At 58.9% G+C, this 55,908-nt stretch carries 55 protein-coding genes and 5 pseudogenes (1 of these 60 only partly in view); 31 read left to right on the top strand and 29 right to left on the bottom strand.

Going from position 1 to position 55,908, the window contains the following annotated elements:
• Together AWB78_RS19525 and AWB78_RS19520 are read right to left on the bottom strand one after the other, a co-directional pair.
• Positions 1–659, bottom strand: the 5' portion of a protein-coding gene (locus tag AWB78_RS19525) for a tyrosine-type recombinase/integrase (protein ID WP_232477753.1). The gene continues 154 nt to the left of window position 1, outside the view; the window shows 659 of its 813 coding nt (coding positions 1–659); it begins with the start codon at positions 657–659; the stop codon falls past the left edge of the window.
• A 365-nt stretch (positions 660–1,024) separates the two neighbouring features.
• On the bottom strand, positions 1,025–1,360 hold the full coding sequence (locus AWB78_RS19520) for a hypothetical protein (RefSeq protein ID WP_062607206.1): 336 nt from the start codon (positions 1,358–1,360) through the stop codon (positions 1,025–1,027).
• An 83-nt stretch (positions 1,361–1,443) separates the two neighbouring features.
• Between AWB78_RS19520 and AWB78_RS43580 the strand changes: the two are divergent.
• The 6 genes and pseudogenes from AWB78_RS43580 to AWB78_RS19495 all read left to right on the top strand — a co-directional run.
• Positions 1,444–1,722 (top strand): annotated as a pseudogene (locus AWB78_RS43580) (TraM recognition domain-containing protein); the annotation flags it as partial.
• A gap of 11 nt (positions 1,723–1,733) precedes the next feature.
• Positions 1,734–2,252 carry a hypothetical protein gene (locus AWB78_RS19515; protein WP_062607204.1) on the top strand — a complete coding sequence of 173 codons (519 nt, stop codon included), beginning with the start codon at positions 1,734–1,736 and terminating at the stop codon, positions 2,250–2,252.
• Complete coding sequence (locus AWB78_RS19510) at positions 2,209–2,463, top strand: hypothetical protein (protein WP_232477750.1); 255 nt, start codon at positions 2,209–2,211, stop codon at positions 2,461–2,463. The genes AWB78_RS19515 and AWB78_RS19510 overlap by 44 nt, the downstream gene beginning before the upstream one ends.
• The gene (locus AWB78_RS19505; protein WP_062607202.1) at positions 2,456–3,070 is read left to right on the top strand and encodes an IncC plasmid conjugative DNA transfer DtrJ family protein; all 615 of its coding nucleotides are present in this window, start codon (positions 2,456–2,458) and stop codon (positions 3,068–3,070) included. Before AWB78_RS19510 ends, AWB78_RS19505 begins: the two co-directional genes overlap by 8 nt.
• 286 nt (positions 3,071–3,356) lie before the next feature.
• Positions 3,357–4,193, top strand: a complete 837-nt coding sequence (locus AWB78_RS19500) for a hypothetical protein (protein WP_062607200.1) — start codon at positions 3,357–3,359, stop codon at positions 4,191–4,193.
• Between the two features lie 9 nt (positions 4,194–4,202).
• Positions 4,203–5,927, top strand: a pseudogene (locus AWB78_RS19495) (ATP-dependent helicase).
• Between the two features lie 495 nt (positions 5,928–6,422).
• Here AWB78_RS19495 and AWB78_RS49725 read toward each other — a convergent pair.
• The 5 genes from AWB78_RS49725 to AWB78_RS19480 form a co-directional block, all read right to left on the bottom strand.
• Complete coding sequence (locus AWB78_RS49725) at positions 6,423–6,509, bottom strand: RNA chaperone Hfq (protein WP_074173478.1); 87 nt, start codon at positions 6,507–6,509, stop codon at positions 6,423–6,425.
• Positions 6,510–6,741: 232 nt separating this feature from the next.
• Positions 6,742–6,951: a hypothetical protein gene (locus tag AWB78_RS46610; protein ID WP_157697564.1), complete on the bottom strand. Its 210-nt coding sequence runs from the start codon at positions 6,949–6,951 to the stop codon at positions 6,742–6,744.
• Positions 6,952–7,009: 58 nt separating this feature from the next.
• Positions 7,010–7,462 (bottom strand): bactofilin family protein, encoded by a 453-nt coding sequence (locus tag AWB78_RS19490; protein WP_062607198.1) that lies wholly within the window; start codon positions 7,460–7,462, stop codon positions 7,010–7,012.
• Positions 7,463–7,474: 12 nt separating this feature from the next.
• On the bottom strand, positions 7,475–8,296 hold the full coding sequence (locus tag AWB78_RS19485; protein ID WP_062607196.1) for a hypothetical protein: 822 nt from the start codon (positions 8,294–8,296) through the stop codon (positions 7,475–7,477).
• Between the two features lie 81 nt (positions 8,297–8,377).
• Positions 8,378–8,977, bottom strand: a complete 600-nt coding sequence (locus AWB78_RS19480) for a hypothetical protein (protein WP_062607194.1) — start codon at positions 8,975–8,977, stop codon at positions 8,378–8,380.
• Positions 8,978–9,654: 677 nt separating this feature from the next.
• Between AWB78_RS19480 and AWB78_RS19475 the strand changes: the two genes are divergently transcribed.
• The 12 genes from AWB78_RS19475 to AWB78_RS19425 all read left to right on the top strand — a co-directional run bounded on the left by AWB78_RS19475 (position 9,655) and on the right by AWB78_RS19425 (position 20,389).
• Positions 9,655–9,924: a DUF7696 family protein gene (locus tag AWB78_RS19475; protein ID WP_198399299.1), complete on the top strand. Its 270-nt coding sequence runs from the start codon at positions 9,655–9,657 to the stop codon at positions 9,922–9,924.
• Positions 9,921–11,249, top strand: a complete 1,329-nt coding sequence (locus AWB78_RS19470; protein ID WP_062607192.1) for a recombination directionality factor — start codon at positions 9,921–9,923, stop codon at positions 11,247–11,249. The genes AWB78_RS19475 and AWB78_RS19470 overlap by 4 nt, the downstream gene beginning before the upstream one ends.
• 30 nt (positions 11,250–11,279) lie before the next feature.
• Positions 11,280–11,450 carry an NADAR domain-containing protein gene (locus tag AWB78_RS19465; protein ID WP_374729478.1) on the top strand — a complete coding sequence of 57 codons (171 nt, stop codon included), beginning with the start codon at positions 11,280–11,282 and terminating at the stop codon, positions 11,448–11,450.
• A gap of 90 nt (positions 11,451–11,540) precedes the next feature.
• Positions 11,541–12,968, top strand: coding sequence for a metallophosphoesterase family protein (locus AWB78_RS19460; RefSeq protein ID WP_074173477.1), 1,428 nt, complete (start codon positions 11,541–11,543; stop codon positions 12,966–12,968).
• 227 nt (positions 12,969–13,195) lie between these two features.
• Complete coding sequence (locus AWB78_RS19455) at positions 13,196–13,735, top strand: hypothetical protein (protein WP_062607188.1); 540 nt, start codon at positions 13,196–13,198, stop codon at positions 13,733–13,735.
• Complete coding sequence (locus AWB78_RS19450) at positions 13,723–16,044, top strand: nuclease SbcCD subunit C (protein ID WP_062607186.1); 2,322 nt, start codon at positions 13,723–13,725, stop codon at positions 16,042–16,044. Before AWB78_RS19455 ends, AWB78_RS19450 begins: the two co-directional genes overlap by 13 nt.
• Positions 16,045–16,133: 89 nt before the next feature.
• Positions 16,134–16,313, top strand: a complete 180-nt coding sequence (locus AWB78_RS46605) for a hypothetical protein (RefSeq protein WP_157697563.1) — start codon at positions 16,134–16,136, stop codon at positions 16,311–16,313.
• A gap of 40 nt (positions 16,314–16,353) precedes the next feature.
• Positions 16,354–16,740, top strand: coding sequence for a hypothetical protein (locus AWB78_RS19445; protein WP_157697562.1), 387 nt, complete (start codon positions 16,354–16,356; stop codon positions 16,738–16,740).
• A gap of 93 nt (positions 16,741–16,833) precedes the next feature.
• Positions 16,834–17,019 carry a hypothetical protein gene (locus AWB78_RS19440; protein WP_062607182.1) on the top strand — a complete coding sequence of 62 codons (186 nt, stop codon included), beginning with the start codon at positions 16,834–16,836 and terminating at the stop codon, positions 17,017–17,019.
• Positions 17,016–17,828, top strand: coding sequence for a hypothetical protein (locus AWB78_RS19435; protein ID WP_062607180.1), 813 nt, complete (start codon positions 17,016–17,018; stop codon positions 17,826–17,828). Before AWB78_RS19440 ends, AWB78_RS19435 begins: the two co-directional genes overlap by 4 nt.
• A 98-nt stretch (positions 17,829–17,926) precedes the next feature.
• Positions 17,927–19,732, top strand: coding sequence for a phosphoadenosine phosphosulfate reductase domain-containing protein (locus tag AWB78_RS19430; RefSeq protein WP_062607178.1), 1,806 nt, complete (start codon positions 17,927–17,929; stop codon positions 19,730–19,732).
• Between the two features lie 357 nt (positions 19,733–20,089).
• A complete protein-coding gene (locus AWB78_RS19425; RefSeq protein WP_062607176.1) occupies positions 20,090–20,389 on the top strand; it encodes a YuaX family protein in 300 nt (99 codons plus the stop codon).
• Positions 20,390–20,463: 74 nt separating this feature from the next.
• On the opposite strand, the gene AWB78_RS19420 is transcribed toward AWB78_RS19425, so the two are convergent.
• A complete protein-coding gene (locus AWB78_RS19420; RefSeq protein ID WP_157697561.1) occupies positions 20,464–20,742 on the bottom strand; it encodes a hypothetical protein in 279 nt (92 codons plus the stop codon).
• A 110-nt stretch (positions 20,743–20,852) separates the two neighbouring features.
• Here AWB78_RS19420 and AWB78_RS47650 point away from each other — a divergent pair.
• Positions 20,853–21,199 (top strand): annotated as a pseudogene (locus tag AWB78_RS47650) (H-NS histone family protein).
• Between the two features lie 449 nt (positions 21,200–21,648).
• On the opposite strand, the gene AWB78_RS19410 reads toward AWB78_RS47650, so the two are convergent.
• The 4 genes from AWB78_RS19410 to AWB78_RS19390 form a co-directional block, all read right to left on the bottom strand.
• On the bottom strand, positions 21,649–21,948 hold the full coding sequence (locus tag AWB78_RS19410) for a Rieske (2Fe-2S) protein (RefSeq protein ID WP_062607172.1): 300 nt from the start codon (positions 21,946–21,948) through the stop codon (positions 21,649–21,651).
• A 626-nt stretch (positions 21,949–22,574) separates the two neighbouring features.
• Positions 22,575–25,085 (bottom strand): DNA ligase D, encoded by a 2,511-nt coding sequence (gene ligD, locus AWB78_RS19400; protein WP_062607167.1) that lies wholly within the window; start codon positions 25,083–25,085, stop codon positions 22,575–22,577.
• Between the two features lie 119 nt (positions 25,086–25,204).
• On the bottom strand, positions 25,205–25,516 hold the full coding sequence (locus AWB78_RS19395) for a DUF4148 domain-containing protein (RefSeq protein WP_062607166.1): 312 nt from the start codon (positions 25,514–25,516) through the stop codon (positions 25,205–25,207).
• A gap of 148 nt (positions 25,517–25,664) precedes the next feature.
• Entirely contained in the window at positions 25,665–26,327 is a 663-nt protein-coding gene (locus AWB78_RS19390) for an HAD family hydrolase (protein ID WP_062607164.1), read from the bottom strand.
• A gap of 207 nt (positions 26,328–26,534) precedes the next feature.
• Between AWB78_RS19390 and ku the strand changes: the two genes are divergently transcribed.
• The 3 genes from ku to AWB78_RS19375 all read left to right on the top strand — a co-directional run bounded on the left by ku (position 26,535) and on the right by AWB78_RS19375 (position 28,885).
• Positions 26,535–27,470 carry a non-homologous end joining protein Ku gene (gene ku / locus AWB78_RS19385; protein WP_062607163.1) on the top strand — a complete coding sequence of 312 codons (936 nt, stop codon included), beginning with the start codon at positions 26,535–26,537 and terminating at the stop codon, positions 27,468–27,470.
• 26 nt (positions 27,471–27,496) lie between these two features.
• The gene (locus AWB78_RS19380; protein ID WP_062607291.1) at positions 27,497–28,306 is read left to right on the top strand and encodes a tetratricopeptide repeat protein; all 810 of its coding nucleotides are present in this window, start codon (positions 27,497–27,499) and stop codon (positions 28,304–28,306) included.
• An 84-nt stretch (positions 28,307–28,390) separates the two neighbouring features.
• Positions 28,391–28,885, top strand: coding sequence for a DUF2934 domain-containing protein (locus AWB78_RS19375; RefSeq protein ID WP_062607161.1), 495 nt, complete (start codon positions 28,391–28,393; stop codon positions 28,883–28,885).
• A 23-nt stretch (positions 28,886–28,908) separates the two neighbouring features.
• Here the strand turns inward: AWB78_RS19375 and AWB78_RS19370 are convergent, their stop codons facing one another.
• Genes AWB78_RS19370 through imuA form a run of 3 tightly spaced genes read right to left on the bottom strand, consistent with a single transcriptional unit; the run spans position 28,909 to position 34,173 of the window.
• The gene (locus AWB78_RS19370; protein ID WP_062607159.1) at positions 28,909–32,058 is read right to left on the bottom strand and encodes an error-prone DNA polymerase; all 3,150 of its coding nucleotides are present in this window, start codon (positions 32,056–32,058) and stop codon (positions 28,909–28,911) included.
• Between the two features lie 14 nt (positions 32,059–32,072).
• Positions 32,073–33,536, bottom strand: coding sequence for a Y-family DNA polymerase (locus AWB78_RS19365; protein ID WP_074173476.1), 1,464 nt, complete (start codon positions 33,534–33,536; stop codon positions 32,073–32,075).
• Positions 33,460–34,173: a translesion DNA synthesis-associated protein ImuA gene (gene imuA, locus AWB78_RS19360; protein WP_062607155.1), complete on the bottom strand. Its 714-nt coding sequence runs from the start codon at positions 34,171–34,173 to the stop codon at positions 33,460–33,462. The genes AWB78_RS19365 and imuA overlap by 77 nt, the downstream gene beginning before the upstream one ends.
• A gap of 131 nt (positions 34,174–34,304) precedes the next feature.
• On the opposite strand from imuA, the gene AWB78_RS19355 reads away from it, so the two are divergent.
• The 3 genes and pseudogenes from AWB78_RS19355 (at position 34,305) to AWB78_RS19345 (ending at position 35,977) form a co-directional block, all read left to right on the top strand.
• Complete coding sequence (locus AWB78_RS19355; protein ID WP_198399298.1) at positions 34,305–34,571, top strand: hypothetical protein; 267 nt, start codon at positions 34,305–34,307, stop codon at positions 34,569–34,571.
• Positions 34,572–34,643: 72 nt separating this feature from the next.
• Positions 34,644–35,000, top strand: coding sequence for a hypothetical protein (locus AWB78_RS19350; RefSeq protein ID WP_062607151.1), 357 nt, complete (start codon positions 34,644–34,646; stop codon positions 34,998–35,000).
• A 25-nt stretch (positions 35,001–35,025) separates the two neighbouring features.
• Positions 35,026–35,977 (top strand): annotated as a pseudogene (locus AWB78_RS19345) (SOS response-associated peptidase family protein).
• Between the two features lie 189 nt (positions 35,978–36,166).
• Here the strand turns inward: AWB78_RS19345 and AWB78_RS19340 are convergent.
• Positions 36,167–36,397: a hypothetical protein gene (locus AWB78_RS19340; protein ID WP_062607150.1), complete on the bottom strand. Its 231-nt coding sequence runs from the start codon at positions 36,395–36,397 to the stop codon at positions 36,167–36,169.
• A 234-nt stretch (positions 36,398–36,631) separates the two neighbouring features.
• On the opposite strand from AWB78_RS19340, the gene AWB78_RS19335 reads away from it, so the two are divergent.
• Positions 36,632–37,330 (top strand): hypothetical protein, encoded by a 699-nt coding sequence (locus tag AWB78_RS19335; RefSeq protein ID WP_062607148.1) that lies wholly within the window; start codon positions 36,632–36,634, stop codon positions 37,328–37,330.
• Positions 37,331–37,473: 143 nt separating this feature from the next.
• Here the strand turns inward: AWB78_RS19335 and AWB78_RS45265 are convergent, their stop codons facing one another.
• The 3 genes from AWB78_RS45265 to AWB78_RS19320 all read right to left on the bottom strand — a co-directional run bounded on the left by AWB78_RS45265 (position 37,474) and on the right by AWB78_RS19320 (position 38,536).
• Positions 37,474–37,860 (bottom strand): hypothetical protein, encoded by a 387-nt coding sequence (locus AWB78_RS45265; RefSeq protein ID WP_157697560.1) that lies wholly within the window; start codon positions 37,858–37,860, stop codon positions 37,474–37,476.
• Entirely contained in the window at positions 37,830–38,072 is a 243-nt protein-coding gene (locus AWB78_RS46600; RefSeq protein WP_157697559.1) for a hypothetical protein, read from the bottom strand. The genes AWB78_RS45265 and AWB78_RS46600 overlap by 31 nt, the downstream gene beginning before the upstream one ends.
• A 134-nt stretch (positions 38,073–38,206) precedes the next feature.
• Positions 38,207–38,536 carry a hypothetical protein gene (locus AWB78_RS19320; RefSeq protein WP_062607142.1) on the bottom strand — a complete coding sequence of 110 codons (330 nt, stop codon included), beginning with the start codon at positions 38,534–38,536 and terminating at the stop codon, positions 38,207–38,209.
• A gap of 260 nt (positions 38,537–38,796) precedes the next feature.
• Here AWB78_RS19320 and AWB78_RS19315 point away from each other — a divergent pair, with 260 nt between their 5' ends.
• Positions 38,797–39,117, top strand: a complete 321-nt coding sequence (locus AWB78_RS19315) for a hypothetical protein (protein WP_062607141.1) — start codon at positions 38,797–38,799, stop codon at positions 39,115–39,117.
• Between the two features lie 122 nt (positions 39,118–39,239).
• Here the strand turns inward: AWB78_RS19315 and AWB78_RS19310 are convergent, their stop codons facing one another.
• Positions 39,240–40,166, bottom strand: a complete 927-nt coding sequence (locus AWB78_RS19310; RefSeq protein WP_062607139.1) for a tyrosine-type recombinase/integrase — start codon at positions 40,164–40,166, stop codon at positions 39,240–39,242.
• A 248-nt stretch (positions 40,167–40,414) separates the two neighbouring features.
• On the opposite strand from AWB78_RS19310, the gene AWB78_RS19305 reads away from it, so the two are divergent.
• Positions 40,415–41,329 (top strand): H-NS histone family protein, encoded by a 915-nt coding sequence (locus tag AWB78_RS19305; RefSeq protein ID WP_063958984.1) that lies wholly within the window; start codon positions 40,415–40,417, stop codon positions 41,327–41,329.
• A gap of 185 nt (positions 41,330–41,514) precedes the next feature.
• On the opposite strand, the gene AWB78_RS46595 is transcribed toward AWB78_RS19305, so the two are convergent.
• Positions 41,515–41,793, bottom strand: coding sequence for a hypothetical protein (locus tag AWB78_RS46595; protein ID WP_157697558.1), 279 nt, complete (start codon positions 41,791–41,793; stop codon positions 41,515–41,517).
• Positions 41,794–42,588: 795 nt separating this feature from the next.
• Here AWB78_RS46595 and AWB78_RS19300 point away from each other — a divergent pair.
• Entirely contained in the window at positions 42,589–42,891 is a 303-nt protein-coding gene (locus AWB78_RS19300; RefSeq protein ID WP_062607137.1) for a DUF4148 domain-containing protein, read from the top strand.
• A 1,446-nt stretch (positions 42,892–44,337) separates the two neighbouring features.
• Positions 44,338–45,480, top strand: coding sequence for a branched-chain amino acid ABC transporter substrate-binding protein (locus AWB78_RS19295; RefSeq protein WP_062607290.1), 1,143 nt, complete (start codon positions 44,338–44,340; stop codon positions 45,478–45,480).
• A gap of 2,303 nt (positions 45,481–47,783) precedes the next feature.
• Here the strand turns inward: AWB78_RS19295 and AWB78_RS19285 are convergent.
• Positions 47,784–48,041 (bottom strand): hypothetical protein, encoded by a 258-nt coding sequence (locus AWB78_RS19285; protein ID WP_062607134.1) that lies wholly within the window; start codon positions 48,039–48,041, stop codon positions 47,784–47,786.
• Positions 48,042–48,251: 210 nt separating this feature from the next.
• Positions 48,252–48,764, bottom strand: coding sequence for a hypothetical protein (locus AWB78_RS46590; protein ID WP_157697557.1), 513 nt, complete (start codon positions 48,762–48,764; stop codon positions 48,252–48,254).
• A gap of 725 nt (positions 48,765–49,489) precedes the next feature.
• Between AWB78_RS46590 and AWB78_RS19275 the strand changes: the two genes are divergently transcribed.
• A complete protein-coding gene (locus AWB78_RS19275; protein WP_062607131.1) occupies positions 49,490–50,368 on the top strand; it encodes an IS110 family RNA-guided transposase in 879 nt (292 codons plus the stop codon).
• 391 nt (positions 50,369–50,759) lie between these two features.
• Here the strand turns inward: AWB78_RS19275 and AWB78_RS19270 are convergent, their stop codons facing one another.
• From AWB78_RS19270 to AWB78_RS45790, 6 genes and pseudogenes are all read right to left on the bottom strand, one after another.
• A complete protein-coding gene (locus tag AWB78_RS19270; protein WP_157697556.1) occupies positions 50,760–52,079 on the bottom strand; it encodes a hypothetical protein in 1,320 nt (439 codons plus the stop codon).
• Positions 52,080–52,304: a hypothetical protein gene (locus tag AWB78_RS19265; protein WP_062607128.1), complete on the bottom strand. Its 225-nt coding sequence runs from the start codon at positions 52,302–52,304 to the stop codon at positions 52,080–52,082.
• A gap of 66 nt (positions 52,305–52,370) precedes the next feature.
• Entirely contained in the window at positions 52,371–53,675 is a 1,305-nt protein-coding gene (locus AWB78_RS19260) for a hypothetical protein (protein ID WP_157697555.1), read from the bottom strand.
• Between the two features lie 38 nt (positions 53,676–53,713).
• Complete coding sequence (locus tag AWB78_RS19255; RefSeq protein ID WP_062607124.1) at positions 53,714–54,943, bottom strand: putative peptide maturation dehydrogenase; 1,230 nt, start codon at positions 54,941–54,943, stop codon at positions 53,714–53,716.
• A gap of 21 nt (positions 54,944–54,964) precedes the next feature.
• Positions 54,965–55,246, bottom strand: coding sequence for an NHLP-related RiPP peptide (locus tag AWB78_RS46585; protein WP_074173475.1), 282 nt, complete (start codon positions 55,244–55,246; stop codon positions 54,965–54,967).
• 267 nt (positions 55,247–55,513) lie between these two features.
• Positions 55,514–55,660, bottom strand: a pseudogene (locus AWB78_RS45790) (IS110 family transposase); the annotation flags it as partial.
• Positions 55,661–55,908: the final 248 nt, after the last annotated feature.

Here is a 55,908-nt window from a genome sequence, read left to right as displayed (position 1 = left end):
CCAAGGTTGTGCGTTTGGCTTTCTGCGTACAGTTCCAACGTGGCGAACGTGTGGCGCAACATGTGCGGCGTGACCTTGAAGTCAAGTGCCGGCTGGATGGCGGAGGCAGGGCACCATAGTTTTCGATAGGCATTGCACAATCCCTTGTCGCTCCACGGCTCGCCACGCCGGTTGAGGAACACGTAGGGCGACGCGGCTCCCTCAGTTCTTCGATAGAGCTTGGCTCGCATCGCGCCCTCGCCGAAATTCGCGAAGTCGAACAGGTCCTTCATGAGTTGGCCCGAGGCGTAGATTCGACGGGGCCTGCTTCCTTTTAGTCTCATGTCGGACGGGGATAGGTCGATCGCGATCCGACGTGACCGTCTAGCCGGAGATGGGTCGAACAGATACTTCATGGGAAACGTCCGGCACTCTTCGTTGCGCAAACCCGTTTGCAGCATTAGCTTCGTCATCAACTGAACCGTCGGTCCGGGACAGCGCTTGAGTAGCGTGCGACATTGATCAACGGTCAGAAAGCGAATAGGTTGGCGTGGTACCTTGGGCAGGGCAGACTCGCGGATGACACCGTGGGGTCGCCCGTCACGAACATCCGACCGTGATACATCCCACGGGACTGCCCCGATTCGGCCACACGCTCGAGCCCACTCATAAAAGCGCATGACTTGAGACAGTCGCTTGCGTACCGTACTGGGTTGCATAGCGTGCCCTCCAGATCGCCGATCAAGCGCGTCAAGGGACCAGTTGCGATACAGCGCGATGTTTGAGATCCCGCCGCCTTCGCCGTGGCGCGGAGGCACTGCATCCCAACTCAAAGCGTTCGCCTCGAGCCACGCGAAGTAGTCGTGGATCGCCTCGGCGTAGCTCATCCACGTTGCGGGACTTCTGGTCCGAGGGTTCTCCAAGACGACCCATAGGAGATAGTCGTTCGGCGCGCTTAGGAACTCCATGTCCTCTGCACACAGAAACGGGATGCCTGGACAAGATCGCGCCTTGTAGACGAAGTCCGCTGTCGTGTAAAAGAGTCTCACGAGACTTCCGAGACGGAGCCGTTGAGCGCATCGATGCAGATCTTCACTGAACGAACGAAATCCAGGCCGGTGAGGTGTGCGGCGAGATCAATGGAACCTGCGCCGCCTCGTCCGTGCTGCAGGGGCGACAAGAGCTCGTTGACCCACTTCTCTCCTGTAAAGACGAAGCGAAAGTCACGGCCAGCGTAGTTCACATGAACACGGATGCTCTCGGCCAAACCGGCAGAACGATATTCCCTATCCACCTTGCAATACGCCCCAAGGAAACGAAGCAGGACGTAGAAGGGCACGCCCCTCGCTGACTCTATCTCGGCAGTAGTCCAAGGCATCATGAAAGTACTCCTGAACGACACTACTGCCACGAAATATAGGCGAAGAAAGCCCCATTGCGTGTAACTGTTACTAGATTACAGTTCAGGTGGCGCTTAGGCTAGAGGACTCAGATACAGCAAAGTGGTTCTCGGACAAAGTCGGAGAGACTGCGATCAGCGTAGTCAATGTGTCGAACAGCACCAATACCACGACTGAGGCGCATGCGCTTGAATTCAGCGCATCGCAGTCCCGGTCAATCCAGTTGGAGAAAGTGCCGCTCATTCCCGTGAAGCTGCTTCACAGTTTGCCGAATCTGCAGTATTTCATGCGCATCTCTGGCGGTGCCGTGTATCAGGGTCGAATTCCTATCATCGAAGGCTAAAACACAAGATTATGTCCGCTGCATATAAAAACATCATTCGCGATCACAAGCTCTCGCACAGGCTGGTTGCGGTCTTCAATGTCGCACCGGAGCTGGAGCTCGCGTGCTCGCGCGTGGCCGACTTCGTCGGCGAGCGGTTTTTGGGAAACAAAGGGCCGCTGGCCGCGGAGATGATCGAGTCGGCGCTAGATGGTTTCCGGCGCGCGAAGCGCACGGGAAACCAGCACATCGCGTTCATGCAGGGATTATTCGAGCCGTCGAAAGCGCTGTACGCCCGCCGTCTTGTCGCACGGTTTGGCGACAACGTGTCGGTGTGGTGCCCGATGGTCGAGGCGATTCCCGCGTTCGAAGCGCGCCACTTCGAGTACCAGTTCGAGATGGTCGATGAGCGTTGTCCGGACGAGATCACTGAGCGCACCGCCGCGTTTCAGCTCGCCGCACGCGTGCTTCAAGGGGAAGCTTTCCGCCGTTACTTCGAGGAATACGATGTCGCTCACCGTTATGATCATAGCGAAGCTGTCGGGAGTTGAGCCACGCACGGCCCAGCGGGCGCGCGACACTGCTGCTGCATTCGACGGCGACGTGAACGCGGCCGTGCCGGACGAATTCACTTACGGCGCGGGCGCCCGGTGTTACGCGTTGGCGACGATTGCCGAATTCCGACCGGCGCTGTTTTGGGGCGGACTTATGGCGTTCGTGGCGGTGCCCGCCCTCCTGCTGGTCAAGGTGCTACATGGCTAGTCGGTTCGGTTCGCACATCAAGGTGTGGTTTCTGCTCGTGCCGGTGCTAGCCATCGCGGTCATGCCGGCGATCCCGGAGCGAAGTCTGTTCGAAGTGCCCGAAGCAGAGACACGTTCCCTCGTTGCGTCGGTAGGGCAGGAGCGGGTCGACGGAGCCATGCACAGCGCCAACGACGAATTCCGGCGTGCATTTGTCGATAGTGGGCTGCTGCACCGCACGCTGAATGCGTCCGGAGACGTGGGCGGTTTGAACGATGGCGGGTTCTCGTCGTTCGCGCATACGTGGACCGAGAACTTCTGGTTGCTGGTGTACCGCATGCTTTTCCGCGCGATGGTGATGAAGATGTGGATCGTCGGAACACTGCTTTTTGCCTTCGGCATGTTCATCGACGGTGCGGCGCGCAGGAAGATCAAAGCGTCGGCTGCGGGCTTCGTGAGTCCCCTGTCTTTTCATCTGGCGGGGCACGGGCTGCTGCTAGTGACCGGCACGCTGTTCGCGGTGCTCGTGGTTCCGTTGCCTGTCTTGGTCGGCTACTGGGTCGCCGTTGCCGCGCTCCTCGGAGGTCTGCTATGGAAGGCGGCCGAGTCCTTCCAGTCGTCGAGATAGGAAAAACGTCGCGCGACGCATTAGCAGCTCATCAAAAAAATTGCTTCATTCCCCCTGAGGCAACGCTGTCCGGATAGCGTTGCCTTTGCTTTTTACGCCTTCGTCTAGCCACCGCCTGCCTCGAAGCGCGCCGATAATTCGGTGAAAGGCGCTTCAAATAACCACCGTTTCGAGCTTCAACACGCTGCCCCCGCCGCAACAATATGGATTATGGGCAACGCGCTTCGCTTGCCTGATCCCCCACGATGAAACGGGACCGATGCGGTCCAGACAGGAGAAATGGCGAATGAGCACGGTTGTCGAACCCGGCAGTGAAGAGAAGGTCGCGCTGAGCGCACTTGAACAAGGTACGGTCGAGGCGCCGCTGACGACCGACGGCGCGGACGACGGCGAGCTTGAGCGCGAGTTGACGCAGATGGAGGCGGACGCAGACCGCCTCCAGAAGGAAGGCGTGATCTCCACCGACGACGCCGACATGAAGCGGGCGGAAGTCGCCAAGACGCGCAAGCTCTTCCGCGACCTGCCTGCCGCTGAGCGTATCGCCATCATCAAGCGGCGCCGTGAGATCGGCCGTCAGTTGCTGGACCGCCAGCTTTCCGGCGCCGCAGTTGTGACCGCACGCGTGCGTCTGAATCACACACGCCTGAAGCCGCTGTTTGAGCAATGGTGGCCGTACATCAACCGCATGAGCATCAACATGCAGCGCTTCGGCCGCTCGACCTTCGGCGAAAACGACAAGGAAGTGGTCAACAGCGCGCTCGAAAAGCTGCTTGCGGGCATTGAGAGCTACGTTGACGAGCAACTGCGCGTGGCCGAAGGCTTCCGCCAGCAAAAGGAAGCGGAGCTTCGGGCGAACAAGGAATTTGTGTTCGAGCCGACGATCCCGATGCCCGCGATGGACATCGAAGTCGAGGCGTATTCGCGCTTTTCGATGCGCGTGCTGGGTGTCATCATGAAGTTCGACCGGGCGATGGATCACTTCGACTTCATGGTCTGGAACGGCATCCGCGATCAGTCCGACGTGGACGATGAAGCGGTCAACTTCCTCAAGCGCTTCAACCCGCTTGGCATTCGCGGGTACATGACGCACCTGAAGCTGATGACGACGGTCCGCGGCAACTAAGGAGGCGCGATGCTGGACGAACTTAATCCCCAGCAACGGGAAGTCGCCCAGTTGCGCCAGCATTGCGTGGCGATCGCTTGTCCGGGTGCGGGCAAGACGAAAACGATCGCCACAAAGGCAGCTCTACTGCTACAAGACAGCGCCGCTACGGTGGGCGCGGTCACGTTCTCGAAGGACGCCGCGCTCGAATTGCGCGAGCGCATCCTGGCCGCTGCCGGCGAATCCGTGAAGAAGCGCCTCATCGCAGGTACCTTCCATTCCCTCGCCTTCAAACAACTGAAACGCCCCGGCGCGCGGGCGCTCGATATCGCCTCCGATGGCGACAGGCTTGGCCTGCTCATCCGCGTCATGCAGGAACTCGGCCGCGACGGGAAGGCAGAAGACGTTATCCCAACCATCGAGAAGATCAAAACCAATTTCGGGCGGTGCGACCCGAACACTACCGACGGCGAGCTTTACCACGCCTATCAGGACGCGCTTGCGCGTAACGGCAAGATCGATTTCCAGGACATGCTGCGCTTGGCCGTTGAGGGGATGGAGCAAGGCACCATCGCCCCATACGCGTTCACCTATCTGCTCGTTGACGAGTTTCAGGACACGGACCCGCTGCAGTACCGCTGGATTGAACTGCACGCGCAGGCAGGCTCCATCGTGACGGTCGTCGGCGACGACGACCAGAGCATCTACGCATTCCGCGAGGCGCTGGGCTATCGGGGCATGGAGTCGTTTATCCAATCGTTCGCCGCAAAGCCGGTTGTCCTCGGCAGCAACTACCGGTGCCGCGCGGAGATTCTGGGCGCAGCCGACCGCGTGATTCGCAACAACGCCGACCGCATTGCCAAGGTGCTGCGGGCAGAGAAGGGCTCGGGGGGCAACGTGCAAACGTCCCGCCATCCAGATGAATATGAGGAGGCAACCGCGGCGGTCGAGGTGCTTGCGCCGTTGCTCGCGAAAGGGCAGTCGTGCGCGATCCTGGCGCGTACTAACCGCATACTAGACCCTCTTGAGGCAGTCTGCCGCTCGCATGGCATCAAGTACTACCGGGCATCGGGCGCGTCCGTCCTCAGCCGCCCGGAGGGCGCGCTGATGTGCAATCTGCTCGAAATCGCGGATCGAATCAAAGACACCGGCCTCGATGCGGTCTTGGCGCACCTAGGGCTTACCGCCCAGCAGCTACGCGCACTCCACGCGGATATGGGTGCGGAACTGACGCAGAAGGGGCGGGCGGAGTTGGTTGATCTCGGGCTGCCCGAGGAAGTGGCGACGAACTATCGCGAGTTCATGAAGCGGCTCGCCGAATGGCAAAGCCTGTGCGATCGTAAATTCTATTCGCTGACGCTCTCGGGCGTCGCCGAGTGGATGTTGAAGTAAGCGAAAAAGGATTCCGCAATCCGCGCGATTCAAGCGACGAACGACGTTTTGTCGCGCCTGTCAGGCAGTTTCGCTGAACGGCTGCTTTTCCTACGCCAAGATAATAACGAGCCGACGCCGGGCGCTCTCATTCTCACGACAATGCACAGCTCCAAAGGGCTCGAATGGGATCACGTCTGGATTGCCCGCAGCGAGGAGACGATCGTCCCAGACCCCAAATCGACCGAGCCAGAAGAGCGGCGGCTGTTCTATGTCGCCATGACGCGTGCTCGCGAATCGTTAATGGTCTCGGGGACGTCGAAAAACTTCGAGTCCCGATTTGTCGTTGAGGCGCAGCTCAACCAGGGAGCTATCGCGGGCTAAGTCGACATCTGCAGAACCACGCTTGCTGAGCGAATTTTCGGCCAATCGGACGGCGGGTAGTTTGGAGCTTGACGCGCGCAAAGCGAGCCTCGATGGGCTTTCACAATACGAAAAGCGTGCCGAATAAGAGGGGTGTGAATATTCGGCACGTTTTGTAACAAGCCTTTTCTGCTTTGGATTCAAGGCACTAACCGAATGCGCACACGCAGTGGGACGCTCTCCGGATAGCGTCCCTCCACCAATGTTGCGGCGACGTCGTCCACGCCGTCAAACGGAACTTTCGCAGATTGTGTTGCAGCGTGCCGGGGCCGGCGCGGATAGGTCTGACACGTCTGGTTGCCAGCGTCCGGACGGGCGAATGTCTGCATTGGCGCGGCTCCCGTGCCTACTCACGCAAACGTCGGTCAGAACGCGCGCATCGCTCGGGGCGGGCCTGACGCTCGGAGCTGGGAGGGCCCTGGTCTTTGCTGACCGTCGAAATGGCGTGTTTGAAGATTACTTGTGAGCGGCCCCTGCGTTGAGGTAGACCGTGTACGAGTCGAAGGACTGAATGACGCCCGTCAGCTTTATGCCGTTGACCAAAAAAAATGGAGACGCGCTTGCTCTCCTTGCAACGTATTCAGGAACTCGTTTTCGGGCTTCGGGACGGCGTCGGGCATGGTGGCCTCAGTCAGTAAAGTTTAAGGCATAGCGACGTTACTCATCGTCACGTGAACCCGTGACGTTCATACTCACGTAGTAAAAAAAGCCCGCTCAGAAGCGGGCAGCAATCCATATCGGTCAAGCGTGCGGGAGACGAGGATTCAGTCAAACCCTACGGTTTCTGACGCATAGCCAGTTTGTACGTCACGACCGACTTGTACGCCGGGCGGTTCCAGTGCGGCGTGCCCGGCGTCAGTGCCTGACCGTTCACGAGCCGCCCGGTGTCGAGCATGCAAAAGCAATGGCCCTCGAACGCGGCTTCTTGCGCTGCCGCGTCCCAGGTCATAGTGACGAAATCGAAGATTGGGTCAATCGGTTTCATGGTCGTGGTTCTTGGAGACGTTGACCCGTTATCGGCAAATCATCAGGCCTTAAAAGGCTCAAGCCATTGCGCGGGAGAGCTCTGTCACATTTGATTCCGTGCGTTCCGGGCCTTTCATGTCGTCCATGCGCGGAGCGGCGATAGGCCCTTCGTCAGGCGTCGAATCGGCCTCGATTGTCAGCATTCTGGCAACGCGCTTCAGCGTGCCGTTCAAAGAAGCGCGCGGACCAAGGCGGATCGTGCCGCAGTAGAAGATGTCGCCCGAGACTTGACCGTTGATTTCCAGGGCGCCACGCGCGTGTACGTCCCCGTGGACGCGCCCGTCAATGCGAACGTGCTCGCCCTGCGCCGTGCCTTTGACAAGGCCGCCGTCGCCAATGTGCAACAGACCCGCCGTTGAGATGATGCCGCCGTCGAGCAGGCCGAAGCACGAGACGCCGTGATCCACGACCATGTCGCCGGTGATCGCGCAGCCGCGCGCAATAAGCGTGATATTGAGTTCGGTTTTCACGGTGTCGATTCCTTAAAACATTTGCACTTCGTTCGCCCCGCCGCGGTTTGCAGGCGCTGACTTCTTGCTTGCAGCCGACCCGGTGTCGCCATCGCTTACCTGCTCATCCCGCGAATGCGAGCGATGACGGTAGCGGTGCGTACGGGCCGGTGCCGCGTGTTGTTGCGACGCTTGCTCCTCGGCGGCAGGCTGCGCCGCAGCTTGCGCGGGCGTCACTGAAGTCGCGGGTTTAGTGGAAGCCTGACTAGTCACCTCTGGCTCGCGACGGGCTTGATGAATAGGCGACGCGGCCGCGCGTTGCTCATCGTTCGAGACTGGAGGAATGGCCTTGGTGGAGGCCGCGCTCGCTGCTGGGCCGCCTGTCGTACTCAACGAATTCTTGAACTGGTCAGCCGTCAGACCGACTGGGGAGGCAGCAGTGACGTCTTTTCCTGTCAGCATCGGAGCGAGCGCTACCGGATGAGGTGGCTCTGCGTCGATCGGGCGCGTCGCCGTGGCGACTGCCGGTCCTTCCGTTGCTGGCCGTTCGCTTCCGTTGGATTGCGGCTGCGCGGCGGTCTTCTTTACATCGTGCGCTGAGGGCGCGCCCACCGACTTGTACAACGACGCGGCTCCCATACCCGCCATAGCCACGACAGCAGCGATAGCGACTGCGACGAGGCTTCGGCGAGCGACAGGCACTGCCTTCGGAAGCCGCACCTTGAGCGTGGTTGTCTTGGCGTTTGCCGTCAGATCTGCGGGTGCCGGCAGCGCAGCGATTTGCCGCGGCAGATCGATAGTCATCGAGTCAGGTGCGAACTGCGCATGCAGTCGTTGGATTTCGCGTAAGTCCATGCGGGGTCCTCCCGTCGTTGTTAGATCGAGCAAGTCCAGCGCCACCGCATGGCAAACGCGAAGCGCTGGGCCGTTCCGATGTCAGTGTGTACGATCCGAGTCCGGAAGCAGCACACCTTCTGGCGCAAAGCGGTCGTTGTCCGGCATGCACAAGAAAGGGATTTGATTGATGCGTGCCTCGGCAGCCTCGAGTGCGGATTGGCGCACATGAGCCGTCATGGTTCTCAGCATCAGCGCTTCCATCGTCTTCAGGAAAAGCTGGTCATACATCGAGAGGAGCCGCACAAGACGACCGGACGTGGCGTGCTTGATTTCAAGCGTGACCATTTCCGGCGGAGTCGGAGCGCGTCGACCTGGAAACTTATTCGCCCATGCGAGCGCCTTTTTCATGAACGCCTCGGCCGTGCGAAACTCCGCCTCGATGGCGATCAGCTTGCCGCCGCGCGCAACGGTCATCTTTGCGGCCGCGAAGTTGAAGTCGGCTCGGAGGAATTCACGCGCGAACAACGAGTAATACGGCAGTTCCGTTTTTGCCAGCGTGTCGCCGTTGATGCGTGCGAGACGACTGTCGTTCGTCAGTCGGTTCAACGGACGAAGACCGCTTTGCGCAGCGCTCTCGTTGGTGAGAGCAGCGGTTCGCTTTGAGTCTTCGTCAGGCGCTTCTAGGTCGGTTGCAGCCATGGGATTTTCGGTATGTCTGTGTTCTCTCTCACATAGAATTTTCATTGATTAGGCAAGAGTCGAACGGGCGAAAGCTATATGAATTTCGCGAGCTTTTCACCGCACGCGAGCGTCGATAACCGGGATACTCAACTCCATTCCCCGCGTCACCGACGCATCGACCTCGACTCCAAGCCCGGAGTCCGTCTTTTTTCTGCAAGTCGTGCCCGCCTCGTGCGTTCGGCATGCGCCCACCGGATCGCCACCGGTGTGGAAATCTTCCTTGTGCTGAGTGTGCTCGCTACACACTCCCCAATTTCAGCCGTGATACTCGTACCTTGTGCTGCATTCATTTGCGCCGGTACATCGTTCGAACCCGGGTTTTCGGGTGTTCTCTCTCCAGAGCCTGATCTGGGTAGAACGATCGAAGTTGGCTGATCCGTGATTCCTGCGGCGGAAGTAATTCCGAAAAGGGCTGTTGCGCGGCGTGACCAAGCTGCGCGAGAACGACTTTACGTTCTCTGACCGAGCGACACCGGCTTATGCCGGCCGCTCCCTGCACGCCACGTCCCCGGAAGGGACGTGGCGCGTAGGTCTCTATATCGATTTCACGAAGCTCGCTCCCTCACCGGAGCGAGCTTTTTTTTCGTCCGTCGCTTTGGCGCGAGCCGGACCTTTCTCAACGGAGGTGCTGTTCTATGTTGTTGCCCGACCGCCTCGATCACCGTATCGCCGAGGCCATCAAGCATCAAATCAATACCGAGCGCGAGGAGGCCGACACCACGTCTGCCGTGTGGCGCGCGCGCTGCGAGGTTGCTCAGGTCGCGATGTACGGCGATCGCGAGCGCTCTGTCTTCATCTCCCATATCAGTGAAAGTCGCGGCAGTGCGGCAGCCCGAGAGATGCAATCTCAGGCTGAAACGCTGCGGACCAACGCCATCTTCTTTCTCGCAAGGAAACCATCATGAATGCAGTCGTTCAGATGTTCGATCACGCGCCGCGCAGTCTCGTTGAAGAACGAGCTATTCGCCCGCCCACGATCGGCAAGATTCGACCCGGTATCAAAGTGCTCACTCGGGCGCACCAAGCCAACGAGAAAGCGCTCAAGCTCTATAACGACATGGTGGCCGCGGGTGAGTCGTTCGAAGCGATCGGCAAGGTGCTCGAAATGTCGCTGAAGCTGCGCAACGCGCTCGTTCCGCGAAACGTCGACTACTTCGTCAGCAGACGCTCGGATTTCTCGAATCCAGACACGGCTGACGAGATCCTGAGGCTGTATGGCGAAGATCGTGGTCACGGGTTGCGGCTATACCGCTTCCCGATCATGTTCGCGTTCGACGACTGGCTGCGCAATGTGCCGAATCAGATGGCCGCGTACACGACAACCGGGCGACAGTACTTCTCGGAGTACGACCGCGATGGCAAACGCTATTGCAAGACGTACGCGCCGGTCGAGCGTAACGCACGCGCACAGCGGGCGCGACGATCCTTCGGTGGGCGACTGGTCGTTCACCGGCAAGACGACGACATTCCCGATGGCGTCTGTGATCCTCACGTCTGTCCGCAGTATCAGGACCGCAAGTGCAACCTGACCGCAAACTTTTTGTTCGCGGTTCCCGACGTGAAGGGACTCGGTCTGATCGAACTGCCGACCAACTCCATCTACGTGCTGCAGAAGGCTTATTCGGCGATGCAAACTGTGGCGTTGGCGCGCGGCAGGCTCACCGGCGCGCGCTTCTGGCTCTCGAAAAAAGAGTTCGACATCACGCGGATTGACGACAATGGTCAGGCCGTGCGTCAGAAGCAGATGTTGACGGTGCTCGATGCCGACATCGACCTGGGCGCGCTGCTGGACGGCGCGGACGAGGCGCAACCGGCGCTCGAAGCTGCCAGTCGTGCGGTCGCGCTGCTGGAGTCAGATGGGACGGTACAGTCGATTGGCGATCCGCTCCTTCAGCCTGAGCAGGGGCAATCTGAGGCCGAAGGCGCAGGCGATGGCGAGCCATCGGGCATCGACGGCGCAGCTGGTCATGACGACGACTCGGCCGGCCCCGACGAAACGCTGGAAGACAAGCGTCACCGCATGTCGGACCTGCTGCATCGTCTGGGCCTAAGTCAGCCGGAGCGACAGAACGGCTTTCGCAAATACGCGCACCAGACGTTCGGTCGCGGCTGGATCGAACGCATCGCTGATGTCGATGCGATGAATGCGCGTCTCAAGAATGCGCTCGACGATCCCGCCTCGCTTGACGTCGAAATTCAGGACGCGATTGCACAAGCTGCTTATGTCTAACCTTGGCCAGTCCCCGCGGGCCAACGGACGTTGTTGCTTGCAACGGCACCGACCGAGCTTGTCGAGGCCAGTCCCCACGATGTGATCTGGGGCGCGGGCTTAGGCGAGCACCATCCTGACATCACGGACAAATCGAAGTGGCGTGGCCAGAACCTTCTGGGCCAAGCACTGATGAAAGTTCGCGACACGCTCAAGCCCTAAACGTCTTTCGCTTGCGCCCACCCGACGTGGATGGGCGCATCGACACTCACTGGCTGCCTTTGGCGGCCTTTTTCATTTATAGGAGGCGATTTGAAGATCGCTCATTTTTCTGACTTGCATTACGCGCCAGGAAACGTCGAAGAGTCGGACCGGTGTTTTGGTTTTGCCATCGACCACGCCGTTCTCGCGCACGCCGATGTTGCGGTGATCTCGGGCGACGCGACGGACCATCGTCTCGACGCCCATGCGCCTTCGTTGAACCGCCTTGCGCGGCGCGTCAATGGGCTGAGCGGCAGCATGCCGGTCTTAATGCTGCAGGGAACGTTCTCGCATGAGCCGCCGGGCACGCTACGCAACTTCGAACTGATGGCAACAACGCATCAGATCTATGTGGCCGAACGCGTGCAGCAGGTGAGCCTTCACGAGGGGCGGTTCTACCCCTCGGACGGCCCGGTGTTCTCGGACGACGAGCTGCGCGAGGTTTTGGCAATCGGCGCTGATGTCGTGTTCACCTGTCTGCCCACGGTCAACAAGGGGGCGCTGGCGGTCGCTGTTGGTGCCAAGGAAGCCGGGACGGGTCTTGAAGCAGTGCTGGGTGACTATCTGGCCGCAGCAGGGCGCGTCAACCAGCAGCTTCGTGCCGCAGGCATCCGGACTGTCGGGGTCTCACACGGCACGGTCAACGGTTGTACGACCGAGCACGGCGTCACGATGGCGGGGTTCGATCATGAGTTTTCGCTTGGCGGTCTGTTCGACGCTGAATGCGATGCCTTCATGCTCGGGCACATCCACAAGGCGCAGCAGTGGGAGCGAGCGGGGCGCGTCGTGGCCTACCCGGGTTCCATCGGGCGATTCCACTACGGTGAGGAAGGCGACAAGGGCTTTCTGATGTGGGATGTCGAGGTGGGAAGCGCGCAGGCCGACTTGGTCGTTACGCCTTCGCGGCAGACGATCTGCGTCGACTTTGACGGACCGCCCGACATGCAGCGCCTGACGGCAATCGCGCTCGATGCGACCGACAAGTTCGTGCGAGTTCGTTGGCAGGTTGACGAAGAGCACAAACAGTCAGTGGACCGCGACGCGATCGCGGCGCTGTTCGGCAATGCGGCAGAGCTGAAGGTCGAAGCTCGCATTCTTCCCGTTGTCCGGTCACGCGCCCAAGGCATCAGCCTCGAAACGTCAATTGACCGAAAGCTCGAGCGCTGGTGCGAACACGCTGATGTTGATCCGGCTCCCTTGCTTGACCGGCTGCAGGTGCTGGAAACGGGGGGCGCGGAGGCAATCGCGGCTGGCGTGCTGGCTCGACTGACCGACGTCGAGGCGGCGCATCCATTCGCAACTGGCGGGCTGCCCGCATTGTCGAGCATGTCCGAGCCTGCGCCGGTGGCTGTCCAAGAGGGTCCGAGTGACGACGATAACGACGAGGCACTACCAATGCCCGATGCGACGGTGGAAGTTGTCGAGTCGGGTTCGGCAAGTCGGCTTTCGTGGCTCAACGATGATTTGTTCGCGGCGTAAGTAGCCGCTCACGCAGTGGAGGCCAGTAAGGCTCCTTCGCCTGGACACGCGAGCCATGTTCCGGTAGCCGATTTTGATCGTCGCTATCGAAACAAAGGTTTCATCGCGTCTTTGACGCATCGATTAGTAGTGGCAGGACCTTTCTCTAGCAGTTCATTTCTTCTTTCACCCTGGCGGGGCGCGATCCCTACCGGAGCCGCACTCCGCCCACCATAACGGAGTGCATCATGTTTGGTCTTTATCCCGCTGGCCCGAACTGGGTTCGCACCTTTGCGTTGGGCGACTGCTCATCGCGTGATCTTCAAAAGTCGTTGGTCGATTTGGCCGGCTTTACCGCTGCGATTCAGCATCAGCCGTTCGGTCAACACCGCGGCGCGGCACTGGCGCAGTCCGGTCAGACGCTGTTGCTGGTCGCCACGACCCCCGGCGCGTGCGAGGTTGCTGTCACCCCGACGGTCGAGATGCAGCACCTTCTGTGGTCGTATCAGGAAGGTTATGCGAGCCAGTGGTCGGCTGCCGAAATCCGCAGCCTAACCGGGCATAGCGGATGGCCAGAGCTCCTGACGAACGCGCGTCGCGAGTTCAGCAGATTCTGTGACCAGGTCGCAGCCGCGCTCGATGGGACGCTCCAAGCGCCGCCCCGTGCCATTGCGTCTGCGGATATCAACGCGCCGTTTCCCAACGAGGATGACGACGCTTTCTATGCGCAGATGGCCGCTATGTCGGCGTCGATGAGCGCGCCGGAGGACCTGTCATGCGGCCTCTGAAACTGACACTGGAAGGCTTCGTTGGCGTACGCGATGGCATGAAACGCGAAAGCGTCACGCTCGATCTGGAGGCGTTGCCGGATGGCCTGATCGCCTTGACCGGCCCTAACGGGGCAGGCAAGACCACGATTATGGACAACCTGCATCCGTATCCGATCATGCCGTCGCGTGCGTCGAAGCTGTCGGTCGACGCCTTCTCGTACTGGGATCACATCTGCGGCACCAATGCGTTGAAGGAACTCGAATGGGAGCACGACGGCATTCGCTATCGCTCGTCCTTCACGTTTCGCAAGCCCGGCAAGACAGGCAAGGCTGAGTACTACCTTGCCTATCGCGGCGTCGACGGTACGTGGCGCCCGGTGTCGCTGCCTGACGGAACGGTGTCGGACGGCAAGGCGGAGTCGTATAACCGCTGTGTCGAGGCGATCAACGGTTCGTTGGAAACGTTCTTCACCAGCGTGTTCTCAGCTCAGAACCGGCGGCCGCTCGCGTCCTACGGTGCGGGCGAGATCAAGACGCTGCTGGCTGAACTCCTTGGCATCGACCACCTGAAGGCATTGTCGGCGAAAGCCGCTGACGTCGCGAAGGTGCTCGGCAAGTCGCTCGAAGGCATCCAGTCTGAGCTTGGCGCGCTCGCCGGAAAGCGGCAACGTAAAGCAGACGCTGAGCAGTCGATCGTCGCGCAGGGCAACACCTTGCGTGCCGCTCGGGAGCAACGCGATGCCGCGCTTGAGCATGCGAGCAAGCTGACTCAAGAGCGGGCCACGCTTGCGGCCAAGCAGAGCGAATCGGCCACGACCGAGGCGCGCCTGCGAGAGCAGGGCGTGCGCCGCGACGAGTTGGGGCGTGCCCTGAAAAGCGCGGCCGACGACGAGCAAGCAGCAGCGGTTCGTTGCCAGCAGCGCGTTTCCGTGCTGAGTCGAACCGTGGCCGCGCACCAAGCAACGCTGGCACGCCGCGAGGCGATCCTCGGTGCGGCGGCTAAGCGCGAGGAGGCCGAGTTGGCGATTGCGCGCGAGGAAGCGAGGTTTGCTCCCCTGCAGCGCGACATTGCCGATTTGGAGGTCAGACGCGCGACGTTGACGACGCTCGATGCAACGCTTACCAGCTTGATGAGCCAGGGCACGACGAAGGCTGCGCACTTCGAGACGCTGAGCAAGCAGGCGGCGGTGATGGATCAGGTGCCGTGCGTCGGTCATTCGATGCATGCGCAATGTCCGCTGCTCGCGCAAGCCTTTCAAGCGAAAGAGCAAGCGGAAGTGCAGCGTGTTTCGGTGGCGAATCTTCGCGCGGACTATCGCGAGAAGAAAGCGCAGGCCGAAGCCTTGGCTCGCGTGCCGGCCGAGTTGGCGGCAAAGCGCGTCGAGATGCTCGCCATCACCGATGCGGCCGCGCAGTTGCGCCGTGCCTTGCAGGCGGCGGCAGAGCTTGCCGCCACTAAGCCATTGCTGGATGCAGCCGTATCGGGACTCGAAGCCGCGCAAGCGGAATTGCGCTCGATCACTGAGGAAAGTGCCGCACGCACCGCCAAGTACCAGTCTGAGAAGACGCGTATGGAAGCGGAGCTTGCCCGCATTACCGAGGAGGTCGGGAGACTGGCCGCCGTCGATGTGACAGCCGCCATTGCGAAGCTGGACCGCGACATCGCAGCGAACCGCGAGACCGTCGCGGCGCTGGATGGTCGGATCGAGCAATCGATTCGCTCGCAGAGTGTCTTGCAGGCCGAAGCCGAAGCGTTGGCTTTAGAGTTGGAGAAGTTTTCGGCCACGCAGTCGCGTGCCGATCACCTCTCCGACGAGATCGCGCAATGGAAGCTGCTGGCTAAGGGCTTGGGGAATGACGGCGTGATCGCGTTGACCATCGATGACGCGGGTCCGGCGCTGACGCATACCGTCAACGAGCTACTGCTCGCGTGCTACGGGATGCGCTTCACCGTTGAGATCCGCACGCAGCGCACGCTCGCAAGCGGTGAACTGCGCGAGGGCTTCGAGATCATCGTCCACGACGCCGAGTCCGACAGCAGCAAGTCGGTCTCCGTCATGTCCGGAGGTCAGAAGGTCTGGATCAACGAGTGCCTCACGCGGGGCATCGCACTCTATCTCGCACAGAACACCGGTCAGCCATATCAAACCTTGTTCAGCGACGAGTCAGACGGCCCGCTCGATCCCGAGCGCAAAGTGCAGTTCATGCGCATGAAGCGCGAGGTGCTGCGCCAAGGTGGTTATCAGCGGGAGTTTTTCATCTCGCAGACGCCCGACCTTGTTGCAGAGGCCGACGCAGTCATCGACGTACAGGCGCTCGCCGCCTGATTTCTTCTCAACCCTTGTGGGGAGTCGCCCCCGCAAGGGGCGCTTCTCGTCTTTCCGCCCCTTCTCGCGCGCCTTGCGGCGCTATCCCTATGGCAAACCTTCTCCTGCTGCTGCTCGCGGCAGCCGGTAGTCCGTCTCCGTCCAACGCGGCCGCTCACCAGCCGCCCGGACAGCACGCGGCACCCGCGAATGCGCAAACGCAGCAGTCGCGCCCGCCGTACCTGCGTCGCGCGTCTGCATTCGATACCGGCCGTTTGCGTCGCATCTGACAACGGCTCTTTTTCTTTTACTTTTTGACCGGAGCCTTCCATGGCCTATTCCTGCACTGATTTCGTAGACGACGTACTTAACGACATGGTGATCCGAAGCTGGATCAAGCCCGAGCAGTACGGGGCCGACGACCCGCAAGCTCAATGCAATGCGGTGCTGGGCGCGATTAGCGACGCTGACGTGTCGCTGCGCCTCGCCGCTGACGCGAAGCAGTTTCATGCGGAACTGCTGGATGCCGTCGAAACGCTGACCGGCATCGCCGAACAGTATGGCGCGCTCGCCCTCACGAATGTGGTCTATCTCCAGACGGCCATCTTGAAGGGAGGGATGATCGAGCTCACGCGCGAGGAAGGGGAGAACTTCGCTTTCGTTAGAGACCTGCCTTCGGGCGGTCGCTGGTGGCAGAGCGTCAAGCTGATCGAGTAAGCGGCACAAATCGCCGTCCAACTTCTTTTCTCAACCCTTGCGGGCAAGCGGCCCCGCAAGGGTCGCTCCGCGTTCTTTTTGTGGAGTGTTGTTATGTTTGAAGCAGCGAAACTGGGCGCATCGCCGGAGCAGTTCGCCAACCTCGAAGCAGCGATTGGCTACATCGCCGGCACGGCGACGCACGCCGGTGAAGTTCGCCCCTGGGTCCGGAACGTCGATACGCAAGTGTTCTTGATCATCGGCGGCAGAGTGCAACCCCAAAACGGGGTGCGCCAATGACGCCGCAGTGGCTGGAGCAATACGCCAGTGGCCAGAAGACCGGCTACGCACAAGCCCTGATGGCGTACTCTGACTACTACGGAGTCGACGGATCTGCTGACGATGACCCGGAAATCGAAGAACGGATCGCCATGCACCGGCAGCCGCTCGTGGGTTACGCGAGTCGCACCGGCACCCGCCGCAACCTGGCCGCGCTGAAGGGCGCCGACTGGCGCTTGTTGGTCTCGGCCAAGGGCGAGTTGCGTACCGAGGGCATGCGCTATGCGCTGGATAACGGCGCATGGACTGCCTATCAGCAAGGGCAGCCGTTCGATGAGCACGCGTTTTCCGTCGCGGTCGATCGGCTGGCAGAGCGGGCCGACTGGCTTGTTCTTCCCGACATCGTGATGGGCGGCATGGCGTCGCTCGACTACACGCTCACGTGGCTGGAGCGGTTGCGCGGCATGCCGTGCCGCATGCTGATCGCCGTCCAAAACGGTATGCAGGTCGAAGACGTGGCGTCGTTTCTGTCGCCCGCCGTTGGGGTCTTCATCGGCGGTTCAACGGAATGGAAAGAGCAGACCGCGCACGTTTGGGGTTCTGTTGCCCGGCGGCGGCACTGCTACCTGCACGTCGGCCGCGTGAATTCGGCACGGCGCATCCGCATCTGCGCGGCAGCTGGCGCCAGTAGTTTCGACGGCACGAGCGTCAGCCGCTATGCGAAGACGCTTCCGCGTCTCGACCGTGCAACGCGGCAGGCGGATCTGTTTGCCGCGGCGCATGAGAGTCTTGAAGAAGCTCAGCACGCGAGCGCGGATTTTCTCATTTGAGTCTTACCTTCACGCTTTAAGCCCTTTTTACAGTAAGCCTCTTAACCCTTTCGGGAGCACCCGAAAGGGTCGCTCCTATTTCTCTGGAGCGAAAAAACATGGAACATGAAATTCTTTCGAAGATGGAGGTTGCGATCAGCGTCATGCAGAGTTACGTCGAACTGGGCCATAGCTTGAGCTGCGCCTATTCGGGCGGCAAAGACAGCACGTGCGCTCTGGTGTTGATGCTTGAGGCGATTCGCCGTGCCGGCGGCACGACGATCACCCACCATGTTCAGTCGGTCGACACGATGATCGAGAACCCAACAATCGCAAACTTCCTGCACTCAGTGCTGGACGAGTTGCAGTTGTATATCGAAGCGTCGGCCTTGCCCGTGCAGGTCCACGTGACGAAACCTTCCTTGGCGAGTCAGTTCGTCGTTTCGACGATCGGACGTGGCACCTTGGTACGCACACCTGAGAATGGCGTGCGTGACGGTAGACGGACCAGGGCGTGCGCGGACGAGTGGAAGGTACGTCCGGGAGGCCGGCTCCGAACTCTGCTCGAACGACGGGCGGCAGATGAAGGTGCTCGCGAAGTTATAACGGTACTGGGGCTGCGCAGGGACGAAAGTAGCTCGCGCGCGGTCGCGATGGCTGAGAGACGCGACAACGCCGATCATGCGGTTAGAAGCAGGACCGGGGCGCTCACACTTTCGCCGCTGAGCGATTGGACTTCAGATGATGTATGGACGATGCTCGCGCTGCTGGCCGATGCTCACGACCTGACGTTCCGATCGCCATTGATGCCCCGCACGATTCATCGTCTGTCCGAGATTTACCGGGCGGGAAACGGTGGAACGTGCGGCGTGGTGGTGGGCGACTCGGGTGCCAGGGCTTCCTGTGGGAGTCGTTTTGGATGCGCGATATGTTGCGTCTCTGGCGACCGTGACAAGTCGTTGGAGTCGATGATCGAGGAAGCTCAATACGAGCATCTTCGACCGCTGAATGACTTCCGTAACTACCTGCTCGCGATCCAGTGGGATATGTCACGCAGGGAGTTGGTGGGACGCTCACTGAGCGATGCGGGCTATACGCGCATTCAGGCGGATACTTACTCGTATGAAACCCGAATCGATCTGCTCAAGAAGCTCTGCAGTATTGACGCGGCCGAGCGCGACCGCGCAGAAGCCCATTCGGGCGCACTGGCGACCGGGTCGATTCCGGACACGGAAGAGAATCGGCTGTTGTGCGAGCCGCAGTTCGAGTTCGTGACGCCGCAGCAGCTGGTGGCGATCGACTTCTTTCTGTCGATGCATCACTATGCGCCGCACGCGTTTCCGGCACTGGCGGTCTGGCACGACGTCAACGTGTTGGGGCGTCGCTACCCGATCCCGAAGGTAGAAGCGCTACCCAAGGCCGACATCGTGCTGCACGGCTGGTATCCAGTCGGACAGTACGACAAGGAGGCGCCGGCGACAGGTCTGCGCTCGTTCGATGCGGAGCAGTGGAATCCGTACCGGCATCCGGGTCGGCCTGGGCGATATGCCAGGACGACGGGTGGTGAGCAGACCGTCTATTTCGGGGAGGCTTCGCAGTTTGAGGTCGATGCGGAAGCAGCATGCTTGTTCGTCACCTGCACCTACGACACCGCTTTCATGCTGGACACGCAGCATCGCGACGCGATTGATTCAGCGCATTTCTGGCTGAATGAGGGCATCGTGAAGTTGCCGACCGGCATGGCTCAGCGGTATCAGGACATGGCAAAGCGCGGGCAGTATTTCGCGAGGCTCGCGCAGCGTCTGAACCTGACGCCGGCTGAACTAGACGCGCATCTTGTGTCGAGTGCAATCAGCGATGAGGAGCATGACGCGCTGTTGGGTCATGACAAGGTACAACTGAACCTGTTTGCGGAAGCGGCTTGACCGCGACCATCACCTTTCGACAATCCCGGGGTTAAAAACTCCGGGATTTTTTGTGCAAGTCGAGATTGAATCCGATGCCGGGACGTCTTGCCGGGTCGGACTGTGTCTGCCCAGGCGGAAGCGTCCGATGGAATGCGTGTCTTGCTGAACGGTCCACGACAGTAACAGGCCGGTCGCTGCGTCCAGAGAAGGAGGTGGAACAGTCAATTCTAGTCGCTTCACTACTTACAACAACCCTCTGTTGTTTCCAACCCAACACCCTTCTCGACCTGCCGGCAGGTTTGCTCTGGATGTGCAACGATAGTGGCGCAACTCGCACCGGTCTGAACACGCTAGACAGCCCACTTGGGAGGGGAGATGAGAGAAGACGCCGAGACGCTATTTGTCACTTCCGAGGACATTGCAACTGCGTTGAATCTGCTGGAGAGCATTGAGGTTGAACTCGGGTTCGATAGCGATGATCCGGAGAGCATCGACCAGGCGATTCTTGCCTTCGAAGAGGCGATTAATACCCGCCTAAGCGGCCACCGCGGTGATGCACGTGTCGAATCAGCCATTCTCCGCGTCAAGTTGGACTTCCGGTGCGCGATCCTTGATCAAGCCTCGTCCAACGAGGACGACGAGGGAGCCATCAGCAGTATCCACACGGTCCACTGATATTATCGTGGCCTAGGTTACCCAATTGTCAGTCGGGATCGGGCGGGAGGTTTGCGGAAGCGACTTAACCGCAATTAAAACCTTTCGACCATCCCGAATCTAAAGCCCTGGGATATTTTTTTTGCGCAGATCGAATTGATCGATATCTGGTGCCGGGAGCGTCTCGCCGGGTTGGACCCCAGGAGTTGAAGTGCTCGGATAATCACGGCAACCTCGCGAGTAAAATTGAGTGTTACCGATTCGCCTTCCATGATGATCCGCGCGCCGGAATGGACGCAGAGGGCATGGAACGCCATGTTCAGGGCGCGCGCGATCTCTCCGTCGCGCGTTTTTGCTTCGAAAATCGGATTCATCTTTTCCCCCTCGCCAAGCCGTCGCTGGAACAAAGCATGCGCCCTACCGAGGAAGAGAGTACGGCTCAGGTGGGTTAAAGACCGCGTCATCAACCGTTTTTGTAACAACAATGGCCTACAACACCGCAGAGATTTCGCAACTTCTACAGAAGCAAGCCGCATTAGACAAAGCACTCAGTGAAGCACGAGAGAAAGAGACGAGGCTCGCTCTGATCGAGATCGTCCAGAAAATGCGCGAATACGATATCAGCCTAAACGAATTGATGGGCGCAAGCCTGGCGAACAACCATCGGATCTCCAGCCCAAGTATCGAGACCCGGACAGTGGTGCGACATGGAGCGGCCGGGGGCGCGCGCCGCAATGGATCGCTGGGAAGGACCGCGAGCGGTTCCTCGTAGCCAAAGGAGGCTTTTCGAAACAGCAACTCCAAGAGACATTGTTTCCTGGATTACGTTGAGTAGCGCGACGACGTTCTGCGGTGAATATGTTGCTCATGGAGTGAACGTTGAGCGTCTCCGATCTTGCTAGGCGGCGCCTCCGGAAACGGGATCAGAGCTTGCTATGTTGCCCAACAGGGAGATGATCATGCTCAAACTCGTTGTCATTTTGACGCTTGCGGTGGCATTCTCCGGATGCGTTACCGCCCCGCCGTACGGCTATAGCGATCCCGCACATGGCCCTGGTTATTACACGCCAGGTCCGAGCATCGGTGTTGGCGTAGGGGGCGGCAGCTTCGGTTCCGGAGTCGGCGTGGGAGTGGGAGTGGGATTCTGAGATTAAGCTTCCTCGTCTTGCCCCGGTAACAGAACTGCCGAGCACGCGACATCCTCTGTCCCTTTCGAATCAACACATGGGTTCCGCTGCCCGATTGTTCAACATCGCACGTTTCTCGCGCCGTCGCCCGCCTTATCTCTCGGTATGGCTGGCCAGTTCCGTCTCCACGGTCAGCTTGGTCAAGCACATCCCGGGCGCGCCGACGACGCACCCCGAGACGAGGTCGAAGCGCAAGCCGTGCGCCGGGCATTGCAGAACATGGCCATCGACGCGTCCGTTGGCGAGAGACGCGCCGTTGTGCGGGCACGAATTGTCGATTGCGTGAATGACGCCTTCAACGTTGAATAGCACGACGCTCCGTCCATCGACGAACTTGAGCGTGCGCCCACCCGGGTCTGGAGCATCGCCGGCGGCGATCCGAATAGATGTCATCGCATGGGTCTCCCGGGTGCGGATGGATGGGCGCGTGAGTCCGGCTCAATGCCACGCGTTCACGCCGTCAAAGGGCGTATGCGCATCCATCCAGTCATAGGGTGCGTGCGTTCTTCCCCACGCCCAGCTCCGCGTTGTCGATGACGTGGATTCCTTCGGTTGCGCGCCTGTCATCGACTCGGTCTTCGATTGGACAGTTGCGGTGGCTTCCTGTGACAAGGCGGTTTCCAAGTGCTGAGACATTCCTGATGCTCCTTTGATGACGTATTCCGAACAAAATCCAAAAGCAGCCTGCCTGCTCGCCGCACGACCGCGCAGCGAGTCCATGTAGCTTGAGATCGCGCGCGTATCGAACGCTGCCGATCGCGAGCAAGCGCATCGCCGCAACGCTCACGAATGGAATCAGTTGCAGAGCGCCCAGCAGACCGATCCAGTCGGCGATCGCGCCTGCGACAAGCCGGGCGCAAGACCCAGCGTCGCGAATGCGGATGCAGGGATCCTGATCTGCATCGTAGTGGAGAGAGGCTTCGTGCAACCCTCTCGCGGCGGGAGGGGTAGGGGTACGGTATGCATTCTCCAGTGGCTGAAGGCTTGAGGAGGCTTGCTGAGCTTGGGTCTAAGGGTGTCTAAGGGAGACGCTCAATCGCCGACGACAACGATTGTCGGGTCGACCAGAAATCCACCCAAGGATCCCGCGACTGGAAACTCAGATATTCGCGCGCCGTCTGGACGTTCCACTGTGCGCCGCTCTTCAGGTCGGCGAGCTGTTCCCACGCGACCGGCATTGAGACGCCCATTCCCGGCCGGGCGCGGGCCGAAAAGGCCGCCGCGGTCGTCTGTCCCTTCCCGTTGCGCAGGTAGTCGACGTAGACCTTGCCCAAGCGGTTCGCAGGTCCAGATATCGCGGAGAAGCGCTCGGGAATCGTCTTCGCGATGTGGCGGACGAACGTCTGGGAGAATGATTTGACCGTCATGTAGTTCAACTCTGGAGTGAGCGGCACGACGACGTGCAGGCCCTTTCCGCCGCTTGTCTTGAGCCATGACTTGAGGTCCAGCTCGGACAGTAGCGTGCGAACGAGGAGGGCAGCCTCCTGGACGTGCTTCCATTTCACGCCTTCGCCGGGATCCAGGTCAAACACGACCCGGTCGGGTTTGTCGAGCTGACGGACGATTGAATTCCACGTATGGAATTCGATCGTGTTCATTTGTGCGGCGGACAGCAACGCGTCTGCCGTATCAACCGTCAACAACGCCGGATGGTTTGGCCAGAGCTCGCGGTTGTGCGCAGACAGGCCTGGCATAGCCGTGCGCTCGGCATGCTTTTGAAAGAACAGGTCGCCAGCCACACCGTCCGGCGCGCGAACAAGGGCCACAGGCCGGTCCTTGAGGTGTGGCAACATCGACTCGGCTATGCTCGCATAGTAGCGAACGAGATCAGCCTTCGTAATCGTCGCCGACGCATCAATGACTCTTTCCGGGTGAGTGATTTTGAGCTGCGGCGAAGGCTCTGGCAGCTGTGTCCTTCCTCCTTCCCTGACGACGCTGCGTGCGGGCTTATCGAGGCGCAGACCTTTAAACGACGACTGTCGTATCACACCGTCAGCAGTCCATTCGGCGAACTCGACTTCCGCGACCATGGTCGGTTTAAGCCACCGTTCGCTGCCGGCTGCACGTCTGGACCATCGTCGCGCTTTTGTGACCTGCAAGTCGAAAGGCGTTGCGTCGACCTCCAGTGGGATGAGCCGATTCCAAAGATCTCGAGCGGTCTTCGCGTCCCACCCGGTGCCGACGCTCCCTGCGTCATGGAGCTTATTGCCCACATAATAGCCAAGCAGCAAACTGCCGACCTCGCCGGATTTGCCGCCGCGTCCGGTCATGCCGCAGATGACCAGTTCCTGCCGCAGTCGGGCCTTTGCCTTCAACCACGACTCGGTCCGTCCTGACTCATACGGTGCATCGCGTCGCTTGAGTACGAGGCCTTCCAGCCCTAATCCCGCGGCGGCCTCGAACACTTGCGCGGGAGGTGCGTCGAAGTTCTGACTGAACAGCAGTTGTTCCTCCGCATTTTCGAGAAGAGCCGCCAGTTGCGCCCGCCGCGCCCACAAGGGTACTTTCCTGAGGTCTTCGCCGTCCAGGTACATGAGGTCAAACAGAAAGAAGACAATATCCTGGTTGTTTCGCCTATCAATCGCATTTTGAAGTGCAGAGAAATTTGGAATGCCGTCTTTCAACACGACAATCTCGCCGTCAAGCCAGGCGGCCACGACTGGGAGTGCTTTGATCGCGACGGTAAGAGCCGGAAACTTCGCGGTCCAGTCATGCCCGTTTCGCGTGAAGAGCCTCACTTTTCCCTTGTCGATACGAGCCAGCAGGCGATATCCGTCCAACTTTGTCTCAGTGATCCAGTCGCCACCCCTGGGAAGCGAGCTTGCCAGAGTTGCGAGCTGCGGCTCGAGCTTCGCCGGTAGTGGTGCATGCACTGCGGCGGACAGGTCGATGTTCTGCTCTTCGGTTCGCGACTGCCGCGCGGCTCTCGGCTCCCGTTCTTCGACGAGTCCAAGCGGATTTGCGACGACACTATCGGGCAGTGCCTTGATGACGTCGTATTCTGCAAGCGGCCGGGCCCACTCGTCTCGTTTCTTGAACAGCATCCACTGGTCTTGCTTGTCGTCAGGCTTGGAGATCCGCACCAATTCCCATAAACCGGCAAGCTTCTCACCGTGCAGGCGAAAGACGAGTTTCCCGGTCTCCATGCCTTTGACCGCATCGCCTACCGGCTCCCACGTTCCGTGGTCCCACACAATGACCGTACCGGCGCCATATTGCTTTGGCGGAATCGTTCCTTCGAAGGCTGCGTAGGACACAGGGTGATCCTCGACATGCACCGCCATCTGCTTTTTGCTCGGGTCGTAGCAGGGCCCCTTCGGGACGGCCCACGAGAGCAGTACGCCGTTGAGCTCGAGACGGAAGTCGTAATGCAGGCGGCTCGCCCAGTGCTTTTGCACGACGAAGCCGAGCTTACGTGCGGTGGCGGGAGCCTCGGAGGTAGGCACAGGCGGCTCGGTCGTGATGCTGAAGTCTCGCTTCTTCCGGTAGCGAGCAAGGGGAGGCGCGGAGGTATCGCGGGGCGAGGCCATGACGGAAATCAGTCAGTCAATTACTCAATCAGTGAGTGCGGCTGCGGCCGATCGTATTCGCCCGCAACGCGCGGCTTACCTGCGCTGAGCCTGGAAAGGTCCGCAGTCACCTCGGCTTCTCAGCCGGCTTGGGGGCGCTGACATTCCGTTTGAAACCAATAGTCGACCAGGCGTTGTGCCGCCTGTATATCGTCCGGATAGTACGGATCGTCGTACCACGGTGATGGGTCGTAGCCCGCCTTTCTCAGCGCCGCCAGTTCGCTTTGATGCTGGGCCATCGTCGGAGGTGCGTTGGTCCGCAGCGCGGCGAGGTCTCGGCATTCGGTTGGACTCAGATGAGTGCCGTTTTGTGGCGCAACACCGACGGCACATCCAGTCAGCAGGGACGCCACAAGAGCAAGGGTCAAGCGGTTTCTTGGGAAGGATTTCATCGCGGATCTCCACGCATTCAATCGCCCCAACGCGAACGGCGGCACGCGTATCGTGAGCAAATAGAAAGCCGAGGGGGTAATCGCAATTGTTGCACCGTAACTCGCGTCGCGCTTGATGTTGCCTTCCCTTCGTGGTGCGGCCATGCGATCAGGCTAATAGCGGTGAGCTAGCAAGATTAGCCAGTAGCCCTGCGGGTCCGGGATAGATCGCAATACAACCGGCGTCTCTCAGCGACTGCTCGGGAAAGGCGCCGGATAGAAGCCCGATCGTGCGCACGCCGGCTTTTTCAGCGGCCAGCGCGTCATAGGGCGAATCCCCGATCACGATTGCAGCGTCGGGCGGAACTTCGAGCTTTTGCAGGGTGACTTCGAACACATCCGGTGCAGGTTTCGACTGCTCGACATCTTCCGATGAGACCATGACGTTGAAGACACCCGTGACGCCAGCGATATCGAGGTAGATCTCGAGTTCGTCTTTCTTCGCGGATGAAGCGACCGCGAGTTTCAGTCCTTGGTCGCGCAGTCTCTGAAGAAGCTCGGGCACCGCTGTAAACGGGCGCACCATCTGCAGGTAGTTCGCTTTGAAATGCTTTCCCCGCCATGCTTCGAGTTGCTCGCCGTGGTCCCGAATTTGGTCGTCGGAGAGGAAGGTCGGCAACAGATTGTCGCCCCCTTTGCCGATCTGACTGCGCGCTTGTTCGAAACTGACGTCATGGCCGAAATGAGCGAACGCCTCGTGCCACGCAAGCGCATGCAGGTCGACCGAATCGACCAGGGTTCCGTCGATGTCAAAGATTGCAGCACGTGGCATAGAACCTCCGTTGGTTAGATCGCAGCGCAAGACGCGTACCAGCGAGATGTTTTGAGAGGTCAAAGGGCGAAGCCCGTCGCAAAGCACGGCAAGTTCTCGCCGAGCCGCTGGTGCTATCCTGTGGAACAGCTGTTCTTGGTCTGAAGGACGCACGGATTGTTAAGCTGATTTCGATCGCGTAGGACCCTCCGCGCCCAGGAGAACCCCATGCCGGCCCGCTCAATCGCATCGCTTTCTCTGTCGTTTGGCTTGGTCTCGATCCCGGTCAAACTGTATTCGGCAACGGAGAGCGCCTCTGATGTTCGCTTCAATCTGCTCGCGCCAGACGGCTCGCGTGTGAAACAGCAGTACGTTTCGGAGACGACCGGGAAGGTCGTTGAGCGCGCCTCGATGCAAAAGGGCTATCAGTTCGAGCGCGACAAGTACGTTGTTTTCACGGGTGACGAGCTGAAAGCGCTGGAGGAGAGCGCGAGCCACGTGGTCGAGATCGTCTCCTTCGTTCCTGAGAAATCGGTGGACCCGGTGTTCTACGACAAAGCGTACTTCATCGCGCCGGACAAGCGCGGCGGGAAGCCCTACAGCTTGTTGCACGATGCGCTGGCAAAAACTGGCCGATGCGCGCTGGCAAAATGGTCGTATAAGGGCCGAACGAGGATTGTTCAGGTGCGACCAGCCGAGGACGGCATGGTCTTTCAGCAACTGCTTTTCGCGGACGAGGTTCGCTCCCTGAAGGAGTTGAACATTGAGCATGTTTCGGTCTCCGAGTCCGAGCTAAAGCTCGCCATCCAGATCATTGAGCAGGGTGCGGAGGACAACTACGACGCATCGGCCTACGAAGATGAGGAGAAAAAGCGGATCCTCGCGGCAATCGACCGAAAGATCGAAGGCAAGGAGATTATCGCCGCGGAAGCCCCGGAAGCTGCACCGGGTGCTGAAGTGATCGATCTGATGGAAGCATTGCGCGCCAGCCTCGGCAAAGGCGGCGCGAAACAGAAGACGGTCCCCGCAAAGAGAAAGGCTGCGGCAAGCCCCGTCGAAGAGACCGCTGAGATCGTCAACGTGCCGAAGGCCAGAAAGCCTGCCGCTCGCGCCTCGAAAACGACAACGACGGAGACCCCGGCTAAAGTGCGCGCGCGCAAGTGAAGCAAGCAATCTCACACGACGTCACGATGTCGAAACTCCAGTCGATGCTGGGCGTCTCACGTCGCGTCGTGGAAGGGCTGATCGCGCTCGGGCTCGTCACGCCCGCTCGTGGCCCACGCAATGAAATGCGTTTCTCGTTTCAGGACGTCGTGATGCTGCGCACAGCGCTGCAGCTGCGCTCGTCAAGTACATCTCCACGCAAGATCCGTGAGGCACTGGCACGGCTCAAGCGCGAGTTGCCCGATACTTTGCCGTTATCGGGAATTCGAGTCGCAACTGAAGGTGATTCGATCGTCGTTAAAACAGGCCCGTCGCGTTGGGATGCGGTGACTGGGCAGATGTTGCTCGACTTCGAAGTAGCCGAGGTCAAGGGCGACGTCGTGGTGTTCGATTCGACACCCGAACGCAAAAGTGCTGCAGCCGCCCAGGCTCAGGAGTGGTACGACCTTGCTGAACAGTTGTCGAAGAGCGATCCCACGGGTGCGGAGCGCGGATATCGCCGGGCAATTGAACTCGCACCCGAGCCATTCTATGCAGCGTACGTCGATCTGGGGGCGCTGCTGTGCGACACCGAACACGAGTGCCAGGGCGCGTTGACGGTCTTCGACGAGGCGCTCACGCACTTCCCCGACGATGCGGTGCTGCACTTCAATCGAGCAGTCGCGCTGGACATCCTCGATCGGCTTGACGAGGCGAAGCAGAGCTACGAACGGTGCCTCGCGATCAATCCCGACTACGCAGACGCGCACCACAATCTGGCCATTCTTCTGGAGAAACGCGGAGATAGGCGTGGCCTCATTCGGCATCTGAATGCGTATCGACGGCTCAGCAGCTAGTCAATGCATCATGGAATTTGGGCGAGTTGAGTGGGAAGCGGCAACCTGCTATGGTCCCGTTGACACCCGGTCTATGGAGCAAGCATGCAATCGACGTCGAATCCCGTGCGATCCGAGGAGAGCATTCGCTTTCGCGCCTACCTCCTGTGGGAAGCGGATGGTCGCCAACATGGCCGCGACGATCACTACTGGTGCGAGGCGATCGCACAGATTCAAGGGGAACGTACCGCCCCGCTTGGGCATTCACCGGCAATAGTGAGCAAAGCTCCGAGAGTCAAGAAGGTTCCAAAGGATGACAGCGGTGTCGCCGTGAAGAAGGCGAAGAAGGCGAAAGCGACGCTTGAAGGAAAAAGCGGCGCGGCTGAAGCGGGCAATGAGGTAAAGGCGAAGGGCGACAAGAAGGCCTCAACGAAGGAGGCGGCTGCAGCGGCCGAGAAGTCTGCGATTGTCGGCGAGCCGAAGTCGGCCAAGAAGACGAAGAAGGCCGAGGGGGCCGCCAAGGCGCCCGAGACGGTGCTCGCGCGTGCGAAGAAGCCTCGGAAGGCGCTGCCTGCCGAAGGCGAGTCTCCTTCGCAGTGAGCGTTATGTTGGGGCGGGTCCCGTCAGCAGAAATTGCGGCTGACGGTCGTGAGCCCGCCGAGCAGATGCGACATGTCCACAAGTCGCTGTGCCACAAGGTGACGGACCTCGCCCTCGCATTGCCAGGTGCCGTACACAGCGAGCAGCGCTGCGCCCAATGCTTCCTTTCGTTGCTTTTCCAGAAGCGACGGCCAGATGATCACGTTCACGTTTCCGGTCTCGTCCTCGAGCGTCACGAACATCACGCCTTTTGCCGTACCGGGTCTTTGTCTCACGGTGACGAGCCCACAGCCGCGTGCGAGCCGACCGTTCCGATAGGTGCGGAGCGTTGAGGCTGGCATCAGTCGCTGTTCGAGCAGCGTCGGGCGCAAGAGCGAAAGGGGATGTCGCCCCAGTGTCAGCCCCGAGGCGTAGTAGTCGCTGACGATGTCTTCGGCCTCGGACGGCGCGCCAAGCTCGGGCGTCTCGTCATCGATCCGGCTGTCGGCCAGGATGTCCCGGTCGGGCACGGCCGCGACTGATTGCCAAAGTGCTTCCCGTCGATTACCGGCAAGCGACTGCAACGCGTTCGCCCCTGCCAACACCTGCAGGTCGTGCCGATCAAGCTGGGCGCGGCGCGCCAAATCACTCACGCTCGCGAAGTGCTTCACGGCCCGTGCGTTCTCAATGCGCTCCGCCGCACCGTCACGCATCCCTCTAAGCAACGACAGTCCGAGACGAACGACGGGTTTCGCGCGATCGACGCGACGCTCAAGCAGGGAATCCCAGCCGCTGATCGTGACGTCGGTCGGCACCACATCCACACCATGACGCTTCGCGTCCTGCACGAGTTGTGACGGTGAATAGAAGCCCATCGGCTGGCTGTTGAGCATCGCGGCAAGGAAAGCAGCCGGTTCGTGACATTTGAGCCAGCTGCTGGCATACACCAGCAGCGCGAAGCTCGCCGCGTGGCTCTCAGGAAAGCCGTATTCGCCGAAGCCCTTGATTTGCTCGAAGATCGCCTCGGCAAATGCTTTTTCGTAGCCGCGCTCCTGCATCCCGTTGACGATGCGATCGTAGTACTTCTCCAAGCCGCCTTTGCGTTTCCACGCTGCCATCGCGCGCCGCAGCTGATCGGCCTCGCCCGGCGTAAAACCGGCAGCCAGGATCGCGACCTGCATCACCTGCTCCTGAAAAATCGGCACGCCGAGCGTGCGCCCGAGAGCGGTTTCCAGCGCCGGGCTCGGATAGGTCACCGGCTCGATCTTCTGACGGCGTCGTAGATAGGGATGCACAGCGCCGCCCTGAATCGGACCGGGACGCACGATCGCCACCTCGATCACAAGATCATAGAAGGTCCGCGGTTGCATACGCGGCAACATGCTCATCTGCGCGCGTGACTCGATCTGAAACACCCCGACGGTATCCGCCTGCGAGATCATCTCGTACGTCTCAGGATCTTCAGCAGGGATGTCCTGCATCTCGAAGCGTTCGCCGCGCTGTTCGGAGACGATATCGAGCGTGCGGCGAATGGCCGACAACATGCCGAGCGCGAGGACGTCGATTTTCAGCAGCCCCAGAGCCTCCAAATCGTCCTTGTCCCACTGAATCGCGCTGCGATCCGCCATCGCCGCGTTTTCGACGGGAACGAGCCGCGTGAGCTTGCCTCGGCTGATGACGAAGCCGCCCGAATGCTGCGAAAGATGCCGCGGAAAATTCAGGATCTCGGCGGCCAGCTTCGCCCAGATCACAATGAGCGGATTGGCCGGATCGAGGCCGGACTCTTCGAATCGACGCAACAGATCTTGCGAGTGGTCGAACCATTGGTGGCTTTTGGCCACCTTGTCGACGATCTGCGGATCGATGCCGAGCGCCTTGCCCGTCTCGCGTAACGCACCGCGTGGCCGATAGGTCGAGACCGCAGCGGCAATCGCAGCGCGGTCGCGGCCGTACTTCCGGTAGATGTATTGGATGACCTCTTCGCGGCGCTGATGCTCGAAATCGACGTCGATGTCGGGCGGCTCTCCGCGTTCTTTCGAGATGAAGCGCTCGAAGAGCATGTTGCCGCGTGAAGGATCGACTTCGGTGACGCCCAGGCAATAACAGACGGCGCTGTTCGCAGCGGACCCACGACCCTGACACAGGATCTGCTGGCTTCGCGCGAAGCGCACGATGTCATAGACCGTGAGGAAATAGGCCTCGTAACGCATTTCGCGGATCAACTGCAACTCGTGCTCGATCTGTTGCTGAACCTCAAGCGGGATCCCGGCTGGAAAGCGCTTGTGCGCACCGATATACGTCTCCTGCCGCAGATATGCCTCGTGCGTGAAGCCGTCTGGCACGAGTTCGTCGGGGTACTCGTAGCGCAGTTCATCCAACGAGAACGTGCAACGCTCCAGGATGTCGAGCGTCTGCGCGAGCGCGTGAGCCGGATACAGATTGGCGAGTCGCAGCCGCGAGCGAAGGTGCTGCTCCGCGTTGGGTGCGAGATCGTATCCGCACTCGGATACAGGCTTGCCGATGCGGATTGCCGTCATCGTGTCTTGCAGCGGCTTGCGCGAGCGAACGTGCATCACGACGTTGCCGAGTGCGACGACCGGGACGCGGTGCCGATCGGCGATGTATTCGACGCTGCCGCGGTGGATGTCATCCATCGCGCGCTGGTGGAGGATCAGGCCGACCCACGCGCGAGCCGGAAACGTCTCATTGAGCCACTCGACTTGTGCGGCGAGCGCGTCTTCCTTCGCCGGAAAATCCGGTACGAGGATTGCCAGGCAATCGGGCATGCCGCGCAGATGCGCATACTCTTTCTCGGGTTTCGACAGGTCGTGCGGCGTGAGCAGGTACGAGCCCTTTGCTGCCCTCATGCGGCCGAGCGTGATCAGCTCGGACAGGTTGCCGTAGCCGTTGCGGTTCTGTGCAAGCAGGATCAGGCCGAACGCCGGGCTCTTGTCCGCATGAACGAGCCGGAAATAAGAGCCGATGATCAGCGGCAGCTTTTCTTCCTTGGCCTGGACGTGAGCACGCACCACACCCGCAAGCGAGCATTCGTCGGTGACCGCCAGGCCTGAATAGCCGAGCTGAGAGGCGCGCAGCACGAGCTCTTCGCCGTGGGATGCGCCATGCAGAAACGAAAAGTTCGTGAACGCGAAAAGCTCCGCGTAGTCGGGTAGGGCCGACGAGAAAAGATCCACGGCGACACCACCGATTATCCGAACAGCCCGTGAAGAAACCAGCGGACTTCTTCGGTCTTCACGCTCGGTCGTTCACGGTAGATCCAGTAGCAACTCTTATCGGTGGCTTCCGCAACGTAGTAGTCGCGCGTGACGAGCTCGCCGTCGTGCCAGCCCGCTTCAATACGTTCGCCCGTCGAGACGAGTTTGAGGGGCGAGCCATAGAAAGGCCGATGGTTTTTGATCATCAGCCGCACGGGTGTGTCCAGCAACCACGTCGGACGTGGAAGTTCGGCAGGCGGAGGGCACGCTTTGATCGTGGCCTGCACGGGCACCCATTGATTCGCATGTTCGGGCCGATGATCCGATGTCGGCGCCGGCCGCAAGACGTTTTCGCTTCCCAGGCGGGCGACCAGCAGTTCGAGCAGGCGATTGTGATCCTGCGCCGATCCGCCCGGATCGGGGAAAAGCGAATCGCTGGGCGACTCGGCCGGCTCGACTTTCGAGGCCGTCAGGCGCACCGCGATGACGGCCGCTTCGAGCTCGATACGCCCGAGGCGCTCCTTGAGCAGCCGCACGAGGTGCTCCTCGTGCCATGTCGGCTCAGCCAATGCGATGTCGATCACCGTCGGCTCGATCGCCTGGCGGCCGCGCTCGTGTTCGAGCGTGATCGTCGCCTGCGTGAGCGCGAGCTGCTGCGCGCTCAACCATCCGCACAGTTGGACGATCAGGCGTCGCGCGGAAAACAAGATCGCTTCGGCATGCTCGACGCGATCGGGCAGCTCGGTACGCGCGCTGAACGAAGGCGGCAACGCCAGCCACTCGTAGAGTTCAGGTGACAGGCCGTAGGCGCGGTCGAGAGAATCCAGTAAATCCACGCCACACCTCTTTTTGAGACCTGCACGTGGCAGGCGGCGAATATCATTGAGTACTCGACAGCCGAGGCCGTTGAACCATTCGGCGAACGATCGAACTTCGGGGACCACCATGAAGGGCAGCTCGCCGAGATACCGTTCGAGCGAACGCATCTTGAGCACCCGCCGGCGCCCCCGTTTGGCGAGGAGCCACGCGCCTTGACCGGTGGGCGCCACGCTCATGCGGGCGGTGACACCGATCGCCTTGACCGCCTCCCGGATCTGTCGACACACGTGCGTGATGCCGCCGAAAAGCCGGAGACTCGCTGTCACGTCCACAACGATGGTTTCTTCCTCACGCACGGCGACCTGAGGCGAGAAGCGAAGTAGCGCGAAAGCGACTTCGCGCTGCACGTCGAGCTCGCGCGCGGGACTGCGGTCGTACATCAGCGCGTCGGCCGTGAGTGTCGTGACGCCGCCGCGCTTCATGCCCACCATCACCCCTGCCTCTCTTGCTGCCTGGTCGAGGACGATCACCTTGTCACGCTCGAGCACCACACAGCCGTGTTCAGTCGGAGATGACCATCTCGGACGGAACACCTCCAGCGAGAGCCGGGGCAGGAAGATGGCGACGAACACGGCCATGAGGGCTGAGCAGAATCGGAGACGGTTGAAGGTGGATGGACAGTGGGTCGGTTCGGGTGGGGCCTCGTCGTTTGATGACTTCGACGACGATGCCGCCGTCGGCGGGTCGCACACCTAGCCGTAATACCGCGGGCGACGCATCCTGGGTGGAGGCAAGCGGTCGAACCAGAATCAGCAAGGTTTCCGTTGCTTGAGCCGCCAAATGCAATCGCCGTAGCGCCTCAGACCGGATGTGCTGTTGCCAGAAGAGCAGTGCGCCGCAACTTCGGGCATTCAGTACGCGCTCGGCGCACCAGAGCGCGTCGGCAGTCTTCGGCGCACGCAGCATCATTAGCTTGTCGAGCGGCACGCCCAAATACGAAAACGCCAGGCTGTTCGGCACGTGCGGCGCCTGCAGCAGCGCGACCGGCCGCTTGCTCGCGGCCACGAGTGCCGGCTTGAGTAGCCGCATCTCGCCGATCCCCGGCTGCTGAACCAGCAACTCCACCAACGCGCCGATCGGCCAGCCACCGCCGGGCAACTCCGCCGACAGGGCTGCGTAGCCGGTGTCGATGGTTTTACCGTACGACCGTGCGAGTTGATTTCCCGTCCAGATTGACGGGTGGATCGACGCGATGTCTTGAGGCAGAGCGGCCATGGTAAATCGGGTTAGCAAAAATACTGTATAAATATACAGGGGTATCTTAGCTCAAAAACTGAAGCAGTGCGTTGCGCACTTTTTACTGGTCGTAGACAAACCTGGCCAATATGCTTGCACCGAGACATCCGATGCCGGAGTTCGCGGACTTCGTCGCCAAGCTGCGCAAGGCGTTTGGCGACGCGACGATCGACGAGGCCGTCGCCCGCGGCAAGTCGGGCGAGCCGACATTCTTCGCGCACGAGAACGGCCGGACGGTCGGGACGAAGTCGGTGGACGATTTCAACCGCCGGCAGGTCGACGACAGCGTGCGTGATCGCCATTACTGCGCCGGGTGCGATGGCTCGTGCGTCGGGACTGGGCTGCGCTGCAGCGAGGGGCGGTCGATTCGTCGTTGAAAGTCTGGAGCTCGTCCGCACCTGCAAGTAATTGGCGGTTAGGTGGTTACTATGCTGGGAACAGGAAACAAGATGAACATGCCCGATATTGACGAACTGACAGGCGCGCGAGCCGATCTATTGTGCTTTCTGGTGGCGACCGTTGCTGCTTCCTACGCGCTGACCCAGGAATGGCGCGTGGACCACGTCGTGGAGAGCTGCCGCATCTGGCTCAAGCGTAACCTTGTCACGATGGACTGGCTCGCGCGCATCCGCATCGGCCAACTGGCCTTCAAGATCGCTCGGCGTGATCTGAAAGGGGCGGGCATTGCCGTGCGCCAGTCGGATGTGCAGGCGCTCTTCACTGGCGATATGGGCCTGAACCATGCGAGCACGGTGGTCCAGAAGATGATGAGACTGTGCCGCGAGGCAACCGGCACGGCAACCTAACCGAATCGACATCGAAGGGGCAGCAGTGTGCTACTCGGCGCAGATCCAGGCTGACTATCGACGATACGTGAAGATGTTCGGCGCGCAGATGGACATTCGTGAATTCGCGCGCCTGTTCTGGGAACGCGCCGAAGGCAGCAAGGCGAAGATTCCGAAGGGGATGGAAGACGCTTTCCGAGAACCGCAAAGCGACGACGAGCGTCAGATCAAGGCGTTCATTGATCGGTTCAACACGGAGCAGGCGACCGCGCTCGAACAGGATCTCTTCAAGCAGCGCACCCGCCTGGCGGATGCCGAGCGCGCGTTGCAGACGAAGGTGACGAAAGCTGCGACGGAAAGTCGTCGCATTGCGACCGACAAGATCGAGTCGAGCTTGGGTCGGCTCGACGACTTACGGCGCACGACGCCGAAGGACCGTGACTCGCGGATTTTTCCGGGTCACTATGCGCCGGTGCTCGTCGTCGAGAACGGACAGTACGTTGTGAAGCCGATGCGGTATCAGTGCCGCATCGCGGGCAAGTCTGCGAACTACGACACGCGCTTTCCTGGAACGTACAACAGTCGCCGCGATTCACTGGAAGGTTTCTGGCGACCCTTGTTTGGGCATTCACACGGCGTGATGATCGTGAATCGATTTTACGAGAACGTCAGCCGTGCGCGGATGGAGGGGCGCACGCTCGCAGAAGGCGAAAAGGATGAAAACGTGGTGCTCGAGTTCACGCCGGATTCAGGCGGTGAGCGCGTGCTTGTGGTCGCGCTGGACAGCCAAAGATCAACCCGACCTGCTGTCGTTTGCGGCCATCACGGACGATCCGCCGCCCGAAGTCGTCGCAGCCGGCCATGATCGATGCATCGTGCCAATCAAGCCCGAGAACGTTGAAGCGTGGCTGAATCCCGATCCGTCGGATCTCGATGCGCTGTACAGAATTTTGGATGATCGCGACCGCCCGTACTACGAACACCGACTTGCTGCATGACATTGGCAGACCAATTTGATGGTTAGCGAAAGGGGAGCGTTTAGCGTCATCGGGGCGGACGAGGCCCAAACCGTCCCATGGTCGATTGAAAGCGAGAACGGGCGAATCATCGAAAAATTGCGACAAAAAGCGCGCTTCAAAATGACGGCGTTCTCATTTTGATCGTTTCAATCACGCTGCCTTACACCGTCAATGCTGTTCGACTTTGAAAGGTGGGAGTGGCAGGGTTTGCCCATCGACGAAAGCAAACGCGCAGCGAATGGCGAATCGATATGCACCGTCTTTGCTCGCGAACACGCCAAGATCGCCCAGGGAGGTCGCTTCACCGTCCTCTTCGAGAATCGATGCGCGGGCAACGAACGCGCGGCCGACGCGTGTGACGGATGGCTGAATGGCCGCACCGTGATGATAAAAAATCATCTTTCATGTCCCCCTTATGTCGAGCGAGTGAAGCCAGAATAGCGCGAAAAAATTAACTGAATGTGAAGACGCCTCTCTTGAATGGGCACTTAATTTCATTCTCCAACGACGGCATGGTTGCGGCAGGGATCCACGGTCGCGTATTCATCACGTTGGGCAGTCGGACATTCCCCGATATTAGAAAAACGAGCAGAATTTTCTATACTTGCTGCTTCAAAGCTCTGAGGAAACGCTATGTGGCAAGCACAATGGCAGCAGGCGTCGGCTCTTTTGTCGCAGGTGGAGTGGCCCAACTGGCTCGCGATCGCTGGCACATCGAGTGCCATTAGCGCGATCGTCGTGCTTGCGATGCAAGGATTGAAGGAACGCATTACCGCTCGACGCGAACGACGCGACGCGGCTCTGGAGGTTGCCATATCGCTCGAAGGGTACGCACGAGTGTGCAGAGCCATGATGCACCGTGCGGAGTGGGCGGGCGACGAAGCGACTCGCTTGGAAAATCGCGAAGCTGCGCAAAGTGCAATGCTGCCGGCGTTTGTCTACCCGGAAAAGATCCAGTGGCGGCGACTCAGTCACCGCGTCGTGTCCGATTTGCGCGACTTTCCAGCCAGGATTCACGCCGGCCGCGAAGACCTCACATCATTCTCGGAGTTTCGCGATCCTGTCGCATTTTGCGAGGAGGTCAGTTTCGAGAGTGCGAAAGCGGCAAGGGATGCGCTGACGCTGGCTCGCGAAACGCGAAAGAAGCACGGGTGTGTGCCGTGGCGGCCGGGGGCGACGGATGCCGATCTGAGCCGCGAACTGTTGACGTTGATTGCTCGCGCCGAAGAAAAGCGCATAGAGAGCGTCAAGCAGCGCACTAGCGTGGCCGTCCGCACTGGAGAGTCGGCCACGTTATTTGGATCGGAGCCAGGAAACCCTCGCATCGCTTAATAGGCAGGGCTGTCATCGACAGAGATTTCGCCGCCATGCCTGTGTCCCAAAAGAGGAAGTCGCCCAAGAAGCCGGGGCGTTTGCGGTCAAAGAGGTTTCTCCTTCCGATGCCTCGGGAGGATGCGGACGCCTTGTGTCTTCAGTCACGCCTTGCGCTCGAAGCCGTACGCGGGCAACGCGCCGCGCGACAAGAAACGATCGTGCTCGCCCAGACTGTCCTGCTCACGAGTTTCCTGACCGAATCGGGGCACGGACTGCTCGACTTGCCTTTCGTCCGTCAGGTTGAAGAGGCGGTGCTTGCGATGCTCGATGTTGGGAAAACAAGCGGCGAGTGGCACTTCAGCGAGTGCCTCGTCGAGTCGCTCATCACGGTCGTGAACGAACATGATCGACAGTTGCGAGAAGTGCGCTTCGGCCAAATCGCGGCGGCAACCAAGCGACTGGACCGAATGGTGGCATCGGTTCGCTTGCAGGGTTAGGTTCGACAGCGTTCGCGCAGTTACTTTTCGGGCGGCAGCGGGAAACGGCATCCGTGCTCGTCAATACCCACAGGTTCATTGAAAGACTGGTCGTCGCCTTCCTCATCCTCGCCGGTCAATGGGCGCGGCCAAGGCCACGCCTCCAGCGCCCAAGGGGGAATCTCGTGCACGATTTTGAACCCGTATTCAGCGGGCGACTCCCAAATGTCGTCAAAGGTCTCGTCGAGAATCTGCTTGAGATAGACGCAGTCGTCGACGCTCATAGGACTTCGGCGTCTGCGATACCGGTCTTGTCCCGCAATCACGTGCTGTGACGCAAGGTCAAACACGAGCCGGTGGGTGAGATAGGGCTCGCAGGCCCAGACCGATTCCCAGTCTCCTACTGCATAGGGCCCGCTCATTGATCGGAGTCCGAGACCGGATCGTCGTGCGATTGCGCCAGCAGCCACCGCTCTGCCTGCTCGAGGAGCTGGCGCGCGTACTCGGACACGTACGCGTTGTCGCTGTGATCGGTCTTCCCGAAAACGCTCACCAATATCCGTCGTGCTTCGGCCGCGAACGCCACCCGCTCTTGCTCGGAGTCGAAGAAGACGTCGGTCACGATGCGCTCGGCGACGTCATTGATCGTGCCGATGCATTGTCCTTCGCGGAGGATCTTGGCCGTCGCGTTGACGCCGCGGCGGGTTTCGGTGAATTCGATGCTAAGTGGATCGATGGTGTAAGTCATGGTCGCCTGAAAGAGATGGTCGTAACACCCGCGCCGTTTGAACGGCTTATCTCTTAGCCTATCCATGGGATGGCAAAGTCAAGCGCGCTCGGAGCGTCGCCGGCGGTCCGTCTCACTGCGACACGAACGGCGGCATATCCATGAATTTGCCAATGCAGACGCGATCTGTCTCAGTTCTCAATACGATGGCGTGCAATGACAAAACAGACAGGGGGAAATCATGTATCGGACCGAGTCGTTGGAAAGAGCGTTGCGCGGAAATGGCACGCCAGTTGCCGCGCTTTGAGCCCGTCGGCGTGGACGAGAGGCGTGTGCTTTGGGTCAAATATCGCGGCCATCGGGACGTTCAAAGGCTGTTATTGGAACTAGCTCAGGCGCATCAGGTCATGGAAGAAATTGAAGCGTACTTTTCCTCGATCCAAAAGGTGTGGGCTGAAGAGGACCTGGGTCAGCTTGTCGCGATGGAGAAAATACGCCTGTTACTCGTCGAGCAAGGTTTGAGGCAAAGCGCGCCCGCTGGGCTGAAGGCCGCGCCTCGCCGCGACGAACCGGACGAGCCGGAACCTGCGCTGCTCGACTAGAACGCGGTGTCTTGAGCGGCTCTACGCGCTCGAGGACGCCGCTATGAATGTCGATGAGCCTTTCAGATGGGCCGCCCTTGTTACGCTCGATTCATGTCGGGAAGCAGCTCTCGCCTTCGAGGTCAGCCTTCGATCGAAGCAGCGGATTCCAGTGTTTGACGCAGGCGCGTCACGGTGCGGTGGCTTGATAGTCCAAGCAGGTTGCTGACCTGTTCGTTGGTCTTCCCGGCCACAATATGGCGTCGACCAAAGGTATTTCGGAGGAGCCGAGGACTCTCATCCGCCGCTGACAAACCGGATCGTTGCAGGGCGGCGCGAACGCACTTGAGCAGCGTGTCTGGCTTCATGGGCTTGCCGCCGCTGGTCGCCACAAAAAGCCATTCGGTCGGACACGTCATCTCGACCCGGACCTCGTGATACTCGCGCAGGGTATCGAGCGCAAAACCGTCGACGGGAACGCGTCGGGCAAGACGTGGACCGTGCTTTTCTACCATGACGCTGGGTCGGTCACCATCGAAGTCAAGATCTTGCACTCGAAGCATGCTCAATTCGGCAGCGGTGATGCCGCTGCCGAGAAAGAGGGCGACAATCGCGGTATTCCGCAATTCCTTCACGGATTCGCAACTAGCCGAGCCGCATACGGCCTGTAGGCGCTTGTCGTCCTCTTCCGACAAATAGACCGGCGTCGGTTCGTCTTCCGGCCAGTGTTCACGAGCGAGCATTTCAGCCGCGGGATTTTCCGTGCGCAGACTGATCGCCACGAGGTGTCGGGCAAACCGATCAACAAGTTTGAGATAGCGAAGCCGCGTCGTGGTCCCTGGCTGACAGTCGTGTTCCAGCTCATCGAAAAAGCCTTGAATTTGATCGGAGCCAAAGCTGACCACGCTATGGCGACGCGCTGACAAATAGTCATTGAATCGCGAAAACATGGAGCAGTGCTGGACGATCGATTGATCCGCAAAAGCGCGGCGATCGGCGCCAGTCGCTTCCGCGCGCTGCCACTGAGAATAGGCTGCCTCAGGATCAGAAAGCCACAAATCGGTCTGCATAAAAATCGATATACTGAATTGCGCTGCCCTCCAATCTAACGCGAAGCTCTCGCTTCGCCAACACCCGCTATCAAGAAAAGACCCTTCGAGAGCGGTCTTCCACACAGCGTTTAGAAACAATCTGTAAACGTTTCTTGTCTATGCGTGTGTCAAGTCGCATAGTTCATTGGATGCATGCTCCAGCCGCGCTAGCTTGTTCAATTGCATCCGTGGCATAGTGCGGACACTTTTCAAACGAGGAGGACCACATGGCCACTTTGGAAGCAATTCAAGCTCATATCAAAAAACTCGAAGCGCAGGCGCAAGCGATCAAATTCAAAAAGACCGGCGGAGTGATCAAACAGATTCGTGACTTGATGGCTCAGTATGAAATCACGATTGACGACGTCGCCGCATCCACGGGCAAGGCTTCAGCCAAGGCCCAAGTCAAAACCTCGCGAAACGCGGATTCAGCGAAGTATGCCGATCCGAAGACAGGCGCCACCTGGAGTGGCCGAGGCCGAGCGCCGGCGTGGATCGCCAATGCACGAAATCGCGATGCGTTTCTCGTAGCGGATGGCGCGGCGTCCGCGACGCGCGCGACGGTGCCAGCGGCGCGCAAAAAGGCGGCGCGCAAGGGTCCTCAACCCGCGCTGTACCGTGATCCGGTTTCCGGGCTGACCTGGAGTGGGTTTGGCCGCGCGCCGGGCTGGATCGCGACGGCCAAGGATCGCAGCGCGTTTCTGATTGAAGGCAGCGGCGCTGCAGGCAAGAACGGCAAGGCAACGAATGCGGTTGCGAAGAAGGGCGCGGCTGCGAAACAGTCAGAAACTGAAGCTGTGACCCCAGCGAAGAAGCCAAGAGCGGCTGCCAAGAAGGGTGGCGCGTCGAAAACGACAGTTGCCAAAAAGGCGACGGCTAAGAAATCCACGGCAGCAAAAAAGGCGACCGCGGCAAAGAAAGCGACCGCAGCAAAAAGAGGCGCGGCGGCTAAGAAAGGGACGGCTGCTAAGAAAGGGACGGCTGCTAAGAAGTCCGCCAGTGCCGCTGCGACGAAGCGTGTCCGTTCGACCGGTGCACGTCCAGCGCGGAAGTCTCGCGGCGAAACGCAGAGCGTAGCTTCGGTGGTTGAGCAGCCTGTGTCGGGCAGCGAGATGGAAGCGGAAAATTCCCTCGGAGAATAAGTGGGCGGGGCAATTGCCGCACTGCATTCGCGGAGCAACGAGATCTACGAGTGACAGTCGGCCTGCGAACAGGGGGCGACTGCAGAGACGCTGCCAAGGAGCGACATAAACTCGGCGGTGGTCTGCTGTAGCCCCTGATCAGTGGAGCTTCCCTGCCTTCGGCCGCGAGTTGACTCGCAAGCAAGTCAGTCATCGATTTTTGTACGCAAAAGCCTCAGTTTCAGAGCTTCAAGGCCGTCCAAGATATCCTGTGGAAGATCCTTGTTAAGCGCCGTCAGTTTGAGGGGGCGTGTGGCGACAAGCGCTGCGACGTTCTCTGGTCGCAGCGCCGCTCGCAGATCACCCGCTGCAATCCCGAAGTGCTCTCCAAATCGAGCGACGCCGGAACGTCGGCGGTCGCCGCTCTCTGGTGTCTCCCCTGCGCCGACACCGGCATAAGAATCTGCTGGCGAGACGCGGTCCAAGTGGCTCTCCGTTCGCGATGGCGAGTGGCCATCTGCTTATCATCGTTTGAACGACGCTAGGCTACGTTGGGCCGGGGCGATGAGCGAGGGGACTGCCGCAGTTGCCCTATCAGGTTCTCGGCGAAACGCGGCCATTAGGAAAAAGCAGAGGATTTTTAGCGAAGCGCAGACGGCCGATACGACATATCGATAGCAGCATCATTGCGCCGTCTGCGCTTCGCTAAAAATCCTCTGCTTTATCTGAATAGCCGTGTTTTTGCATTTTCTTCGGTCGATTTGAGACACCGCGCACACAACTAATGTTGTTAATACTCGTCACCCTACCGTCGATGGTCTGTTTGCTACGCTGCCTTGGGGCAAAAACGTCAGTGCTTCGATATTTGCGGGCTGCTTCAGCAAGTATTCGCGCGTCTCGTCAGAATCCGTCATGGCGCCGGGCGGCACCCACGGAAAATCGGTAGTGCAGCGCCGAAAGGGTCTCGATCGGCGCGGGTGCTGCGGTGGAAAAAGGCGCGAATGGTCGAGCGACCTTACAGATCCTCTGGTACGTGCACCGGCTCGCCGCGTGAACCTTGAACCGTCGAACGAACGCTGATTCGATCGATTCCAATAAAGACGCAGGAGAGGAAGGATGGCGCAGGCATGCGGTAAGGGCTTGCCGAGATTTATTGTGCAAACCGAGAATAATCCATTGTCAGGTTAGTGGTTAACCCTTAAGTCGAGCTTCCTTACACTGGAATCACTGAAGCGCAAACAGGGCCGTTTGCGAAAAACAAAGATCCGGAGGTAAGCATCATGAAACTCGCATCCATCATCGTCGCCGCTGCTCTCGCCATCCCCGCCGTCTCGTCGTTCGCTCAATCGAACCAGCCGTTGACGCGCGCGGATGTGAAGGCGCAGCTCGTGCAACTCGAACGCGCAGGCTACAACCCGAACACGAATAACACGACGTACCCTGCGGACATCCAAGCCGCAGAAGCCAAGGTAGCGGCGCAAAACGGTCAAAGCTATGGCGGTGTCACAAATGGCACATCGGCATCGGGTACCCTTCCTGCGCTCGCTGGCGCCACCGCGCAACCGGTCTACTTTGGTCACTAAGCCGAAAGGCTAGACGACAGGGCTTTTGACTTCAGATACAACATGCTGGCCGCTGTCGGGATCGACGGACGGCCAGTTTGCTTTCGTACCTCCGCCACCGGGTGAACCGATGGCTTGCCCAGTTCATTGTGAACTGGGTTTTTTTTCGAGTTGGATTGGCGCACCCCGACCGTTCAAACTCCGAAGAAAAAATGGGCGTTGAAGGTTCTCGCACTTGCGACGCACAAACGCTCTGATGCTCGAGACGAGGAGCGAGGAGACAGGAAAATGACAGGTCGCTCTGACGTCATCCGAAGGAAAGTTGGTGCATTTCGGCAAGTAAAGTTGGAACTCGCCCGATAGCGAGGTAAAGATGTGACCGTCTGGCTCAATGGCAAGGCAGCTTGTGACACGCTCCGACCAGGGGCAACGCCGGTGCCTGCCAGGGCTGAACGAATCGAAATCGGATTGCCGTTCGGTTGTAAAGGGTGAAAGGTGCAAGGTACGACGGGATAGGGGACAGGGCAGAATGTTTGGACACTGAAACGTATGCAGGTTCCGCCTTGTGCGCTTTGATCTTGTTTGAGTGATAGACGCATAGCTGCACGGGACTGGGCGACGAGTCAACTACCACCTTCCGCTTCGGAAAGTCACAGTTTCACTTCTCCCCTCTCGCAAGATTGATGTTTAGTTCGCATCTGAGCAAAGTAAAGTTCGGTGCGCCGAAGGGCCCGTGCGCCGGAAAATCGACCTCTGCAGCGCCCCGACATGTCCCACCTTTACTTCGTGGGACGGGAGGGCGGCCACCGTTCGAGATTCCCATAAGGGTCAACCCTAGATTGGAAGAATCGCGGCAGTAATGACATCGGCAAGGAAGGATCTTGCACGCGGTGTCCCGAATGGCTCCGACTTTAATAATTTATGCCTCTGACCTCAAACTACAATCGTTCCAAGTCTTCCGATCCGGATGGCACGAATGACCGAGGGTAGCAATTGAGATCGACTGCCGCGACCTTTATTATCGTTGCCTGTGCATGTAAGAGCATTATTTGTAAATCCTCCCCTCAAAGGCGGTGCCGCCTTTATCTTGGGTCTTCTCAATTTAAAAACTTAAATATCGCACTTGAATTTCTAGTCGATATGAGTTGGTCATAACTATAGTATGCAATACTAACAAATCAAGTTATAACATAATTGGTTGCTGAGGTTTGTTCTCGTTGTGGCGGCCGCGATAGGCTGCGGAAACTTGTAACCATCGAACTATCATGGAGTGGAGATTGTAGCGCCATTCGTCGAGCGGCATGACGATTTTGGCGAGACGACATATGTGGCTGTAGTTGAACAATGTAACAACAAAAATCTGATAAACCTCGTGTCGCATCGGTTAGAGCGTGAACGTAAGGAATGTTGTGTATGTGCCCCGCCAACTGCCTTTCTAACAAGCACCAAATTGGAGACTTTTCTGTTATGAACATCAAATTTCAACAAGTGATGCAGATTAGCGCAGCTGTTATGCTACTTTCGATGGCGGCGCCTTCCGCGTCGGCAGAAGAAATTGTGAGGATTGGCCACGTTGCACCGTTGACGGGGGGGCTCGCACATCTGGGAAAAGATAATGAGAATGGCGCACGACTCGCAATCGAGGAGATCAACGCTGCTGGTCTTAGCATCGGCGATCAGAAAATTACGCTGAAGCTCGATGCTCAAGATGACGCCGGCGATCCTCGTCAGGCGACACAAGCGGCACAGAGGCTTGTCGACGACAAGGTCGTCGCCGTGATAGGTCACCTGAACTCAGGAACATCGATCCCCGCATCGAAGATGTATAGCGATGGGGGCATCGTGCAGATCTCGCCTTCTGCGACTAACCCCGCATATACCCTGCAAGGATTCAAAACCACGTATCGCATCGTTGCGACAGACGCTCAGCAGGGGCCCGCGCTCGCGAGTTATGCGAAGTCAATGGGTATCAAGAGCGTAGCGGTGGTCGACGATTCGACTGCTTATGGTCAAGGCCTGGCGAACGAATTTGAGAAGAAGGCGAAGGCGCTTGGCGTGAAAGTCGTGTCGCATGACGCGACAAACGACAAAGCGGTCGATTTCCGCGCGATTCTGACCAAAGTCAAGGGTGAGAACCCTGATGGGATCATGTATGGTGGCGAGGATGCGACCGGCGGTCCGTTTGCGAAACAGGCAAAGCAGCTCGGCCTTCGCGCGAAGATCTTTGGGGGCGACGGCGTGTGTACCGAGAAGCTGTCGCTCTTGGCTGGCGATGCAGCCGACAATGTTATCTGCTCGGCACCGGGCGTAGCCCTCGAGAAAATGCCCGGCGGCGTTGCGTTCGAGGTGAAATATGAAAAGCGCTTTGGTCAACCGATCCAGATTTATGCCCCGTTTACGTATGACGCGGTGTACATCATCGTTGATGCGATGAAGCGTGCAAATTCTATTGATCCCGCCAAAGTCCTTTCGGCAATGCCGAGCACTGACTACAAGGGTGTTATCGGTGAGACCAAGTTTGATTCAAAGGGTGATCTGAAGCACGGGGTGATTTCCCTTTACGACTTCAAGTCCGGTAAAAAGGTCCTGCTCGACGCTGTGGAAATGTAAGGCCTTGACCTACGCAGGCCAGCGAAAGCGAAATTGACGACCTGGCGCGAGGCTGGCTAAGAATTCTGTGACCGGGGTTCCTTGTGAAGTCTCGCTCTAGTAGTCGATCAATATACCCATACGCCACATACATTCTGTCAGTGCAAGCTGAAGTCCACATAAGCCCCTAAAGTTTGGCAGGAAGGAGATAAAAGTTGGCCAGACAGTGACGTAGCAAACATGATTGAAGTGAGCATGCCCGTGGTCACACTGGGTTGCTGAAGCAACCGAATACTTTCAGATGGGGCATGTTCCCGGAGCGAGTGTTTCCGGCGTAACGCGCATGCAGGATAAGGCTGGTGATACGCCAGCGGATAGAAGGCGGTGAGGATGCTGGTTCTTCTCACGAGCGCAACGGCGGCTTCAGACCAAACACAGGTCAGACGGTTTATGGAAACTTCGGGAAAAGGGAAGCTTGACAGAAATCTGCTCATAGAAGTGTGACCCACCGTCGAGACGTACTGCTACGTCGCCCTCAGGAAATTCAGATGCACAAAAACCGAGAACCGATCCCGATTGACACGGGAAGTCATATCAGTCCTTCGACCCTCAGCCGCCGTTCGGATCATGTCCATCGCACCGGCCGCTTCTGAGGTACACATGCCATCCAACAGCCAGCGTCGTAAGCTGCCTCACTAACCATTCCTCGTCAGAATTCAATTGATGTCCCGTATCGCCACAAGCATGGATTTTCCACCCCATATGGCCCACTGAGCCGCCCGCTATCCCACGCGATCAACGTATGCGTCAGCACATCCCGTCTTGAACACAGGGAACAAACTTTCGAGAGGCCCATCCGCCAAATATCGTGAATCGTCCGTCCGGTGCGTTTCGGAACCCGAAGCGCCCTTCGAGTGGCCGTCGTCAAATTCAGGCGAGCGGCGGAAACAGGCCGACTGCCAACCGACGCGGTCGCCCGGACCCGACCCATAGGGGCCTGCTACACCGGCGAGACCTGAAAGGCCGCTTTCAAGGTACACGAGTCGTTCGCGCAATCGATTAGCCGCGGCAAGTTCTCGGCCTTTTGAGAAGATCCGTAAGCCGATTTCGCGCCAGATAGGATCGCGGCCCCAAGGTCCGTCTGGGTGAATGCGAAATTCAATGTCCGCGCAAACGAATGGCTCAACGACCGTGAATCTCCGATCGCTGTCTGCCGGGATCAACGACATCTGGCCGGCCTCGAGCCAGTCGACTCGCGCAACGTCGGTTAGGGTGGCCTGAGCACCGTCTATTCATAACAGGGCGAAATCGGTATTCTGAACCCCACCGATCATCGGCTAGCAGGCTCGGCCGGGATCGACGCGGCAGCACGTCTATTTTTTACCTCGTTTGGACAAGAAGACAAGAAGGAGATGGGAAGACGAACGTCCTGAAGGCGCACCTGCCTGCAAAACACCGTATTCACGCTACTCAAGTGCAACAAGAACCAGCGCCCGGTCCAGCGACTTGACGGCGTCGATTGCAAAGCGATCCGTCGCTTCCAGGAGATCTTCGACTTCCAGCACATCTCGGGGGCACCCCCTTGGGGTGACCACCGGTCGCCAGGCAAATCCCCCGACCAACGCCGCGGCCACCTGCTATGGAGACCGCCGCGCGTCGAGATGAGGTAGTTACTGCCTCATTTGTGCACGGCCAGCTCCGCACAAGTGCATGCGACTTAAACGCGACAGCCAACTGACCAGACCGCGTGTGATTGGTTCTATCTCACAAAACACAAAGACCTATGCGAATAGCCAGTCGAACTTGGGATTTTTCCAAACCCCTATGGGACGAGCGTCACACGACCTCGCCTTGGCTTAAACGTCACGGTGATCGTATTGCTAGCTTGGCGCTGCGCCGTATTCGTGGCGCCGAGCGAGAAGACCACGAACTGAAGCGTGGCACCCGCGGGCCTGATTGATAACTGCAAAACCAAACTCATAGGTTCCACTGGCTTCATCCTGCGACGCTTCGCCGTCAGGACCGTCGGGCGGTGAAAGTGATACGCACGTCGGTCCCTTCTGGCTCGCTTCAAGTAGGCCATCGCGTAGGCGCTGCAGGCTTGCGGCGATTGGATATCGTGGGATCAAGCGCCGCAGGCCTGTCCTGCGCTTGGGCCGGTATGGGCTCTTTTTTTGGGTAAAGGGAAAATGTCAGTGTCTGCGTACCCTTTGTTTGGTGTGAAATGCCCACGCTTGGTCCGAGAGTGGCCGCCGGTCCGACGGGAAAAGTAGCAGAGCCAGTGTCTTCTGTTGTGTCATCCGTCTGAGTGGTGAGCGATACCTTCACGTTGTCGATATTGAAACCCACAACCCCGCGGCAAGCGTTTCGGCCGCCGCCGCCACCGCATCGTAAGTCTGATATGCACCAATATCCGATTTGATTTGGCTAACCACATCGGCCCCCGTAGCTGGTTTGCCTTCGTTTTCCGCAATGTGCTGGCAGGCCCCGAGGGCCAGCAGGATAGGTACGACCGCTACCCGCGTTAGAAATTTCGCCAGACGTGGTGCGGCACATATTGCCGACCTATCGATGAAAGTCATCAAAGTCGCTCCTATAGAAGCCGTTGATCCACTTACGCCTTTGGCATTCAATGTTGTCGAAGACTGGACGCGCACATATGCACGTTTTTGCATGCACCGTGGAGCGGCGTCCCAATGAAGGGAAAGTTACATCTCATGCCTTTCCTTTGCCCCGCACGGTTTATAGTTCCTGGGTCGCAATTGCGCTATTCACGGGACGAAGCGGCGAAGTCACTCAGGAGGGCACGCACGTCCGATGCAAGTGCCGCAAGTTCCATTCGGGCAGCAGTAATCTAATGTCCATTCAAGGTGGCTCTCGAATGTGTGGGCTCGTCGGTCTTCGATGAAGTTGTTGACGCGAATAACGACATTATCGAGGTCCGTACCGTCGGATGGTAGCTCCACCGAAGTCACATCAAAGGCGTGTGGGCAAGAGAAAACCAAATCCCCGCTTGAACTATAAAGCTCGGAGACGGCGTGAAATCTCCCTGTTCGGTTGATCTTCTCCGTGGACCGAACCCGAAGCTTGTACACATCGTCTGGTATGCCGAGGTCCAAAGAGTTATATCGAAGTATAGATACATCGACGCCGTCGTAATATTTTGACGCCGGCGTCCTTTGGAAACCATCAATCACCGCGGCTTCAATCGTTTTGCCCCGGGTTTTGATTTCCACGTAAGTGTTCTCCAATAAGGTCAATGATCCGAATCTCTTGGCTTCCAATGCAAGGGATGCAACGGTCATAGCGTTCTCCTGACGAATAAGACAGACCTACGGCCACGGCTGAGCGTGGCAACGGTAATCGGAGCGCACTTGTCAATTCCAGCGGGTGCCCTCTACAGAATAGGATGATCTTGCCGTTTTTTGAAACCGCATTTTCTTGGATAATGTTGGCGAGCGTGTAATGTGGCTCGACGCGCAAGTCAATGCAGGGAATTTCGCGCACTTCATCATCATCGTGATGGATAGAATACATCGCAGGACGAGGCCATTCGAAATTTCAACGACATCGTCGGCAACATGATGGATGCCGCCGAGGACATGTCGTTCTCGACTCGCGTCAAAGGGCCCAGCGGGAACCCTCGGGTTACCTACAATCTTTGTTCCGCTGTTGAAGACGCGTTGCTCGCGGATCAATTGCCGGGAACGGAGCTTGTTGACGACATCGTACGGCAGATGTACCTGGGCAGCATTCACCTACCGCCTTCTGATCACATCAAGGACTCGATCGATGGGCTAACTGACTGCTCTCCCATCCATGCGAGCGGTGCCGGCGTCAGAGCGTAGCCGCGTTCCATCTCGGAAATGCAGCCCTCGAAGAACCGTACGTGCGACCTTTCCCCGCATACGGCTCGTGCAGGTGTACGTTCTATCGGTGCAAAATCTGAATTAGTAAGATGCTATGAAGCATGCGGGCCACGATCTCACGCCTAGAATCAGCGTGTTGACCCGGCTCAAAGGAGACCATCATGTGCGGATATCAGGCATGCGTGACGAGTAACGAGGAACTCGTGCTGGCGGTGTCACTTGAGCTTGCCGCGGCGAAGTGGAAGGTCGCGCTGCACGACGGGCGGCGGGACCGACCAGCCGTGCATACGTTAGCGGAGCCGGACGCCGCAGCCCGCCTGCAGGCCGTGTTGGACCTGATCGAGCGGCACAAAGTCAAATGGCTGCTGCCGGCGGACGTGCGCGTCGTCGTCAGCTACGAAGCCGGCCAAGACGCGTTCTGGATCTATCGCGCGCTGCAGGCGCAAGGCATCGACGCATTTCGTGCCCACTTCGTCGAAGCACTGGAGGACGGGGCCACTGAACTGAACGGTGTCGCGCGCACTGCGCTGCTCCGAGGCTGGGAGCACCTGCAGGCCCTCGACCAGCAAATCGCCTGGTGCGACGCGCAAGTCACCACGCACGTCAAGCACGACAGCAACGCCCAGCGCGTCATGGCGCTCATCGGGATCGGGCCGCTCACCGCGTCGGCTGCGGTGGCGACCGTGGGCGACGCTCGCCTGTTCAAGAACGGACGGCAATTTGCCGCCTGGATCGGCACGGTGCCCAAACAGAAGAGCAGCGGCGGCAAGACACGGCTGGGCCGTATCACGAAGCAGGGCAACACGTATTTGCGCACGCTGCTGTTCCAAGGCGCGCGCTCCGCGGTAACAAGCGCCCATCGACGAACCGACCGGCTCTCGAGCTGGATCGTTCAACTCCAGGCGCGCGTGGGCTGGTATCGAACGCTGGTGGCCGTGGCCAATAAGCACGCGCGCATCCTGTGGGCGATGCTGGCCAAGGGCGAGCGTTTCGATCCCTCATATGTCTCCACTCCCTCAACACCGGGCCAGCCACGGTAGGACAACAGCATGAACAGGTACATTCGCAGCGTCACCCCAAAAGCGTGACTACTTCGTAATTCAGGACGCAAAGGCAAGGATAGCGACAGGTCAGACCGGCAGCAGGCGAACTCGCGTAAGCGCCAGGCGCTACATCGCATGTATTCGCCGCAATCTGGATGGAGTCCTGCTGCGCGGTTACTATCCTGGCCCGGGCACAGCAACCATCGTGTCCAACAAGGCTTATAGGTATGCAGTCTGCCTCGTGAGAAGCCGCTTGTAGCAAGGCTTCGCAGGTTCACAGCCTTTTGCAGCTTGACGGAGTTTCATCTCATTGCCGACTCGTAAGATCTGAGCGAGGTGGGGCGCAGGCTGCGGAGCATGGAGCGGCAGTGTGCGATGTAGGGCATCCTCAGTTGCACACGGTCGCATCTGGATGATCAGGGTCGCTCGTCGACTTGGCTTGGGCGGTGTACCTGGCGACCGCATGGAAATGGCCGCTTCTGTGCGAGTCTCCCATCGTAAGAGTGTAGCCGATTTTTCCTATCGAGCCTTCTCCGGCCGTGTCTACCCATGACGCAAAGGACTTGGCGGCGAGGTAGTCATCGAAGACCAGCGGTGCCTGTGCCGCATACTTGAGATCAACCAGCAGCGGGCGGCCTTTGTCATCGTGAATCTCGTAGAGGTCGGGGATGACGTCCGCTGCATCAAGAACGACGAGCTTGCAGTATTTTTGCACGTCGGACTCGATCTCGACGTCCTGCTTGCCTTCGACATAGTATTTTCTGCTTTCGTCGGACGGAATGCGGGTCGAGTAAGTCAGCGTGGCCTTGACCGTAAGCGGATCGGCGTCTGGCAGGTCCAGGATGGTCGGCGAAAGATCAATTTCCGCGCGTGTCCGACGTGCTTTTCCCTTGAAGAATGAATCGTTAGACGAAGCAAGAACGGCAGCGTGGCCGAGCGCCGTCTTCGGCAGCCTCACCGTGATAGGCGTGATGATGACATTGCCTTCCAGGTCCATTCCGCGTTCGCTTTCGCGAACTACCCTCAAATGATTCGGGCCGATGTCGACGCTGAGGTTGTTGTACCGTTGATCGATTTGCGCGACGCCTTGCTTCGTATCGCTCGCACTGAAACCTGCCTCGGCCGATCCGGCGATTTTGCCAGTCAGATCAGGGGACAGCTTCGCCGATACCGAACTTTCGGTGGTGTTCGTCACCTGCGCGATGGTTTGCAACTTGATATCCGTGGCGGGCACTTTATAGCCGGCGAAGCTGAAGCCGATGGGTTCGACTTCGAGAACGGTGCGTATCAGGCGGTCGCCGGGTTTGGATCGCGGCGCTTTTTGCACCATCACCACGAGGGTTCGTTCGAAGCGATCATAGGCCTTGAGCTTGATTCCGGTTTCTTTGCCTTTGTCGTCTTGATCGCCTAATAGCTTATGAAGCGCTTTTGTCTGGGTCGCATTGGCTTTCGCGAGCGCGTCGATCATGGCGCTTTGCCCCCGGTCGGACAGTTCGGTCAGGGGATTCTTTTGTGTCTTGTCTTCTTTCTCGACGGCGTAGCTATAGACATTCACCTTGGGCCGATCCAAATCGTTCGCCATGGCGGTTTTGAAATTCGCCGACTCCACGAACTGAGGGTTGTTCGACCACCTGTATTGTTCCGGATGGCAAGCGCAAAGACATGTCGTGGTCAAGAGAAGCCCGGTTATTTTTATTGTGGAGGTCATTTAGATTCCCCTTGAGACGACTTCTCCATCGACCGGTTGCCCTGTGTGCATATCGATGGCTTTGGCCGGGGAAACGGGCTCTATTTCGCGCATGAGCCAATAAGTGACGATCTGGAAAGAGTCGAATTGCAACGGGTTTGGGGGTGACGCGCTACTCCATGTGATGAATACCGGAATGGCTTCGGCCCCCGACGCCAGATCGGTTGCTTTGACGAATCCGAACATATCGCCTCCATCGGTCGTGTGGTAAATCGTTTTGGCAGCCGCGGCATGCGAGGGCCACCTCAGTCGTTATCTGGGTATGCCTGCTGACAAGGTGGAGGGTGCGTTGATACCGGCTACTTGCGCGATACTGCTGACTACTGTGGGGATGCCGAATCCCCAAAGAAAGCAACTCCACATATCGAATGTCGTTCCGAAACCGGAGTTTGGAAGTATCAATGTCGTGATTCCCGAAAGGGCTGTCAGGACTGCAATGAACAGCCACATAAGCAAACTGATGGATTGAATGGTGCTCGTGAGGTGCTGAACGGAGGGCTCGGATCTTGAACCGCCCCCTCCTGACGCAAAGCCTTTGCTCGAATCCAGAACTCTGTCGACAGATTGCAGTTTGTCAAGATAGTTGACCTCGGTGGATGTATCGAGTTTCTGTATCTCGCTTCGCTTGGTGTCATTGGAAATGACAGTATCGTCCAATATTCGCATCACGCCGTCATTCACAATTCGCGTCATCCACATGAGTGTTTGCTGGCCGTCCCGCAGACAATTCTGAAGCCCGGTGATATCGTTCGTTGCGCTGTACCAGATAAGCTTAGGTGGCAAGAGACCGTCGGCTGAGAGTCGTTTCACACTAAGCTGGGCCGATGCCGCCCGTATCTTTGTGCGAAAGTCGGGAATAAGCTCGTCTTGACTATCTGTCGCTTTTAACAAGACTTCAAATCTTGCCCGCAGCGCCGCAACAGGTATGAGTGCCGCCTTTCTGGCTACCCTTGCCCTGAAAATGACGTTTACCAATAAAGTCAAGACCACGCCCAGTACAAGTAAAGATGCTCCGACCACCTTGTCTTTCATCGAACTCACGCGAAGATCCATTTGAGCAACGACGGGTTGAGGCCTGTCTGTCGAAATAAAAGTCAGCATGCCGGTGTATTTACCCGATCCCACCGATTCCGATAGCCTGAGAAACAGCTGTTGGGTCGCGGAAGCGGGAAGCGAGGCAGGCGTCACGCATTCGCCGTCAGAGGTTTTGCAAACCGCAATATCGCGTACGTCGATCGTTTCACCCGAGTTCGCGTCTACCAACGTGGAGGTGCCGACTCGAAACCCGTTAAGCGGTGCATTACCTGTTGTAACCACGAGTCCCGTGCTCGGATTACTTAAAGACCAGCCGCGATAGACGAGCCACATGGGCCGGACCAGCACGCTCACGTCATTTGGCCACGCCGCTTTGCCGGAGGATGGCGCCGACGAGCTTGCGGCTGCGCCTGCCGCCGCGCCGCTACTGGCTGTCGGCTGCGCTTGCACCGCCTGAATGCAAAAGCTCGCTGCCAAGGCAGCGAATGCCAATCGGAAGAAAACGTTCCATCGAAAATCCATATGGATCTCCGGCATCCCCAAGCGATTCGCCGATCCGCTCAACGCTTCGGGATGAAAGTGTCGAAATCGACCTCAAGTCCCATTTGATTCGATGCGGGAATGCCGCAGCCAAGCAGAGCAAGCGCGCCTTCCTGAAACCCGTCTAACTTTAATTCCTTTTCTATATTGCACGCATTTACAGCAGCGGTGAAAAAGGCGCCAAGTCCGAGCTCTTCGCAAAGCAGGTAAAACGTCTGGCTGATATGGGCGATATCCATATAAAGGACCGGATAAGCGCGTGGATGCTGCCGGTACTTCCAGAAATTCCGATAAAAGCGTGACGTCATGACGAATAATGCACCGGCATTCTTCACATATTCCTGTCCGGCTGCAAACACATTGGCCTGTACTCGCGCTTCCTCTGCTGACAATCTCCGCAGCAAGTCAAGCGAGTGATGCTCTTGGTTGTAGTGATAAATACCCGGCTCGAGCCCTTCGACATTCAAGACGACCGGATAGACTTCTGTCGGATGCAGCCCTCCACCGGAAGGACTGGTTTTGCCCAAGCCGAATGTACCTTCGTGGACGTGATAAATGCCTTGCGGACCAAAGGCATACTTAATGATTCTTGAAAAATCCTCAGCAGAAATAGTCTGTTCCGAATCGAACACTCTGCGTGTGCGCCGTTTTTGCAAGATTTCGAGGAGCGCGGAGGGATGATCGCCCGAACCACTCGGGACGTCTAAAGCATGGCGACTGAGCGCATCGGCTCTCGTGACGAAGTGAGCCGGCGGCACGCCGTGCTTGCTCACGAAATCAGAAAAAATGGAATGCTTTCGGCTTCTCGCGCTGTTTGCCTGCGCAAGATTCTTCGGTACCGAGAAAGGCAGCAGCATGTCACTCCATTTCGTACAGAAGTGATATACGGCCGCCAGCAGATGCCACGCAGTCGCGGACAACTGGCGGTCTCTTTCCGCGAATACTTTTTGCCGGCCTTCGGGAGATTCGATAACAAGAAGCCCTAAGTCGGCCAACTGCTCTAATTCTTCGCGCGTGCAAATATTTTTGCTTTGCAATTCTTCGGCATCTGTCCATCGATCCGATGGTATATGCTTAAGCGTCTCGACAATATCATCCGATATCGCAACGCTTCTTTCGGAAAGCGCCGAATAGGCGGTCCAGTGAATCTTATCCTGCGCCTTAGAATCTCCGAGTAATGCAAAGAGAACACTGGCCGGTCCGTCGGAAAGGCCAAGCAGAATATACGCACTCCTGCGGACATGAACCATGGCCGTTCAATTGACAAAGAGTCAAACAGCGAAGGCGAAGAAAGCGAGAAAGGCGTAAAACTCGCCCGCGATTTGCACGCCGCCGGCGCCGGCGGGCGCTGCAACGGGAACATTTTGAAGAGCCGCGTCAAAAACCGCTTTGGGCGGAAGTTTCAGCGAAGCGGGCAAAGGCACTATAGTGATTCCATTTTGCGCCAGAACAGTAGCTGGATCTTGCTCAAGCTGCGCTCGAAAAGCATCGTCCGAAGCGAGACGCCGAATGAAATCGGATACTGCCTGCGGATCCGCGGATACCGAAGCCATGACGGCTCTCCCGAGTAGATTTCATTTTTCATTAAGTAAATTACAATAGAAACTCAAGCAGTTACTTGTCAAGAAAATTCTCTAATCCGATTATTGGTTCTATTTTTAGATAAGTATTTAAGAAATTGATTTGTCGCCCGTGGCGAAGGAAGCGGCTTTCGCGCTTCCGTGGAGACGACGCTTGCACGTCGCATTCTTGGCAGCGATCGCTACCGCCGCGCGCCAATAGCCGCGCCGCTCAGCCAGGGCTCTGACCCAACGGCTGGCCTTGACGGGCACGAAACGCATGCTGGGGCGCGCCACCGCCTCGCAGATGGCCGCTGCGTCTGCCGCGTCGTTCTTGCCATGCTTGCCAGACAACCGGTACGGTGCCACCAGTCTGGCAGCCATCAGCTTCACGGCGTGGCCATGTTGGGGTAGTCGTCCTTTTTGTCCAGTAAAATCTGGCGCTTCGTAAGGGTCCGGTGAAGTCAAGTTGAGGTTCGTGACCTGCGCATAGGAGCATCGTGTCCATCATAAAGCGTGATGGAGACGTGTACACGATGGCTGACGACGATCGGATTGGTGATGGAGTGGTGCCGGCAGTAGTCGCACCTGCAAAATTCGGTTTCCGTCGCGGACGTAGCTCGGCGGTCGGCCGAGTTCCGTCGTGGCGTCGTGGT

Source organism: Caballeronia calidae (assembly GCF_900044055.2).
Taxonomy (GTDB): domain Bacteria; phylum Pseudomonadota; class Gammaproteobacteria; order Burkholderiales; family Burkholderiaceae; genus Caballeronia; species Caballeronia calidae.
Note: the sequence above shows the minus strand (reverse complement) of the source record. Positions and strands in the feature narration are given on the sequence as shown.

Bases quoted from the DNA above. Each gene is read 5' to 3' on its own strand.
- AWB78_RS19255 (WP_062607124.1), bottom strand. From the start codon at position 54,943: ATGGTTCATGTCCGCAGGAGTGCGTATATTCTGCTTGGCCTTTCCGAC.
- AWB78_RS19375 (WP_062607161.1), top strand. From the start codon at position 28,391: ATGCAATCGACGTCGAATCCCGTGCGATCCGAGGAGAGCATTCGCTTT.
- AWB78_RS19270 (WP_157697556.1), bottom strand. From the start codon at position 52,079: ATGACCTCCACAATAAAAATAACCGGGCTTCTCTTGACCACGACATGT.
- AWB78_RS19420 (WP_157697561.1), bottom strand. From the start codon at position 20,742: ATGAATCCGATTTTCGAAGCAAAAACGCGCGACGGAGAGATCGCGCGC.
- AWB78_RS19390 (WP_062607164.1), bottom strand. From the start codon at position 26,327: ATGCCACGTGCTGCAATCTTTGACATCGACGGAACCCTGGTCGATTCG.
- AWB78_RS19435 (WP_062607180.1), top strand. From the start codon at position 17,016: ATGACGCCGCAGTGGCTGGAGCAATACGCCAGTGGCCAGAAGACCGGC.
- AWB78_RS19520 (WP_062607206.1), bottom strand. From the start codon at position 1,360: ATGATGCCTTGGACTACTGCCGAGATAGAGTCAGCGAGGGGCGTGCCC.
- AWB78_RS19380 (WP_062607291.1), top strand. From the start codon at position 27,497: ATGTCGAAACTCCAGTCGATGCTGGGCGTCTCACGTCGCGTCGTGGAA.
- AWB78_RS19500 (WP_062607200.1), top strand. From the start codon at position 3,357: ATGAGCACGGTTGTCGAACCCGGCAGTGAAGAGAAGGTCGCGCTGAGC.
- AWB78_RS19315 (WP_062607141.1), top strand. From the start codon at position 38,797: ATGGCACGCCAGTTGCCGCGCTTTGAGCCCGTCGGCGTGGACGAGAGG.
- AWB78_RS19340 (WP_062607150.1), bottom strand. From the start codon at position 36,397: ATGATTTTTTATCATCACGGTGCGGCCATTCAGCCATCCGTCACACGC.
- AWB78_RS19350 (WP_062607151.1), top strand. From the start codon at position 34,644: ATGAACATGCCCGATATTGACGAACTGACAGGCGCGCGAGCCGATCTA.
- AWB78_RS19305 (WP_063958984.1), top strand. From the start codon at position 40,415: ATGGCCACTTTGGAAGCAATTCAAGCTCATATCAAAAAACTCGAAGCG.
- AWB78_RS19275 (WP_062607131.1), top strand. From the start codon at position 49,490: ATGTGCGGATATCAGGCATGCGTGACGAGTAACGAGGAACTCGTGCTG.
- AWB78_RS19505 (WP_062607202.1), top strand. From the start codon at position 2,456: ATGGCTAGTCGGTTCGGTTCGCACATCAAGGTGTGGTTTCTGCTCGTG.
- AWB78_RS19475 (WP_198399299.1), top strand. From the start codon at position 9,655: ATGTTGTTGCCCGACCGCCTCGATCACCGTATCGCCGAGGCCATCAAG.
- AWB78_RS19510 (WP_232477750.1), top strand. From the start codon at position 2,209: ATGTCGCTCACCGTTATGATCATAGCGAAGCTGTCGGGAGTTGAGCCA.
- imuA (WP_062607155.1), bottom strand. From the start codon at position 34,173: ATGGCCGCTCTGCCTCAAGACATCGCGTCGATCCACCCGTCAATCTGG.
- AWB78_RS19395 (WP_062607166.1), bottom strand. From the start codon at position 25,516: ATGAAATCCTTCCCAAGAAACCGCTTGACCCTTGCTCTTGTGGCGTCC.
- AWB78_RS19260 (WP_157697555.1), bottom strand. From the start codon at position 53,675: ATGGATTTTCGATGGAACGTTTTCTTCCGATTGGCATTCGCTGCCTTG.
- AWB78_RS46610 (WP_157697564.1), bottom strand. From the start codon at position 6,951: ATGAAACCGATTGACCCAATCTTCGATTTCGTCACTATGACCTGGGAC.
- ku (WP_062607163.1), top strand. From the start codon at position 26,535: ATGCCGGCCCGCTCAATCGCATCGCTTTCTCTGTCGTTTGGCTTGGTC.
- AWB78_RS19295 (WP_062607290.1), top strand. From the start codon at position 44,338: ATGAACATCAAATTTCAACAAGTGATGCAGATTAGCGCAGCTGTTATG.
- AWB78_RS19470 (WP_062607192.1), top strand. From the start codon at position 9,921: ATGAATGCAGTCGTTCAGATGTTCGATCACGCGCCGCGCAGTCTCGTT.
- AWB78_RS46600 (WP_157697559.1), bottom strand. From the start codon at position 38,072: ATGAGCGTCGACGACTGCGTCTATCTCAAGCAGATTCTCGACGAGACC.
- AWB78_RS19450 (WP_062607186.1), top strand. From the start codon at position 13,723: ATGCGGCCTCTGAAACTGACACTGGAAGGCTTCGTTGGCGTACGCGAT.
- AWB78_RS19425 (WP_062607176.1), top strand. From the start codon at position 20,090: ATGAGAGAAGACGCCGAGACGCTATTTGTCACTTCCGAGGACATTGCA.
- AWB78_RS19265 (WP_062607128.1), bottom strand. From the start codon at position 52,304: ATGTTCGGATTCGTCAAAGCAACCGATCTGGCGTCGGGGGCCGAAGCC.
- AWB78_RS19455 (WP_062607188.1), top strand. From the start codon at position 13,196: ATGTTTGGTCTTTATCCCGCTGGCCCGAACTGGGTTCGCACCTTTGCG.
- AWB78_RS46605 (WP_157697563.1), top strand. From the start codon at position 16,134: ATGGCAAACCTTCTCCTGCTGCTGCTCGCGGCAGCCGGTAGTCCGTCT.
- AWB78_RS46585 (WP_074173475.1), bottom strand. From the start codon at position 55,246: ATGGCTTCGGTATCCGCGGATCCGCAGGCAGTATCCGATTTCATTCGG.
- ligD (WP_062607167.1), bottom strand. From the start codon at position 25,085: ATGGCCTCGCCCCGCGATACCTCCGCGCCTCCCCTTGCTCGCTACCGG.
- AWB78_RS19410 (WP_062607172.1), bottom strand. From the start codon at position 21,948: ATGACATCTATTCGGATCGCCGCCGGCGATGCTCCAGACCCGGGTGGG.
- AWB78_RS19430 (WP_062607178.1), top strand. From the start codon at position 17,927: ATGGAACATGAAATTCTTTCGAAGATGGAGGTTGCGATCAGCGTCATG.
- AWB78_RS19320 (WP_062607142.1), bottom strand. From the start codon at position 38,536: ATGACTTACACCATCGATCCACTTAGCATCGAATTCACCGAAACCCGC.
- AWB78_RS45265 (WP_157697560.1), bottom strand. From the start codon at position 37,860: ATGCCGTTTCCCGCTGCCGCCCGAAAAGTAACTGCGCGAACGCTGTCG.
- AWB78_RS19310 (WP_062607139.1), bottom strand. From the start codon at position 40,166: ATGCAGACCGATTTGTGGCTTTCTGATCCTGAGGCAGCCTATTCTCAG.
- AWB78_RS19300 (WP_062607137.1), top strand. From the start codon at position 42,589: ATGAAACTCGCATCCATCATCGTCGCCGCTGCTCTCGCCATCCCCGCC.
- AWB78_RS19440 (WP_062607182.1), top strand. From the start codon at position 16,834: ATGTTTGAAGCAGCGAAACTGGGCGCATCGCCGGAGCAGTTCGCCAAC.
- AWB78_RS19335 (WP_062607148.1), top strand. From the start codon at position 36,632: ATGTGGCAAGCACAATGGCAGCAGGCGTCGGCTCTTTTGTCGCAGGTG.
- AWB78_RS19285 (WP_062607134.1), bottom strand. From the start codon at position 48,041: ATGACTTTCATCGATAGGTCGGCAATATGTGCCGCACCACGTCTGGCG.
- AWB78_RS19355 (WP_198399298.1), top strand. From the start codon at position 34,305: ATGCCGGAGTTCGCGGACTTCGTCGCCAAGCTGCGCAAGGCGTTTGGC.
- AWB78_RS19485 (WP_062607196.1), bottom strand. From the start codon at position 8,296: ATGGACTTACGCGAAATCCAACGACTGCATGCGCAGTTCGCACCTGAC.
- AWB78_RS19445 (WP_157697562.1), top strand. From the start codon at position 16,354: ATGGCCTATTCCTGCACTGATTTCGTAGACGACGTACTTAACGACATG.
- AWB78_RS19365 (WP_074173476.1), bottom strand. From the start codon at position 33,536: ATGGCCGTGTTCGTCGCCATCTTCCTGCCCCGGCTCTCGCTGGAGGTG.
- AWB78_RS46590 (WP_157697557.1), bottom strand. From the start codon at position 48,764: ATGACCGTTGCATCCCTTGCATTGGAAGCCAAGAGATTCGGATCATTG.
- AWB78_RS19480 (WP_062607194.1), bottom strand. From the start codon at position 8,977: ATGGCTGCAACCGACCTAGAAGCGCCTGACGAAGACTCAAAGCGAACC.
- AWB78_RS19515 (WP_062607204.1), top strand. From the start codon at position 1,734: ATGTCCGCTGCATATAAAAACATCATTCGCGATCACAAGCTCTCGCAC.